Origin of the sequence: Haemophilus sp. HMSC61B11, from assembly GCF_001838615.1 — a bacterium.
Classification (GTDB): domain Bacteria; phylum Pseudomonadota; class Gammaproteobacteria; order Enterobacterales; family Pasteurellaceae; genus Haemophilus_D; species Haemophilus_D parainfluenzae_AD.
The window spans coordinates 148,684-206,354 of the sequence record NZ_KV838003.1; the positions used below are offsets into that span (position 1 = coordinate 148,684).

The 57,671-nt window shown below is 37.7% G+C and carries 55 protein-coding genes, 6 tRNA genes and 1 other annotated feature (2 of these 62 only partly in view); of the genes, 26 read left to right on the forward strand and 35 right to left on the reverse strand.

Annotated elements, in window-relative coordinates; all coding sequences use genetic code 11:
* The 4 genes from alaS to metJ form a co-directional block, all read left to right on the forward strand.
* On the forward strand, nt 1-1,809 hold the 3' portion of the coding sequence (gene alaS / locus HMPREF3263_RS09830; protein WP_005698656.1) for an alanine--tRNA ligase. It extends 816 nt beyond the left edge of the window; 1,809 of the gene's 2,625 nt are visible here — the last part of the coding sequence; its start codon lies beyond the left edge, outside the window; the stop codon is at nt 1,807-1,809.
* 78 nt (nt 1,810-1,887) lie between these two features.
* Entirely contained in the window at nt 1,888-2,079 is a 192-nt protein-coding gene (csrA, locus tag HMPREF3263_RS09835; RefSeq protein ID WP_005698601.1) for a carbon storage regulator CsrA, read from the forward strand.
* Between the two features lie 223 nt (nt 2,080-2,302).
* Nucleotides 2,303-3,190, forward strand: a complete 888-nt coding sequence (galU, locus tag HMPREF3263_RS09840) for a UTP--glucose-1-phosphate uridylyltransferase GalU (RefSeq protein ID WP_005698604.1) — start codon at nt 2,303-2,305, stop codon at nt 3,188-3,190.
* 131 nt (nt 3,191-3,321) lie between these two features.
* Nucleotides 3,322-3,639 (forward strand): met regulon transcriptional regulator MetJ, encoded by a 318-nt coding sequence (gene metJ / locus HMPREF3263_RS09845; protein ID WP_005696757.1) that lies wholly within the window; start codon nt 3,322-3,324, stop codon nt 3,637-3,639.
* Nucleotides 3,640-3,641: 2 nt separating this feature from the next.
* On the opposite strand, the gene cueR is transcribed toward metJ, so the two are convergent.
* The gene (gene cueR, locus HMPREF3263_RS09850) at nt 3,642-4,028 is read right to left on the reverse strand and encodes a Cu(I)-responsive transcriptional regulator (RefSeq protein WP_005698681.1); all 387 of its coding nucleotides are present in this window, start codon (nt 4,026-4,028) and stop codon (nt 3,642-3,644) included.
* Between the two features lie 80 nt (nt 4,029-4,108).
* Here cueR and HMPREF3263_RS09855 point away from each other — a divergent pair, with 80 nt between their 5' ends.
* Together HMPREF3263_RS09855 and HMPREF3263_RS09860 are read left to right on the forward strand one after the other, a co-directional pair.
* Nucleotides 4,109-4,318, forward strand: a complete 210-nt coding sequence (locus tag HMPREF3263_RS09855) for a heavy-metal-associated domain-containing protein (RefSeq protein WP_005696754.1) — start codon at nt 4,109-4,111, stop codon at nt 4,316-4,318.
* Entirely contained in the window at nt 4,305-6,473 is a 2,169-nt protein-coding gene (locus HMPREF3263_RS09860; protein WP_032804122.1) for a heavy metal translocating P-type ATPase, read from the forward strand. The genes HMPREF3263_RS09855 and HMPREF3263_RS09860 overlap by 14 nt, the downstream gene beginning before the upstream one ends.
* Nucleotides 6,474-6,508: 35 nt before the next feature.
* On the opposite strand, the gene cpxA is transcribed toward HMPREF3263_RS09860, so the two are convergent.
* The 4 genes from cpxA to yejK all read right to left on the reverse strand — a co-directional run bounded on the left by cpxA (nt 6,509) and on the right by yejK (nt 10,175).
* Nucleotides 6,509-7,912, reverse strand: coding sequence for an envelope stress sensor histidine kinase CpxA (gene cpxA / locus HMPREF3263_RS09865; RefSeq protein WP_005698714.1), 1,404 nt, complete (start codon nt 7,910-7,912; stop codon nt 6,509-6,511).
* On the reverse strand, nt 7,912-8,619 hold the full coding sequence (locus tag HMPREF3263_RS09870) for a response regulator (protein ID WP_005698693.1): 708 nt from the start codon (nt 8,617-8,619) through the stop codon (nt 7,912-7,914). Before HMPREF3263_RS09870 ends, cpxA begins: the two co-directional genes overlap by 1 nt.
* A 63-nt stretch (nt 8,620-8,682) precedes the next feature.
* Nucleotides 8,683-9,096: an outer membrane protein assembly factor BamE gene (gene bamE / locus HMPREF3263_RS09875; protein ID WP_005696748.1), complete on the reverse strand. Its 414-nt coding sequence runs from the start codon at nt 9,094-9,096 to the stop codon at nt 8,683-8,685.
* Between the two features lie 62 nt (nt 9,097-9,158).
* Nucleotides 9,159-10,175 carry a nucleoid-associated protein YejK gene (yejK, locus tag HMPREF3263_RS09880; protein WP_005696747.1) on the reverse strand — a complete coding sequence of 339 codons (1,017 nt, stop codon included), beginning with the start codon at nt 10,173-10,175 and terminating at the stop codon, nt 9,159-9,161.
* Nucleotides 10,176-10,314: 139 nt separating this feature from the next.
* On the opposite strand from yejK, the gene HMPREF3263_RS09885 reads away from it, so the two are divergent.
* The 3 genes from HMPREF3263_RS09885 (at nt 10,315) to HMPREF3263_RS09895 (ending at nt 13,460) form a co-directional block, all read left to right on the forward strand.
* On the forward strand, nt 10,315-10,533 hold the full coding sequence (locus HMPREF3263_RS09885; protein WP_005696746.1) for a YejL family protein: 219 nt from the start codon (nt 10,315-10,317) through the stop codon (nt 10,531-10,533).
* Nucleotide 10,534: 1 nt separating this feature from the next.
* Nucleotides 10,535-12,277 (forward strand): DUF3413 domain-containing protein, encoded by a 1,743-nt coding sequence (locus HMPREF3263_RS09890; RefSeq protein ID WP_070853259.1) that lies wholly within the window; start codon nt 10,535-10,537, stop codon nt 12,275-12,277.
* A 190-nt stretch (nt 12,278-12,467) separates the two neighbouring features.
* Nucleotides 12,468-13,460: an amidohydrolase family protein gene (locus tag HMPREF3263_RS09895; protein WP_005696743.1), complete on the forward strand. Its 993-nt coding sequence runs from the start codon at nt 12,468-12,470 to the stop codon at nt 13,458-13,460.
* Between the two features lie 108 nt (nt 13,461-13,568).
* Here HMPREF3263_RS09895 and HMPREF3263_RS09900 read toward each other — a convergent pair.
* The 4 genes from HMPREF3263_RS09900 to HMPREF3263_RS09915 all read right to left on the reverse strand — a co-directional run bounded on the left by HMPREF3263_RS09900 (nt 13,569) and on the right by HMPREF3263_RS09915 (nt 14,022).
* A tRNA-Val gene (locus HMPREF3263_RS09900) sits at nt 13,569-13,644 on the reverse strand.
* 44 nt (nt 13,645-13,688) lie between these two features.
* A tRNA-Val gene (locus HMPREF3263_RS09905) sits at nt 13,689-13,764 on the reverse strand.
* Nucleotides 13,765-13,811: 47 nt separating this feature from the next.
* Nucleotides 13,812-13,887, reverse strand: a tRNA-Val gene (locus HMPREF3263_RS09910).
* Between the two features lie 59 nt (nt 13,888-13,946).
* Nucleotides 13,947-14,022: transfer RNA gene (locus tag HMPREF3263_RS09915), tRNA-Val, on the reverse strand.
* 172 nt (nt 14,023-14,194) lie between these two features.
* Here HMPREF3263_RS09915 and gltX point away from each other — a divergent pair.
* The 3 genes from gltX (at nt 14,195) to HMPREF3263_RS09930 (ending at nt 17,232) form a co-directional block, all read left to right on the forward strand.
* Nucleotides 14,195-15,637 (forward strand): glutamate--tRNA ligase, encoded by a 1,443-nt coding sequence (gene gltX, locus HMPREF3263_RS09920; protein WP_005697116.1) that lies wholly within the window; start codon nt 14,195-14,197, stop codon nt 15,635-15,637.
* A gap of 80 nt (nt 15,638-15,717) precedes the next feature.
* Nucleotides 15,718-15,793, forward strand: a tRNA-Ala gene (locus HMPREF3263_RS09925).
* Nucleotides 15,794-16,032: 239 nt separating this feature from the next.
* On the forward strand, nt 16,033-17,232 hold the full coding sequence (locus HMPREF3263_RS09930; protein ID WP_007526596.1) for a tyrosine-type recombinase/integrase: 1,200 nt from the start codon (nt 16,033-16,035) through the stop codon (nt 17,230-17,232).
* 522 nt (nt 17,233-17,754) lie between these two features.
* Here the strand turns inward: HMPREF3263_RS09930 and HMPREF3263_RS09935 are convergent.
* The gene (locus HMPREF3263_RS09935; RefSeq protein WP_070853260.1) at nt 17,755-18,153 is read right to left on the reverse strand and encodes a helix-turn-helix domain-containing protein; all 399 of its coding nucleotides are present in this window, start codon (nt 18,151-18,153) and stop codon (nt 17,755-17,757) included.
* A gap of 236 nt (nt 18,154-18,389) precedes the next feature.
* On the opposite strand from HMPREF3263_RS09935, the gene HMPREF3263_RS09940 reads away from it, so the two are divergent.
* On the forward strand, nt 18,390-19,025 hold the full coding sequence (locus tag HMPREF3263_RS09940) for a hypothetical protein (protein ID WP_070853261.1): 636 nt from the start codon (nt 18,390-18,392) through the stop codon (nt 19,023-19,025).
* Nucleotides 19,026-19,140: 115 nt separating this feature from the next.
* On the opposite strand, the gene HMPREF3263_RS09945 is transcribed toward HMPREF3263_RS09940, so the two are convergent.
* The 13 genes from HMPREF3263_RS09945 to HMPREF3263_RS10005 form a co-directional block, all read right to left on the reverse strand.
* Nucleotides 19,141-20,862, reverse strand: a complete 1,722-nt coding sequence (locus HMPREF3263_RS09945) for a DEAD/DEAH box helicase family protein (protein WP_070853262.1) — start codon at nt 20,860-20,862, stop codon at nt 19,141-19,143.
* A gap of 40 nt (nt 20,863-20,902) precedes the next feature.
* Nucleotides 20,903-21,181, reverse strand: coding sequence for a hypothetical protein (locus HMPREF3263_RS09950; RefSeq protein WP_070853263.1), 279 nt, complete (start codon nt 21,179-21,181; stop codon nt 20,903-20,905).
* The gene (locus tag HMPREF3263_RS09955; RefSeq protein ID WP_070853264.1) at nt 21,174-21,386 is read right to left on the reverse strand and encodes a helix-turn-helix transcriptional regulator; all 213 of its coding nucleotides are present in this window, start codon (nt 21,384-21,386) and stop codon (nt 21,174-21,176) included. Before HMPREF3263_RS09955 ends, HMPREF3263_RS09950 begins: the two co-directional genes overlap by 8 nt.
* 584 nt (nt 21,387-21,970) lie before the next feature.
* Nucleotides 21,971-22,717, reverse strand: coding sequence for a monofunctional biosynthetic peptidoglycan transglycosylase (gene mtgA / locus HMPREF3263_RS09960; protein WP_005697098.1), 747 nt, complete (start codon nt 22,715-22,717; stop codon nt 21,971-21,973).
* The gene (gene trpR, locus HMPREF3263_RS09965) at nt 22,695-23,003 is read right to left on the reverse strand and encodes a trp operon repressor (protein WP_005696738.1); all 309 of its coding nucleotides are present in this window, start codon (nt 23,001-23,003) and stop codon (nt 22,695-22,697) included. Before trpR ends, mtgA begins: the two co-directional genes overlap by 23 nt.
* A 32-nt stretch (nt 23,004-23,035) precedes the next feature.
* Nucleotides 23,036-25,273 (reverse strand): transglycosylase SLT domain-containing protein, encoded by a 2,238-nt coding sequence (locus HMPREF3263_RS09970; RefSeq protein ID WP_070853265.1) that lies wholly within the window; start codon nt 25,271-25,273, stop codon nt 23,036-23,038.
* 68 nt (nt 25,274-25,341) lie between these two features.
* Nucleotides 25,342-25,638, reverse strand: coding sequence for a YciI family protein (locus tag HMPREF3263_RS09975; RefSeq protein ID WP_049376454.1), 297 nt, complete (start codon nt 25,636-25,638; stop codon nt 25,342-25,344).
* 11 nt (nt 25,639-25,649) lie between these two features.
* Nucleotides 25,650-26,120 carry an acyl-CoA thioester hydrolase YciA gene (gene yciA / locus HMPREF3263_RS09980; protein ID WP_049368042.1) on the reverse strand — a complete coding sequence of 157 codons (471 nt, stop codon included), beginning with the start codon at nt 26,118-26,120 and terminating at the stop codon, nt 25,650-25,652.
* Nucleotides 26,120-26,674 carry a septation protein A gene (locus HMPREF3263_RS09985; protein ID WP_070853266.1) on the reverse strand — a complete coding sequence of 185 codons (555 nt, stop codon included), beginning with the start codon at nt 26,672-26,674 and terminating at the stop codon, nt 26,120-26,122. Before HMPREF3263_RS09985 ends, yciA begins: the two co-directional genes overlap by 1 nt.
* Before the next feature lies 1 nt (nt 26,675).
* On the reverse strand, nt 26,676-27,386 hold the full coding sequence (locus HMPREF3263_RS09990) for a beta-methylgalactoside transporter (RefSeq protein ID WP_239658540.1): 711 nt from the start codon (nt 27,384-27,386) through the stop codon (nt 26,676-26,678).
* Nucleotides 27,387-27,542: 156 nt separating this feature from the next.
* On the reverse strand, nt 27,543-28,181 hold the full coding sequence (purN, locus tag HMPREF3263_RS09995; RefSeq protein WP_070853267.1) for a phosphoribosylglycinamide formyltransferase: 639 nt from the start codon (nt 28,179-28,181) through the stop codon (nt 27,543-27,545).
* A 68-nt stretch (nt 28,182-28,249) separates the two neighbouring features.
* On the reverse strand, nt 28,250-29,287 hold the full coding sequence (purM, locus tag HMPREF3263_RS10000; RefSeq protein WP_070853268.1) for a phosphoribosylformylglycinamidine cyclo-ligase: 1,038 nt from the start codon (nt 29,285-29,287) through the stop codon (nt 28,250-28,252).
* A 153-nt stretch (nt 29,288-29,440) separates the two neighbouring features.
* Entirely contained in the window at nt 29,441-29,728 is a 288-nt protein-coding gene (locus tag HMPREF3263_RS10005) for a YfcZ/YiiS family protein (protein ID WP_005697117.1), read from the reverse strand.
* Between the two features lie 206 nt (nt 29,729-29,934).
* Here HMPREF3263_RS10005 and HMPREF3263_RS10010 point away from each other — a divergent pair, with 206 nt between their 5' ends.
* The 3 genes from HMPREF3263_RS10010 (at nt 29,935) to mutH (ending at nt 32,604) form a co-directional block, all read left to right on the forward strand.
* Complete coding sequence (locus HMPREF3263_RS10010) at nt 29,935-31,305, forward strand: porin (RefSeq protein WP_070853269.1); 1,371 nt, start codon at nt 29,935-29,937, stop codon at nt 31,303-31,305.
* Between the two features lie 91 nt (nt 31,306-31,396).
* On the forward strand, nt 31,397-31,936 hold the full coding sequence (locus HMPREF3263_RS10015) for a methylated-DNA--[protein]-cysteine S-methyltransferase (protein ID WP_005697123.1): 540 nt from the start codon (nt 31,397-31,399) through the stop codon (nt 31,934-31,936).
* Entirely contained in the window at nt 31,933-32,604 is a 672-nt protein-coding gene (gene mutH, locus HMPREF3263_RS10020) for a DNA mismatch repair endonuclease MutH (protein ID WP_005697156.1), read from the forward strand. Before HMPREF3263_RS10015 ends, mutH begins: the two co-directional genes overlap by 4 nt.
* A 25-nt stretch (nt 32,605-32,629) precedes the next feature.
* On the opposite strand, the gene tilS is transcribed toward mutH, so the two are convergent.
* The 5 genes from tilS to znuC form a co-directional block, all read right to left on the reverse strand.
* The gene (gene tilS / locus HMPREF3263_RS10025) at nt 32,630-33,913 is read right to left on the reverse strand and encodes a tRNA lysidine(34) synthetase TilS (RefSeq protein WP_005697097.1); all 1,284 of its coding nucleotides are present in this window, start codon (nt 33,911-33,913) and stop codon (nt 32,630-32,632) included.
* A complete protein-coding gene (pdxY, locus tag HMPREF3263_RS10030) occupies nt 33,913-34,779 on the reverse strand; it encodes a pyridoxal kinase (RefSeq protein WP_005697149.1) in 867 nt (288 codons plus the stop codon). Before pdxY ends, tilS begins: the two co-directional genes overlap by 1 nt.
* 114 nt (nt 34,780-34,893) lie before the next feature.
* Nucleotides 34,894-35,841: an acetyl-CoA carboxylase carboxyl transferase subunit alpha gene (gene accA / locus HMPREF3263_RS10035; protein WP_005697172.1), complete on the reverse strand. Its 948-nt coding sequence runs from the start codon at nt 35,839-35,841 to the stop codon at nt 34,894-34,896.
* Nucleotides 35,842-35,928: 87 nt separating this feature from the next.
* Nucleotides 35,929-36,714: a zinc ABC transporter permease subunit ZnuB gene (znuB, locus tag HMPREF3263_RS10040; protein ID WP_005699689.1), complete on the reverse strand. Its 786-nt coding sequence runs from the start codon at nt 36,712-36,714 to the stop codon at nt 35,929-35,931.
* Between the two features lie 9 nt (nt 36,715-36,723).
* The gene (gene znuC, locus HMPREF3263_RS10045; protein WP_070853270.1) at nt 36,724-37,518 is read right to left on the reverse strand and encodes a zinc ABC transporter ATP-binding protein ZnuC; all 795 of its coding nucleotides are present in this window, start codon (nt 37,516-37,518) and stop codon (nt 36,724-36,726) included.
* Nucleotides 37,519-37,696: 178 nt separating this feature from the next.
* On the opposite strand from znuC, the gene mepM reads away from it, so the two are divergent.
* From mepM to HMPREF3263_RS10075, 6 genes are all read left to right on the forward strand, one after another.
* Nucleotides 37,697-39,172 (forward strand): murein DD-endopeptidase MepM, encoded by a 1,476-nt coding sequence (mepM, locus tag HMPREF3263_RS10050; protein ID WP_005697089.1) that lies wholly within the window; start codon nt 37,697-37,699, stop codon nt 39,170-39,172.
* Between the two features lie 132 nt (nt 39,173-39,304).
* Nucleotides 39,305-40,258, forward strand: coding sequence for an ABC transporter permease (locus tag HMPREF3263_RS10055; protein ID WP_005697091.1), 954 nt, complete (start codon nt 39,305-39,307; stop codon nt 40,256-40,258).
* A complete protein-coding gene (locus tag HMPREF3263_RS10060) occupies nt 40,251-41,210 on the forward strand; it encodes an iron chelate uptake ABC transporter family permease subunit (protein ID WP_005697155.1) in 960 nt (319 codons plus the stop codon). The genes HMPREF3263_RS10055 and HMPREF3263_RS10060 overlap by 8 nt, the downstream gene beginning before the upstream one ends.
* Nucleotides 41,201-41,962 (forward strand): iron ABC transporter ATP-binding protein, encoded by a 762-nt coding sequence (locus tag HMPREF3263_RS10065; protein ID WP_005697095.1) that lies wholly within the window; start codon nt 41,201-41,203, stop codon nt 41,960-41,962. Before HMPREF3263_RS10060 ends, HMPREF3263_RS10065 begins: the two co-directional genes overlap by 10 nt.
* Nucleotides 41,963-41,976: 14 nt before the next feature.
* Nucleotides 41,977-42,885 carry a siderophore ABC transporter substrate-binding protein gene (locus tag HMPREF3263_RS10070; RefSeq protein WP_005697118.1) on the forward strand — a complete coding sequence of 303 codons (909 nt, stop codon included), beginning with the start codon at nt 41,977-41,979 and terminating at the stop codon, nt 42,883-42,885.
* Nucleotides 42,886-43,005: 120 nt separating this feature from the next.
* Nucleotides 43,006-43,956, forward strand: coding sequence for a sigma 54-interacting transcriptional regulator (locus HMPREF3263_RS10075; RefSeq protein ID WP_005697092.1), 951 nt, complete (start codon nt 43,006-43,008; stop codon nt 43,954-43,956).
* On the opposite strand, the gene hflX is transcribed toward HMPREF3263_RS10075, so the two are convergent.
* The 3 genes from hflX to rluC all read right to left on the reverse strand — a co-directional run bounded on the left by hflX (nt 43,946) and on the right by rluC (nt 46,662).
* Nucleotides 43,946-45,301 (reverse strand): ribosome rescue GTPase HflX, encoded by a 1,356-nt coding sequence (gene hflX / locus HMPREF3263_RS10080; RefSeq protein WP_005697077.1) that lies wholly within the window; start codon nt 45,299-45,301, stop codon nt 43,946-43,948. The genes HMPREF3263_RS10075 and hflX overlap by 11 nt on opposite strands.
* Nucleotides 45,302-45,310: 9 nt before the next feature.
* The gene (gene hfq, locus HMPREF3263_RS10085) at nt 45,311-45,595 is read right to left on the reverse strand and encodes an RNA chaperone Hfq (RefSeq protein ID WP_005697164.1); all 285 of its coding nucleotides are present in this window, start codon (nt 45,593-45,595) and stop codon (nt 45,311-45,313) included.
* An 86-nt stretch (nt 45,596-45,681) separates the two neighbouring features.
* Nucleotides 45,682-46,662, reverse strand: a complete 981-nt coding sequence (gene rluC, locus HMPREF3263_RS10090) for a 23S rRNA pseudouridine(955/2504/2580) synthase RluC (protein WP_005697129.1) — start codon at nt 46,660-46,662, stop codon at nt 45,682-45,684.
* A gap of 426 nt (nt 46,663-47,088) precedes the next feature.
* On the opposite strand from rluC, the gene rne reads away from it, so the two are divergent.
* Entirely contained in the window at nt 47,089-49,890 is a 2,802-nt protein-coding gene (gene rne / locus HMPREF3263_RS10095) for a ribonuclease E (protein ID WP_070853271.1), read from the forward strand.
* Between the two features lie 155 nt (nt 49,891-50,045).
* Nucleotides 50,046-50,135 (forward strand) — tRNA-Ser (locus HMPREF3263_RS10100).
* A 69-nt stretch (nt 50,136-50,204) separates the two neighbouring features.
* Here HMPREF3263_RS10100 and priC read toward each other — a convergent pair.
* The 4 genes from priC to gloA all read right to left on the reverse strand — a co-directional run bounded on the left by priC (nt 50,205) and on the right by gloA (nt 53,633).
* Nucleotides 50,205-50,786, reverse strand: coding sequence for a primosomal replication protein PriC (gene priC, locus HMPREF3263_RS10105; RefSeq protein WP_005697084.1), 582 nt, complete (start codon nt 50,784-50,786; stop codon nt 50,205-50,207).
* A 39-nt stretch (nt 50,787-50,825) separates the two neighbouring features.
* The gene (locus HMPREF3263_RS10110) at nt 50,826-52,178 is read right to left on the reverse strand and encodes a Na+/H+ antiporter family protein (RefSeq protein WP_070853272.1); all 1,353 of its coding nucleotides are present in this window, start codon (nt 52,176-52,178) and stop codon (nt 50,826-50,828) included.
* 103 nt (nt 52,179-52,281) lie between these two features.
* Nucleotides 52,282-52,408, reverse strand: a sequence feature (His leader region).
* Nucleotides 52,409-52,525: 117 nt separating this feature from the next.
* Nucleotides 52,526-53,215, reverse strand: coding sequence for a ribonuclease T (rnt, locus tag HMPREF3263_RS10115; RefSeq protein WP_049380431.1), 690 nt, complete (start codon nt 53,213-53,215; stop codon nt 52,526-52,528).
* A 10-nt stretch (nt 53,216-53,225) separates the two neighbouring features.
* A complete protein-coding gene (gene gloA / locus HMPREF3263_RS10120; protein WP_065285770.1) occupies nt 53,226-53,633 on the reverse strand; it encodes a lactoylglutathione lyase in 408 nt (135 codons plus the stop codon).
* 233 nt (nt 53,634-53,866) lie between these two features.
* On the opposite strand from gloA, the gene pgtP reads away from it, so the two are divergent.
* Both pgtP and HMPREF3263_RS10130 read left to right on the forward strand, forming a co-directional pair.
* Nucleotides 53,867-55,195, forward strand: coding sequence for a phosphoglycerate transporter protein PgtP (gene pgtP, locus HMPREF3263_RS10125; RefSeq protein ID WP_005696695.1), 1,329 nt, complete (start codon nt 53,867-53,869; stop codon nt 55,193-55,195).
* A 126-nt stretch (nt 55,196-55,321) separates the two neighbouring features.
* Nucleotides 55,322-57,671, forward strand: the 5' portion of a protein-coding gene (locus HMPREF3263_RS10130) for a GDYXXLXY domain-containing protein (protein ID WP_005697110.1). Its footprint extends 218 nt past the window's final position; only the first 2,350 of its 2,568 coding nucleotides appear in the window; the start codon lies at nt 55,322-55,324; its stop codon lies beyond the right edge, outside the window.

The following is a 57,671-nucleotide window of genomic DNA, read 5'->3' on the forward strand; positions in this document are numbered from 1 at the left end:
ACAGATTTAACCAATAAATCATTACGCGTAATTGCAGACCACATTCGTTCTTGTGCATATTTAATTGCAGATGGTGTGATTCCATCAAACGAAGGTCGTGGTTATGTATTACGTCGTATTATCCGTCGTGCGGTACGTCATGGTCACTTGTTAGGTGCTAAAGAAGCGTTCTTCTACAAACTTGTGCCGACTTTAATTGAAGTCATGGCGGAAGCTGGCAAAGAAGTTAAAGAAAAACAAGCCAATGTCGAAAAATTACTTCGTTTAGAAGAAGAGCAATTTGCTCGTACATTAGAGCGCGGATTAAGCTTATTAGACGATGCGCTTGCTCAAGTGAAAGATGGTGTGTTGTCAGGTGAAGTTGCCTTTAAACTTTATGATACTTATGGCTTCCCACTTGATTTAACCGCTGACGTATGTCGCGAGCGTGATATTGCAATTGATGAAGCAGGTTTTGAGCGTGAAATGGAAGCACAACGTTTACGTGCTCAATCTGCAAGCCAATTCGGCATGGATTACAATAATGTTATTCGCGTAGAAGGTGAAACGAAATTTGAAGGTTATACTGAATCAGAATCTTTAGCCAAAGTGACCGCACTTTTCCATGATGGAAAATCAGTAGACAGTATTACTGCAGGCCAAAGTGCTGTGGTGATTTTAGAAAATACTCCATTCTATGCGGAATCAGGTGGTCAAATTGGTGACAGCGGTTATTTAACCTCTCAAGGTATTCAGTTTAATGTAAAAGATACTCAAAAATATGGTCAAGTGTTCGGTCATATTGGTGAGTTAGAACAAGGTACTTTAAAAGTCGGACAAACACTCAATGCGGTTGTGGATGCAGCAAGACGTAATCAAACGTCACTTAACCATTCTGCAACACACTTATTACATGCCGCATTGCGTCAAGTTTTAGGTCACCATGTAGTGCAAAAAGGATCGTTAGTATCTGATACCGCATTACGTTTTGACTTTGCTCATCCGGAAGCGATTACCAAAGCACAGCTTAATGAAATTGAAACGTTGGTAAACCAAAAAGTGCGTGAGAATTTTGTAGTTCAAACGGATGTAATGGATATCGAAGCGGCAAAAGCGAAAGGTGCAATGGCGTTATTCGGTGAAAAATATGCTGATGTGGTACGTGTTTTAACAATGGGAGATTTCTCCGTTGAACTTTGTGGTGGCATTCATGCTAAACGTACCGGTGATATCGGTTTATTTAAAATTGTGGCGGAAACTGCAGTTGCTGCAGGTGTTCGTCGTATTGAAGCGGTAACGGGTGAAAATGCAATTAATTGGTTACACAACCAACAACGTATTCTTACTCAAAGTGCAGATTTATTTAAATCTGACGTTAATACCCTTGTTGAGAAAATTCAGCAACTTCAAGATAAAGCGAAGAAAGCAGAAAAAGAATTACAAGGATTAAAAGAAAAAGCCGCAATGCAAGCGGGTTCCGATTTAGTGAAAAGTGCGGTTAAAATTAACGATGTTTCTGTAATCGTACATCAACTAGACGGAATTGAAACTAAATCGTTACGTGTGATGGTTGATGATTTGAAAAATCAACTTGGTTCAGGCGTAATTGTATTTGCATCTATTTTAGATGGTAAAGTCAACCTTGTCGTTGGCGTAACAAGCGATTTAACTACTAAAGTGAAGGCCGGTGAGCTAGTGAATTTAATGGCTCAGCAAGTTGGTGGAAAAGGCGGTGGTCGCCCTGATATGGCAATGGCAGGAGGCTCCCAACCAGAAAATGTGAGTTTAGCATTAACAGTCGCAAAAAACTGGTTAAGCAATAATCTGTAGTACAAGCAGGTCGGTGGGATGCCGATCTTTACTTGATTGATAGGGATATCTAATAAATGCAAACTAAGGAGATAAAAGATGTTAATCTTAACTCGAAAAGTTGGCGAAAGTGTTCTTATTGGGGACGATATTTCTATCACGGTTTTGAGTGTACGTGGAAACCAAGTCAAACTCGGTGTGCAAGCGCCTAAAGAAGTATCTGTTCACCGAGAGGAAATTTACCAACGAATTCTGCAGTCAAAAGATGAACATGTAGACGGCACATCTTAGGTTTACGAGTTTTATGAATGTTTTGACATTCTGTTTATACTTTAATTAACGTTTTTTCAAAAATTAAACCCATTGGTTTGCAAAATTTAAAATAACGGAAATTTCAGTGATAAAGGGTAGAGAAGGAACTTTTCTAACTTAAATCTATCAAAGCTTAATAAATAATGACCGCACTTTTTCAGAGAAGTGTGGTCATTCCATATTTAAATAAAAAGGAAAATCAATGAAAGCAATTATTCCTGTAGCAGGTCTGGGTACCCGTATGTTACCGGCAACAAAAGCGATTCCAAAAGAAATGTTAACGCTTGTGGACAAACCACTGATTCAATATGTTGTGAATGAATGTGTGGCTGCAGGCATCAAAGAGATTGTGTTAGTTACACATTCATCTAAAAATGCCATTGAAAACCACTTTGATACGTCTTTTGAGTTGGAAACAATGTTAGAGAAACGTGTTAAACGCCAGCTTCTAGAAGAGGTGCGTTCTATTTGCCCTAAAGATGTAACTATTATGCATGTTCGTCAAGGCAATGCGAAAGGTTTGGGGCATGCGGTGTTATGTGGTCGCCCAGTTGTTGGAAATGAGCCATTTGCAGTGGTGTTACCTGATGTGCTTTTAGCGGATTTTACGGCAAATCAAAAGAAAGAAAATCTTTCTGCGATGATTAAACGTTTCAAAGAAACTAAAGCGAGCCAAATTATGGTTGCGCCTGTTTCCGCTGATGAAGTGAGTAGCTATGGTATCGCGGATTGTGGTGGCGTAGAGTTGAAAGGTGGTGATAGCGTTAAAATTAATAGCATTGTTGAAAAACCATCTGTTGATGAGGCGCCATCAAATCTTGCGGTTGTAGGTCGTTATGTATTCTCTGCTGCGATTTGGGATTTATTAGAAAAAACACCAGTTGGTGTGGGTGATGAAATCCAATTAACAGATGCGATCGATATGCTTATCGAGAAAGAGATTGTTGAAGCATTCCATATGACAGGCAGAAGCTTTGACTGTGGTGACAAGATTGGCTATATGGAAGCTTTTGTAGAATATGGTCTTCGTCATGATAAATTAGGCAAAGAGTTTAAAGCTTTCCTAAAAGATCTTGCAAAAACCTTATAATTGATTGAAACCACCGAAAGGTGGTTTTTATTTATCTTATCTAGATTTCTATACTTTTAGCCGTCTAGATTGTCATTTTGCTTATTTTTCATTAAAATACAGGTGAATTATCAGGTTATTTAAGGTGCATTATGGCAAACTGGGATGGCAAATATATTAGCCCTTATGCAGAACATGGCAAAAAGAGCGAACAAGTCAAAAAAATTACAGTTTCTATTCCGATTAAAGTATTGGAAATTCTGACGAACGAGCGTACGCGTCGTCAGTTAAAAAGTTTGCGCCATGCAACAAATAGTGAATTGCTTTGTGAGGCATTCTTGCATGCTTTTACTGGTCAGCCATTACCGACGGATGCAGATTTAATGAAAGAACGCCATGATGAGATTCCTGAAAATGCCAAAGAGATTATGCGTGATTTAGGCATCGATCCTGAAAGCTGGGAATATTAATTTTATCCTTTTAACCCTTCCAAAATACTGCATTCAGGGCAGTCATTGCCCTGACAAGCGTTATGCCATCGCTCCAATTCCTCTACCATTTTTTGCAAGTGATGAATTTGTTCATTTAATGTTTTAATATGCTGCGTCGTGAGTGCTTTAACTTCTCGGCTACTGCGATTGGGATTATCCTGTAATTGCAAAAGTTGTTGAATTTGTTGGAGTGAAAACCCAACATCTCGAGAGTGACGAATAAAACGTAGTCGTTCTAAATCCTTTTCTTCATAATGGCGATAACCAGAAAGGCTTCGCTGTGCTGGTTTTAATAAGCCGGACTTCTCATAATCCCGAATTTGTTTACTTGATAAGCCGACTAATTTTGCTACTTCACTAATGTTCATAAAAAAACCTTGACCTTAACCTTATGTTAAGGTTTATAGTAAGCTTAATTTCAATCTATATCAATAATTAAGGAGTAAATATGAAATCAATTACATTACATGTAACGGGAATGACTTGTGGTGGTTGTGTGAAAAGCGTCACTAGAGTATTGGAAGAACTTAATGGCGTAGAAAAAGCCGTTGTAACACTTGATGACGGTAAAGCGGTAGTTACCTTTGATGAAAGTGCGGTCAGTATTCCACAATTAATTGAAACAATTGAAGACGCAGGTTTTGATGCAACAGAATAAAAAAATAGTCATTCAAATCGAGGGGATGACCTGTCAATCCTGTGCTAACCGGATTGAAAAGGTGTTGAACCGAAAAGATTTTGTCTATGAAGCAGGCGTGAATTTTGCTGCGGAGGAAGCGCACGTAGTATTTGATTCATCTCAGGCTTCAGAACAAGATATTTTGACAATTATTCAAAAAGCAGGATTTAATGGCATTCTAAAGCAAAATGTGTTGCCTAGTGCACCCAATGAAACGAAGATTAGTCCGCGTTTATGGTTGCTTTTGTTCATTAATATTCCTTTTTTAATCGGAATGATCGGGATGATGTTTAATCATCATTCTTGGATGATGCCGCCAATGTGGCAATTTGTTCTTGCTAGCATTGTGCAACTTGGGTTAGCCATTCCGTTTTATAAAGGGGCGATAGGGAGTATTCGAGGTGGTTTGGCCAATATGGATGTACTGGTGAGTGCTGGTACGTTGGCGATTTATCTCTATTCGGTCTTTATGTTTTTTTATCATCAGTCAATGGGGCATGATGGCGCATCTCATGTTTATTTTGAAGCATCGGTGATGGTCATCGGTTTCGTTAGCCTTGGGAAATTTCTTGAGGAAAGAACGAAGAAACAAAGTTTAAATAGTTTAGGGTTGTTGTTACAGCTCACCCCAAAACAAGTGAGTGTTCAACATGAAAATCGTTGGGAAACGATTCCTCTCGACCAAGTAAAAATAGGCGATATTTTACGGGCTAATCAAGGTGAACGTATTGCTGCGGATGGCATTGTTGAGCAAGGAAGTGGTTGGTGCGATGAGAGTCATTTAACCGGTGAATCTCAACCATTAGAAAAAATATCTCAAAGCCCTGTGCTTGCGGGAGCAATGGTGACACAAGGTAGCCTTATTTATCGAGCCAATCAACTCGGCCAGCAAACACTATTAGGCGATATGATGAAAGCGCTCTCTGAGGCACAAGGTACAAAAGCACCGATTGCTCGTTTTGCTGATAAGGTCGCTTCTGTCTTTGTACCAGCCGTGTTATTGATTTCGGCACTAACATTTGGATTGACTTGGTGGATAAAAGGAGATTGGGTAACCGCCTTAATTCATTCTGTTGCTGTGTTAGTCATTGCCTGTCCTTGTGCTTTAGGGCTTGCCACACCGGCTGCCATAATGGTCGGTATGGGCAAAGCAGTCAATGCAGGGATTTGGTTTAAAGATGCGGCATCCATGGAAGAAGCGGCCCATGTGGATACGGTGGTATTAGACAAAACAGGTACGCTAACTCATGGAGACCTCAAAATCGCCGCAGTTTGGCAACCACAAAGTGCGGTTTATTCAGAGGCGGATTTATATCGTATAGCGGCTTCCGTTGAACAAAATGCTAATCACCCTTTAGCTAAAGCAATAGTCCTGGCTGCTCAGGAAAAATCACTTGAAATTCCGACCGCACTTTCAGTTCATTCCGAAGTGGGGCAGGGCATCTCTGCTCATATTGATAGAATAGGTTTGGTTAAAGTCGGTAAGCCGGCTTATTGTGAATTATTCTTACCAGATAATATGCCTCAAATTTGGCAAATTGCGAGTATTGTTGCGGTATCTGTAGATAACAACCCAATAGGTGCATTTGCACTAGCCGACAGTCTAAAAGAGGATAGTTTGCAAGCGATTCAGCGTTTACATCAACATAATATTGATGTGGTGATAATGAGTGGCGATCAGCAATCTGTCGTTGATTATGTTGCTCAGCAAGTTGGTGTGAAAACCGCACGGGGTAATTGTAGCCCACGTGACAAAGCGGCCTATATTGAAACATTACGTCAGCAAGGAAAAGTGGTTGCAATGGTTGGTGATGGTGTAAATGATGCACCCGCATTAGCAATGGCTAACGTAAGCTTTGCAATGAAATCGGGTTCTGATGTTGCAGAGCAAACTGCATCGGCGACACTCATGCAGCATTCGGTTAATCAGTTAGTTGATGGATTAATGATTTCCCGAGCAACATTAAAGAATATTAAACAAAATTTATTCTTTGCTTTGATTTATAATGTGCTAGGTATTCCACTTGCAGCATTGGGCTATTTAAGCCCAGTCTTGGCTGGTGCGGCAATGGCGATGAGCTCACTTTCGGTTCTGTCTAATGCACTGAGATTAAAAAGAGTGAAAATTAAATAAGAACAAGGCGATATGAAAATATCGCCTTGTTTGAATTAACTTTGTTTCCATAATGGAAGTTGAATCGTGACAGCAAGTCCGCCTAAATTACTCTGTTCAGCCCAGACCTTTCCCTGATGCTCATTCACTACATTTGCAACGATAGTCAAACCTAATCCGGTCCCACCAGTAGCCCTAGTTCTTGTTTCATCAACACGATAAAATGGCTTGAAAATTTTTTCAAATTCTTCAGGTGGCAAACCAAGTCCATTGTCATCAACTCGGATTTGAACATAATCATTTTCTTGAACATTTCTATGCAAGGAAATAGTCAGGAAAATTCTGTTTTTAGTATATTTTAGTGCGTTACGAATAATATTTTCAATAGCGCTTGTGAGTAGTCTTAAATTACCATAAATGGTGTGTTGTTCTGGATGTAAAATTGAAATATTGACATCACAAATTATTTTACGTTGCTCTGCTTCAAATAATGCATCTTTGATAACGTCAGTCCAAAGATGATCGATTGTAAATAGATTATGCTCCATTTGAGAATGCATTTTTTGACGAGAAATGAGGAGTAGCTCACTAATCATTTTATCCATTCTTGATATTTCTTTCTCAATTCTTTCAACAGCATCTATATTACCTACTTTGTGACGAATAAGTGCTGTGGAGAGTTGTAATCTGGTTAACGGGGTTTTTAATTCATGTGAAATAGATGAAAGTAAATTATGTTGGTTAGAGATTAAATTATTAATAGCAATGGACATTTTGTTAAAGCTTTGTCCGACCTCTCGTAGTTCAGAAGGGCCTTGATTAGCTAGTTCGTTATCTACCTTGAAATCACCCAGTGCAACACTATTAGCGGCTTTTTGTAGCTTGGTGATAGGCTTAACAATTGTATAAGTAAACCACCAAAGTAAGGGGGTTGTAATAATTAGGGTCATGAGTAGTAGTACCCATGGATGGTTTAGCATATAGCGTAATACTTCTTGCTGTCCGTTAACTCTTGATATAAAAAAGAGCTCAGAGGCTTCTTCAGCATCGCCTATATATACTTTAAAGGGACCTGCAATTTGGATATCTCTGAAGGTTTTTCTTTGTGGAATAGTAAAGTTAGTTGATTCATCAAAAAATTGAAGGATATGTGTTTTTTCTTCTCCTAGTGCACCAAATACTTCTTTATTTGGTGTAATTAAAACTGGGCGTGCTGAGTCAAATTTATCTGTAGGAAGAACAGGAACACCCGCTAGAAGTCCTTTAATTTTATTATTTCGAATAGACTCAACGAGTTTTTGTTGATAAGTGGCTATTTCATTATCATCAAGCTCAGAATATAAATGTCCATCGAAATAAGGAAGAATGACTAGAAGAGTCGTCATTACAAACAACGCAATCCAGAAAACGGAGAATGTACGTATGGTTAAACGGTTTAAACTAAGTTTTGTTGTATACATTATTCACAAACCAATAAATAACCACGACCACGTAATGTTTTTAGCCATGGCATACCATTTTTTCTTTCAGGAAGTTTTTTGCGTAAGTTTGACATATGCATATCAATTGAGCGATCAAAAGGAGATAAATTTTTTCCTAGAACATTTACACTGAGTTCTTCTCTAGAAATAATTTGTCCAGGGTTTAGAGCCAATTTATATAGAAGGGCAAATTCAGAGCCAGTCAAAGATAAATCAATACCCTGGTAAGAGGCTTGTTGAATTCCAGGATGTAGTATTAATTCATCAAATTCTAGTGTCTTGTCTTCTTTTGATGATATTTGATCTGATTGTGAGTCAAGTTCAGAAGAGCCTACTCTACGTAAAATTGCTTTTATACGAGCAACTAATTCTCGATCGTTAAATGGTTTAGGAAGATAATCGTCAGCACCTAGTTCAAGTCCTAATACTCGATCAATTTCTTCTCCCCGAGCGGTGAGCATCATTACTGGAATATTCGATATTTGGCGAATTTTCTTGAGCGTTTCAATGCCGTTTAAAACAGGCATCATTACATCCAATAAAACTAACTGGTGGCTTGCATTTAGTTTATCTAATGCTTCTTGGCCATTATTGGCGACCTCGACTTCAAAACCTGTCAGTCTTAATACTTCTGCAAGCAAATCAGTTAGCTCAATATCATCATCGACTAATAGAATTTTTGACATTTTTATTACCTTGTAATACAACGAACCTGCTTGATGTTGCAAGCAGGTTTTGTTTTTTAATGATTACCAGAATTTCCACCAGCTTTTCTTGCCTGTATTTTCAGGAGTGCTGATGATCGTATTATTTTCGTCTTGTTTTGCTACTTCAGGTAATGGTTTATCTAATTCAGCACTGCTTACTAAACCGTTTTGATCAAATTTTACCGTAAATGTGTGTTGTTCAGGTTTTTGGTAAGAGTGTTGTTGTAAGAATACGTAATACCAAGTTAAGTTACTATAAGGATCAATTAAAACCGGTGTGCCAAGTAAATATTGTACTTGTTGCGCTGTCATGCCCGGTTTTACTTGTGCTACCGTCGATGCTTCTAAATAGTTACCTTGTGGAACATCAATACGATAAACGACTTTTTGTACCGTTGAGCAAGAAGTTAAACTTAATGCTAAAACAACTACACCTAAAAATGTTCTTAATTGCATATTTTTTACCTTTTACTGCAAAGTTATGTCGAATGATACCGAAACTTTATGATCTTGCCAAATTAATTATCGCACTTTAATGCTTTTTGAAGTTGATCTTTCAGATTTGGTGGTATCCCTTTGATTGTTAAAGTATCTGTGAGTGGATCCCATTCAATACGGTTATTCAATAAATCCGCATCAAAACTTAATGTTACCCCCTTACCTGAACCTGAAAATTTCGTTAATGTTTTTAAGGCTGAGCGTACTGGCGGAATGGTTTCTTCCAAGCCGTAATCTTGCTCTTCTGTAAAGGTAACAAAAGGGCGCTCGTTTAGAGTAGGTAAATTCGCTGAAAGTTCAGTTAAGGCAATTTCATCACCGCTTGCTAATTGACCTTTACAGTATTCAAATACCTGTTTTTTCACTGCTTGAGTTTGTTCTTTATTCAATTCACCCTGTTCACAGTAGTCACTTACTGCTTGTAATAAGCATTGGTTTTGAACTTGTGGATTTAAACCTTCTTCCGCCCCCAAGAAATCCATAAAGAAGTCACTGATTTTACGGCCAACACGACCTTTAATAAAAGTAAGGTAGCGGTTTGAGTTTGCGTTTACTTGCAAATCCGTTAGGTTTATACGTGCAGCAATATCAAATTGTGTGATATCTAAGTATTCCGTACGGCGAATTTCAAGATTTTCGTCAACTAACATGCTGATACGACTATCTAATAGTGCGATGAATAGGTAGTCAGTTGCTAAAAAGTTGTATTGACATAGGATTAGTGTGCCACTATCAGCAAAATTATATTTGCCCAATTCTTGCGCTAATAATTTTGTGGATTGTTGGCTGAAATTTAAAAAATTGATTTCATTTTCTAATAAACGATTCAGATCTTGTGCGAAAATGGAATTTTCTTGGAAGACACCAAATGCTTTACCTTTATTTTGATAGCCTTGATGTAGTTGCAACATCATTTGTTCGACTTCTGGCGTAATAGTGAGAAGTTCATCACGCAACACGCTTTCCATCATAGTGGTTTCATTTTCAGCGTGCTTAACTAGTTGATGTAGCACGATTTGATTAACCGTAATGCTCATAATTTTTTCCTTCGTAAAATTTACCTTAAATTATAACCGCACTTTTTAAGCAAGAAAAAAGAAATTATTCAGATTGGACAAATTATCGGGTATGATATGAGAAGTTTTTTGTATTTAGAAACAGGCTTAAACATTCCAAATGGCTCAACATTCAAAGTATTCCGATGGGCAAGTTAATGCCATCATTAATGACATGATTAGCGTGCTTGAAACTCACAAAGCGCCCGTTGATCTTTCTCTTATCGCTTTAGGCAATATGGCCAGTAATTTATTAACCACTAGCGTACCAGCCGTACAGCGTGAAGCATTAGCACAAGCCTTTGCCAACTCTCTAATGAATTCGGTAAAAATAAAATAAAATGTTTTGGTTTAAAAAGAGCAAATTTAACGGACGTGAATACCGTGAAGAAACCTCACGAAAAATTTCGTGGGGACACTGGTTTGCTTTTTTTAACATTATTATCGCAATTCTTATTGGTAGTCGTTATGCCTTTCTCATTGACTGGCCAGATACTTTACTCGGCAAAATTTATTTCTTTATTAGCTTATTAGGGCATTTCAGTTTTTGTGTTTTTGCCTTGTATTTACTGGTTATATTTCCGCTGAGTTTCATCATCAAAAATCACCGCACTTTCCGTGGACTAACGGTGATTATAGCGACAATTTGCACTACATTATTGCTGTTTGACACGGAAGTTTTTAACCGTTTTAATATTCACCTTTCTTCTATCGTTTGGAATTTATTAGTAAATCCTGAAAAGGGTGATCTTTCAAGAGATTGGCAAATTTTCTTTGCGCCAATGCCGATTATTTTGCTAATCCAAATGCTTTTCTCCCGTTGGAGTTGGGAAAAATTACGTAGTTTAGAGCGTCAGAAATGGCTGAAGAAAGTGGGATTAGTTCTGACTTCCACGTTTGTCGCGACACACTTAATTTACGCTTGGGCGGATGCATTTTTATATCGTCCGATTACTATGCAGCGTTCAAACTTCCCGCTTTCTTATCCAATGACCGCACGAACATTTTTGGAAAAACAAGGGTTTATTAATGCGGAAACATACTCACAGCGTTTAGAGCAAGAAGGGCGTTTGGATGCATTAAAAGTTGATTATCCGAAAAAAGATCTTCAGTTTGAGCAAGTTGAAAACAAACCAAATATTCTCGTGATTACCGTTTCAGGCTTACGTTATGATGCGCTAACGAGCGAGAAAATGCCTAAATTGTTCGAGTTTGCCACAAGCTCTACTCAATTTACGAATCATTACAGCAGCGGCAATACGAATAATGCCGGCTTAGTAGGCTTATTCTATGGACTGAATGCAAATTATACGGACAGTATTTTGAGTAATCACACACCGTCGGTATTAATTAAAAAGCTACAAGACGAGAAATATCAATTTGTTGCTTATTCGTCTACGGCATTCAAAGACAGCTTATTTAAACAAGCCTTGTTCCGTAATGTGAAATTACCTAAAGTGAAAGCCTCTTCGCCAAAAGAAGCGATAAATAGCGTTTTATCTCTCTTAAAAGAGGATAAACCTTGGTTTGCTTATGTGGATTTAGATATTGCGGATCTAACGGAAGAAAATTACACCAAATCGCTTGCGGAGATTGATCAACAAATTGATACTACTTTAGCATCAGTTTCTTTAGAGAATACGATTGTTATTATTACGGCAGAGCATGGTACAACGTTTAATAAACTGGATGAAAAAGCACAAGAAAACTATTTTGGTCGTGATGAAATCCAGGTGCCATTTATTGTTTACTGGAAAGATTTGCCGATACAAGAAGTGACAAAATTAACAAGCCATACCGATTTATTGCCAGCATTGATGTCATCGATCTTTAAAGTGAAAAATCCAGTTTCGGATTATGCACAAGGTCGTAATTTATTTGAACTTAATGGTGACCCTTGGGTATTGGCATCGAATTTCCGTTGGAATGTCATTATTCAGCCGGATGGCACACAGTATCATATTGATCGCAAAGGAAACTATAAGAAATTTGACCGCACTTATACTGAACAATCTTCAAGCCGCCCTCCGCTCGGCTTGTTCTTAGATGTCTTTAAACAAGAGCGTTCTTTTGTCAATAAATAGATAGCTTTTTTGTGCTTAAAATCTTATACTTTGCACTCAGTTGAAAGACTGAAAAGATGTTATTAATTAAAATCTGCGAATTTTTCATAACATTGCAAACAATTCACAATAGACCAGAACCTTATTGGGTTTGCTTTTCAATTAATACACTTCTCGTCTCTCTTTTCCTTTCTTTTTTGGCGGAGTTATTATGAGAAATCACGTTCGTAGCTTTAAAACGTTTATTCGAGACGAAATCATTAAAAAAGGTGGCTGGGTCAATGCCCATGCTCACGCAGATCGTGCTTTTACAATGACACCCGAAAAAATTGGCATTTATCACAACAGTAATCTTCAACAAAAATGGGATTTAGTGGACGAAGTTAAACGTACATCAAGTGTTGATGATTATTACGCCCGTTTCTGTCAATCGATTGAGTTGATGATTTCCCAAGGGGTGACGGCATTTGGGACTTTTGTGGATATAGACCCGATTTGTGAAGACCGAGCCATTATTGCTGCACACAAAGCTCGTGAAGTTTATAAGCATGACATTATTTTGAAATTTGCGAATCAGACCTTAAAAGGGGTGATTGAGCCAGAAGCACGCAAATGGTTTGATATTGGCTCTGATATGGTGGATATGATTGGTGGCTTACCTTATCGCGATGAGCTGGATTATGGTCGTGGTCTTGAAGCAATGGATATCTTACTTGATGCAGCTAAATCTCGCGGCATTATGTGTCATGTGCATGTGGACCAATTCAACTCTCCGAAAGAAAAAGAAACAGAGCAGCTTTGCGATAAAACTATCGAACATGGTATGGAAGGTCGAGTAGTGGCAATCCACGGTATTTCTATCGGTGCACATAGCAGAGAATATCGTTATAAACTTTATGAAAAAATGCGTCAGGCAAAAATGATGATGATTGCTTGCCCAATGGCGTGGATTGATAGTAACCGAAAAGAAGATTTGATGCCTTTCCATAACGCATTGACTCCGGCAGATGAAATGATTCCAGAAGGGATTACAGTCGCGTTAGGTACGGATAATATCTGTGATTACATGGTGCCCCTTTGTGAAGGGGATTTATGGCAAGAATTAAGCTTGCTGGCTGCGGGCTGTCGTTTCCCACATCTTGATGCAATGGTTGATATTGCGAGTATCAATGGACGTAAAGTGTTAGGTTTAGAGCCAGTTTAATCCCAAATTTGATAAAAGTGCGGTCATAAAACGAAACGTTTTGTGGCCGTTTTTATTTATAAGATAAAACAGAATTAATGTGAATTTAAATGAGGACTTTAAGAAAAGTGGTGGGCGATACCGGTCTCGAACCAGTGACCCCCTCCTTGTAAGGGAGGTGCTCTCCCAACTGAGCTAATCGCCCGCTTGGTCAAACTTTTACAACATTAAAGTTTACTTTGGAAAAAGTGGTGGGCGATACCGGTCTCGAACCAGTGACCCCCTCCTTGTAAGGGAGGTGCTCTCCCAACTGAGCTAATCGCCCGATGCACCTGAAAAGGTATTCGGATTTATTTAAACACTAAAATTAAGTGGTGGGCGATACCGGTCTCGAACCAGTGACCCCCTCCTTGTAAGGGAGGTGCTCTCCCAACTGAGCTAATCGCCCACATAAGAAAAGCGTTTAAATAATGGGAAAGTTTGAGCGGAAAGAACACTTTAGAAAAGTGGTGGGCGATACCGGTCTCGAACCAGTGACCCCCTCCTTGTAAGGGAGGTGCTCTCCCAACTGAGCTAATCGCCCTTAATGTTGTGGATTGGCATTATAAGTATAATGAGATTTCAGTCAATATATTTTTATGAAAAAGCGTCTAGTTGTTGCAAAAATAGGCATAAAATCAGATTTTTTATTTAGAACTCACGCAAGTCGTAGTAGAATAAAAGTAATTTTTGTAAATGAATAGGTTATTAAGAAAATGAAAATTGATCCTCCTTTTGAATTAGATCCGAATGTAAAAGTACGTACGCGTTTTGCCCCAAGTCCAACAGGTTATTTACACGTAGGTGGCGCACGTACAGCTCTTTATTCTTGGTTATTTGCAAAACATAACAACGGTGAGTTTGTACTACGTATTGAAGATACCGATTTAGAACGTTCTACACCGGAAGCAACGGCGGCAATCATTGAAGGAATGGAGTGGTTAAACCTTGCTTGGGAACATGGCCCTTATTATCAAACCAAACGCTTTGATCGTTACAATCAAGTGATTGATGAAATGATTGAGCAAGGCTTGGCTTATCGTTGCTATTGCTCTAAAGAGCGCCTAGAAGAATTACGTCATACACAAGAGCAAAACAAAGAAAAACCACGCTATGACCGTCATTGTTTACATGATCACAATCATGCAGCCGATGAACCACATGTTGTACGTTTTAAAAATCCAACAGAAGGTTCAGTCGTGTTTGATGATGCAGTGCGTGGTCGTATTGAAATCACCAACAGTGAATTAGATGATTTAATTATTCGCCGTACTGACGGTTCACCAACCTATAACTTCTGTGTGGTGGTAGATGACTGGGATATGGGGATTACGCATGTTGTGCGTGGTGAAGACCACATTAACAACACCCCGCGTCAAATTAATATCTTAAAAGCCTTAGGTGCACCAATTCCAGTATATGCGCACGTTTCCATGATTAACGGTGATGATGGTCAAAAACTCTCAAAACGTCATGGTGCGGTAAGTGTGATGCAATATCGTGATGACGGTTATTTACCAGAAGCCTTAATCAACTATCTTGTTCGTTTAGGTTGGGGCCATGGTGACCAAGAGATCTTTACACGTGAAGAAATGATTAAATTCTTTGAATTAGATCACGTGAGTAAATCTGCAAGTGCATTTAACACAGAAAAATTATTATGGTTAAACCATCATTACATTCGTGAGTTACCACCTGAATATGTGGCAAAACACCTTGCATGGCACTATAAAGATCAAGGCATTGATACTTCAAATGGCCCTGCATTAACTGAAATCGTGACGATGCTTGCAGAGCGTTGCAAAACCTTAAAAGAAATGGCGTCAGCAAGCCGTTATTTCTTCGAAGAGTTTGAAAGTTTTGATGAAGCTGCGGTGAAAAAACACTTTAAAGCAGCGGCGATTGAACCGCTTGAAAAAGTAAAAGAAAAATTGACCGCACTTTCTAGCTGGGATTTACACTCTACTCACGAAGCGATTGAGCAAACCGCTGCTGAATTAGAAGTGGGTATGGGGAAAGTCGGGATGCCATTACGCGTGGCAGTAACAGGCTCAGGTCAATCACCTTCTATGGATGTGACATTAGTGGGTATTGGCCGTGAACGTGTGTTAGCGCGTATCCAGCGTGCCATTGATTTTATTAAATCTCAAAACGCTTAATATTTAGGCTGATAAGCAGGATTTGATTATTTCAATATTGACAGTTTATCAGCCGAAATTTATCATAGCTTGCGTTATTTGGGGATATAGCTCAGTTGGGAGAGCGCTTGAATGGCATTCAAGAGGTCGTCGGTTCGATCCCGATTATCTCCACCAAATTCTAATTTTATATAGTATGATATAGTCCGATAAAGCCTTGATATATAGCATATCAAGGCTTTTTTGTTGTTCTAACAAGTCCGATAGAAACCAACCAAATCCACAAATTCTAGTAACACTAATAGTAACACCATGCTATGATAGGATCATATAGTGTTACTAAATTAATTATAACTTTATGATTTATAAAATAAATTTATAAAGTTTTTAGTGTTACTTCATTTTGGAGGTATCTAATGGCAAGAAGAACAACTCCTTTAACAGATACGGAGATAAAAAAAGCTAAGCCAAAAGAAAAAGAGTATAGCTTATGTGATGGTTATGGGCTTTTATTAAGAATTAAGCCTAACGGCTCTAAATTATGGCTATTTAATTATATACGACCTATTCTTGGTACAAGGACTAATTTAGGGCTAGGTACATATCCGATAGTTAGCTTAGCTGAAGCTAGAATGTTAAGAGATGACTGTCGTAAATTATTAGCTCAACAAATTGATCCTAAAAAACATAGAGAAGAACTAGAAAGAAAGCAGCTTATGGATACTCAAAGTTCCTTTGAGAAAGTTGCAGAACTTTGGAAAGAGAAAAAAAGTTCAGAAGTTGAAGAGAAAACGATCAATAAATATTGGCGAAACTTAGAGCTTCATCTTTTTCCTTTGATAGGTCGATATTCTATTAAAGAAATTAAGCCTTCTTTAGTAGTCCAAATGTTAAAGAAAGTGGAGGAAAATGGATCTCCAGATATGGTTCATAGACTATGCGGTCATCTAAATGAAATCTTAAATTTTGCGGTTAATAGTGGGTTAATTGAAAGTAATACTTGCCTAAAAATTAGCTCTACATTCAAGTCTGTTCGTCAAAGAAATAACCCTAGAGTAAGTATTGAAGAAATTCCTACCCTTATAAAATCAATACATAGTGCTAAGATTGAAAAGAAAACTCAATTATTAATCTTATTTCAATTATTAACAATGGTTAGACCTAATGAAGCAAGTAACGCTTCATGGAGCGAATTTGATTTTGATAAAAAAGAATGGAATATTCCTGCTGAAAGAATGAAAGTGAGGTTTCTACATACAGTACCATTATCATCCCAAGTAATGGCTTTGATAGAACAGCTAAGACCAATGACGGGTCATAATAAATATTTGTTTACTCATAGAAGTGATTTAAAGAAAGCAATGAGTTCATCTACTGTTAATATGGCACTAAAAAGGATGGGTTACAAAGATAAACAGACTGCACACGGATTAAGGGGATTGGCTAGAACTTTTTTAGCAGAACAAGGCGTTCAACATGAGCATGCTGAAGCTTGTCTAGCACATAAAACAGGAAGCCAAGTTAGCCTAGCTTATAATCATGCTAATTATTTGGAGAAAAGAAGGGATATTATGCAAATGTGGGGAGATTATATTGAGAAATGTTCTCAATCTTAAATTTTTTAGGAGAAATTACCATTAAACGGAGTTGTTTTTTTTTGACCTGCCTCTATTAATAATAAAAAAAACAACTAAATTTATTTATAAATTAGTTAAAAACACTTAATGAGTATCTATTTTGATAGATATGATTACTTACCTATGTAAAAGCTACAAATACAAATTGTAGCTTTTACTATATATTAAGATCTCTTAGCTACGTTTATTTTTGAAGAAGATTATCATTATAGATCTATATAGAGAGCTAAGGCTGATGATGAGAATCATCAGCCCTTGATCTATAATTTTTATTAATTAATAGAATTCTAATAATATGGGATCTTAAAAATAGGAAATCACTTAGATATAGAATATATAGTCAATATAATGCGAGAGACGCTTATGGCAGGAAAGATAAAAAAACACGTAGGGCAATTCATCTATCCCTAAATAATGCTGCTAGCAGTGATTTAGATAGGTTATACAGCGTTTTCTGATAGTTAAATAATTTAGATAAAATAAGTATATTATAGATAGTGTCTATTTCGATTTAAGCAAAGAAATAATCTCTTTCAATGCTGAAATCTCGCTATCTTTTTGTTCAATCACTAGATCTCTTTGTTTCAATAGCTCATCTTTATGCGAAATAGTTAGTTTTAATCGATCGATTTCTGATGTCAAATTCTCATTTGAACCGTAGTAGTTAGTGTTATGATCATTCATGAAGAACAGTACATTCTTATCATCATTTTTGATTAGTTCTAAAACATCAATATTAAAGATATTAGCAATTTGCTCCAATTTATGAAGATTGAGCTTAGTTTCTCCACGTTCAATTTTAGCATAGCCATTCTTGGACATGTTCATCTTCTCCGCCATATCTTCTTGAGACCAATTTCTCGTTTCTCTAATTGTTCTAATTTTCTCATTAACATTCATAAAAAACACTTAAATTCAACCAACAAATAGTGGTTTGATTGTGCCTTGTTTGTTGGTGGAATGCAATAATTTGTAACATAGAATTCAACTAGCTAATGTATTAGCTTTCGCTTTAAAATAATTCCAATTATTTAAAGAACTATTAAATATATAAGCTTATTTTCATTTTTTACTGTTCATGTGAACTACTAAATTAAAATTGAATACTATAAAAACCTAAGGCAATATGAATCAATATGAAAATTATTAATTTATCAAAATCTATGATTGCTCTGTCAATCTTAAATATTGGCTTTGTACAAGCTAGTGAATCGAAACTTCCTGAGCATAATGCAGAATATTGTTATACTATGGATAATTATGCATCTAATAAGGGGAGTGTTTATTATGATCCAAATTATAATAATGATGTAAGAACTAAATTTATGGATTATTGCATTACAACTTCTACAGCTACTGTTAATGAATCTGGACTTGGAAATGGAGATTATTATAAGCATAAATGGTTATTTGAAAGTTCTAACTATGCTAAATCAGAAGATAATATAGTTCAATTTTACTCCTTTATAGACCATTTATTTAAGTCTCATTTTTTAGATAATAAAAATATTTTTACAATCTGGAGACAAGGAAATATTTCTCCAAGCACGGATTTTGTAGCATCATTAGATGAAATAAATGTTGATAATATTTACCTGAGAGAGCTAGTTCTTAAGGAAGCTAATAATGTATGGTCTTTAGTTTTATCACAGAAAATAGATCCTCAGTGGTCAAAGACCGAAATTTATAATAATGTCATTAGTCCTATGCTTAATAGAAAAATGGTTAATACTTTGCAAGATAGTGGATTCGATATTTCAAAATATAAATAATAAATTATTAACCTAATAAAAACACTAACTCTAAAAATTGCAATTAGAATGTTAATGAAATCATATTAAATAAAAGTAAAGCCTAATAGAAATAAAGTTCTACTAGGCTTTTGTTTTATAAAATTAAATCTATATTAAAGTATTTAATAAGAGCATTTTGAAGTGGTATAGCATCTCTCCTAGATTTAAATTTATAATCAATAATATCATTTAATTCTTTAAGGCTAATTTTAATTTCCACAATTTTATTGTTCAAATCTAAAATATTCATTTTACAAATAAAATTATTGACTTTTTTTAGTGTATTCTTATTCAATTCAGTTTCCATTATATTTAATATTCTTCTCATTTTAGCCATTCTTTTAAAATCATTATCTTCCATATTCAATATACTGTTAATACTCTCTTCAAATGAATCATATCCAGCCAATAATTTTTCATTATAATTGTAGAAAAATGCGACAGATACTGGCTTTTCTATTCTTGCTTGAGTTCTAAAAATTGCTTGAACTATTTCAGCTTTTACTAGATCTTTAGATTCTATTTTAGTATTTAATACTTCAGAAAGCCTTTCTGCATGAAATGTATTATTAAACCATTCGCCAAAAAATATGATAGAATCGCATTTGACATACTCATTTGTAGCCCTGCATTTCCCTGAATTATAATGAATAAACTCACATTTATTGCGTAAGTCTTTATTAATATTTTCTTTGATAAAACTAGCTAGATTGTCTATATGATCTGTATTTTTCCATGTGACGATAAGATGTTTTTTACTATTACTATTATAAATATATTTTTCTAGTTTTTTTATGTCTTCAATAATATCCTCTTTATGTTTCTTCTTAATTTTTCTTGTCCTTCGCATTGATAATAGGGTATCAAAATAAATATTGTTATTGATAGCTACTTTTTTTTGATTGTATTTTTCTACATTCCAATGATTACCATTTTCAAATAAGAAATCTGCTGTAGCATCTAAAATAATTAATTTTGTATCTTCAGCTATAAAATCATTGATATCTTGATGTATGGTAATATCTGATGATATATTTGTATTAGATAGGTCTCCTAAGGCTTTTATAAGTTTATTAAATAACCAGGTAACTCTTTCATGATATAGATTTTCATTTCTTATATCAGGTAAATGATTAAATAATTTTTTAAAAATATCCCTGTCAAAATTTATTATATTTTTAATTACATTTTTATTCAGTTTTATCTCTTTTCCGTATATCAACTCTCTATTATAAAATTCTACTAATAATCTCTCATGATTTACTACTATATCTGTATAAGGAGTCTGAAACTCATCAAAGATAACTAATTCTCTTTTTGCTATTCTTCTCTTTACTGGATCATTATAGTCAATGAAAATATTGCTTGACTCATATAAAGCTCTCCAGTTATTGGTTACTACTATTCTATATTTTAACAAAGCATAAGTACTAAGCTCTAATTCTTTTAATGTATCGCTTCCTTTATAAATTCCACAAATAGACTGTTTAGGATTTAATGCTTTTATATCAAAAATAAGCTTTTTAATTTCCTCATTCGTTTTAACAATAATTAAAGTCGATTTATCAGTATTGGCACAGAACACCTTTAAATTTGTGGTTTTCCCTGAGCCACAACCCCAAGCTAAGACTTGCCTATTTGAATAGCTATCTATGCTATTCTTAAGTTTGTAACTGCTATCATCGATTACTTTATCTAGTAAATAGTTACGTCTAGAAAGTAGATAGTTATTATCATCTACATTGTAATCAATCTCATTATTTTTTAATCTCCATCCCTTCCATTTATCTGGAAAACTTGCATTTTCTTTCTTCATAATAATCTCCATAAAAAAGCCACTAAATAGTGGCTTGGATTTAAATTTTTAGCATATAGATATTATCTATTTCAGTTCTTTTTAAATAATCTACTTTTATCAATTCATTTATAGCTTTAATAAATAAATCTCTTTTTAAGTTAAAAAGGGATTCTGAATTGAAAGTAGTAATCATTATTTCGTAACTTTCATTTTTATTTCTTGTGAGTAATGTATATAGGACATTTCTAGCATTACTGGTCAATTTTTTAAATTTTTTATCTGATAACAATTTTCTATTTATAATTGCATAGATATTGTCATCTATGGTTTTAAGCATAGAGCACCTCATTTGGTTTTTTAATTTCGTTTAAGTATTTATTTACATCTGATTCAAAGTAGCCTACGGAGTTAGCACCTAGGCTAACTTTTTTAGGAAAATTAGGTTTATAATAAACAGAGTTTTTATTCTGCCAAATGTAGAATGTACTTTTAGATACTCCTAATATAGTTAAAAATTCTTTTACCCTGATTATTCTATCCATGGTAAAGTCCTCACGTATAAAAAGGGTATTACTATTTAGCTAGTAATACCCTTATATTGTTTCGTTTAAAAAAAGCGATCTATATCATCACTTTTTGACAAGGCGTATAGCCTCTATTTCATATATTAATAAGAAATCCTTATTTTTTGGTCTAACTAAAATTTAATGTAACCATCCTATACCTCTTTCTGGTTGCCAGCAAGTATTTCCTTAAGTAAATATTTGGCTTTATAGTATGGAAGAGTGAGCTAATTCATTCTCATATATAAATAATGTTTTCATTAAGAAAATTTTTAAAAAAATATGTGTAAAAAATAGGCAAATAATACTATTTTTTATTTTTTAGATATTTTCTCTTGCTATACTGTGATCATGCCATAGGGTACCATATCAATGTTTTAAGTATTATAAATGATCTATCACTTTGTTTTTTAGTAACACCAATTGTAACAACGAATACGTGTTAGGTAAATAAAATCATTATAAATCAATTGATTATATTGTTAATTCAAGTGAGATTATCCCACCAAATTTAAAACCTTGAAACTTAAAGTGAGTTTCAAGGTTTTTTCTTTATGGCAAATCTACATTTCTTTCAGATAATTTAAGCCTAATCCATTCATTTGTCGCATTATCCAACTTTGTTTTTTGCGAACTAACGCACTAGGCTTATTCACTTTATAGATAATAGGATTCGGTAAAACTGCAGCGAGTAATGCTGCTTCAGATTGAGTTAAATTCTTCGCTGATTTTTTGAAATAATAGTGACTAGCTGCTTCCACACCAAAGATACCATTACCAAACTCAGCGATGTTTAAATACACTTCTAAAATCCGTTCTTTGGACCAAAAGATTTCCATTAATGCCGTTGTGGGAACTTCTAACCCTTTACGAAACCAACTTTGTCCATGCCAGAGAAGGAGATTTTTCGCAGTTTGCTGTGAAATCGTTGAGGCCCCTCGGGTTCGGCGAGATTTTTCATTAAATTTAAAGGCCTTTTGAATTGCCTCAAAATCAAATCCCCAATGGTGGGGGAATTTTTGATCTTCAGCGGCAATTACTGCAAGTTGCATATTCGGTGAGATTTCATCAAGGCTCACCCAATCATATTTGATTGAATAGCTAAAATCTAACTGCAATAAGTGCCCAATTTTTTGCTGTACCATATAGGCAGAGAAGGGAACAGGGATAAAGCGGAAGCAAATAAAAAACGCGAGGATTACGAGAGAAAAACGCCACGCAACCCGTTGCCAATTTTTTTTCCACCAAGATGGGCGAAAAAGATGTAAAAGTGCGGTCAGAATTCGCTTAGTTTTTTGCAGCTTGCTCATCGAGTTGGCTTTTTACCCAGTTTATAAAATCCGGATCCATTGTTTTGAGCATATTAGAACCACGCGTAATGGTTGCTGCACTGGTATTGAGATTCTGTTGAATCTCTCGTTGGGAGAGATTCTTATCCAATAACTGAGCCACGATTTGCAAACGTAAACCCACCGCATCGCGCTCATCTGGCGTGAGCAGAAGCGTTAAGAAATCTTGTGCTTTGCCTTGCTCAAATGCGGTTTGCAAGGTCGCGAGGAAAGCATTCCATTGTTCTAAATTGCGGCTAATATACATATCAACAATCCTATACTATTAAACTAGTGCGACTAGTATAGCCGATCGTATTCCTCTTGGCTAAAGGTTTGTAATTTTTCTTTGTCTTGTAGGTGTTGATAGTAAAAATCATAAGTTAATACGTTTTGAACATAACCTCGCGTTTCAAAGAATGGAATGGAGGCAATAAATTCATCCATGGCTAATTTGCCATTGGCTCTTGCAAGCCATTTTTCTACACGGTTTGCACCCGCATTATAGGCAGAGGCGATTAAAATGCGATTATTTGGATATTTAGCATTTAGCTCATTTAAGTGAGCCGCACCGAGTAAAATATTATTAAGCGGTTTGAATAAATCTGATTCTCCGTTATAAGGGAGTTGCTGATTTTCTGCCGTTTTTTGCGCAGTGCTCGGTAATAATTGCATTAATCCTCGTGCATTTGCGGAAGATTGCGCCATTGGATTCCAAGCACTTTCTTGGCGAGCAATGGCCATCGCAAAAGTTTTGGTGACACGATTATCCACAATAGCTTGAGGTTCCGTTTCGCTGAGATTCACATTACTGAGAGCAATATCAAAATATTGACTATAAGCATTTGGTAAACGTAATCCGACATAATCCCATGCTTTCGCAATAATCGACCCATCCACACCTAATTCAAACCAATTTTGTTCATTCGCATATTGGCTTAAAGCAATCTGTAGTTGTTCTTCTTGCGATAATTTTTCTAACAGAAAACGCCAACGTTGTTTGGCTGCGCCTAATCGATCTAATTGACGTAATTCGGCAATTTCTGCGAGCTCTGGTTGAAATTTTTTATATTCATGTGCCCAGTAGGGATCGGAAATACTCCGCGCGACAGATAATTCTGTTTGACCGAAATCATATCCTGCGCCACGATTTTCAGGATATAATTTTGCTTTCGCCAACATTGGGTAGAATCCGCGTTCATTGCTTAATTCAGAGAATATTTCTTTGGCTTTTGGGCTATTCCCTTTTTCGAGTGCTTTCCCCATCCAATAACGCCATTCTTGTTTTTGTTTGCTTTCATTAGAAAGCGCATTTAACCAGGTGAGTAAATCTGTTTGTTGCCAAATCGCCGTACGTAAACGACGTTCAATGAGGTTATCTACATTGAGTTTGAGAATTTCCTGATCGCGCCATTGCACAAAATTAGGACTTTCATTATCAAAGAAACGGCTAATAAAGGCGATTTTCCAATCACGTAATTCAGTTTCGTTTAATTGCCAGGTCTTAGCCCATTGCTCGTAAGGGGTGAAGGTTGGCTCATTCATATTTTCCGGAATAGTTCGCAAATAACGAGAAAAACCTAGCACTACGGCAAATCTATGGATAATTTTATTCGTATTACCATCAATTAATGGCAATGACTCAGCGAGTGTTTTCAAATTAGCTGGATTTTTTAAGAGATCCAAATAAAGAGCCAAATCAATATTTACCTGAGCATTTTCTTTCGCACTATCAACTTTTTCTAATTCTTTAGCGAGTATTTCGAGACCTTTCGCGTCATTTTTACTAAAAAGCATTTCTGCTTTTTGATAGATCTTCTCTTCAGTGCGTCCACTTTGTGAATACCAAGCCGCCCATAGTTGAGCATCATTAGGAAGCTCAGCATTGTTAAGCCAAAGTTGTTCATACTCAGACAAAATAGCTGATTTATTCTTATCGTTTGAAGAGTTTTCTGTCGCCTGGGGGCTATTCGTCGTTTCTACTTGATACTTTGCTGTAAGCACGGCAATTTGTGTTTCCAAATTATTGGGTGTGAGTTTGGCGAGTGCTTGAGTATCTTCAGCATTGGTTAATAATGTAAAAATGCTTTGTTCTAATTTTCCACGTAGAAAATGAGAGGGATGTTGCTGAAGAAATTGTTCAATGTCTGTTCGCAATGTATTCACTTCTTCACGAGGCGTATCGCGACTAACAGTTTTTACACGTGCATCTAAATAAGCCGCCATAGCATCAGTTTGCAATGGATAGCCTTTTAAGGAATCAATCAAACTCAGGAATAACTTCGCATTATTAGAAATATTATTACTTTTGACCGCACTTTTTAGGAGTGATTCTAATTGCAGAAAAGTCGCACGTTGTTCAATCAACTTTAATTCATGAACGTGCTGTTGTTGTGCCCATTTAGCTTGTTCTTCTGCAAGGTTAATTTGTGGTGCAGTTTCATTTTTGCTTTTATGCGCATGTTGATTCGCCAAAGCTGAACCTGAAAGTGCGGTTAAAATAAATAATGAAATTGTCGTGTGTTTAAGTGCTCGCATAGGAGATTCCATATAAAGAAATGAAGACGGATATTTAGATCCGTCTTTGAGTATAGAGTTCGTTTTATTTAGAAAACTTTTTTAAAAGGCTTCACAATCACATCACCGTAAACGCCGGCTTCTACGTAAGGATCTTGTGCTGCCCATTCTTTCGCTGCAGATAGGCTTTCGAATTGAGCAATCACAGTAGAACCTGTAAAGCCGGCTTCACCTGGATTTTCATCATCAATGGCTGGATTTGGACCTGCTGTTAATAAACGTCCTTCTACTTGTAATTGTTTTAAACGAGCAAGATGTTGCTCACGTACTGAAAGGCGTTTTTCTAAAGAGCCTGGAATATCTTGGGCAAAAATTACATAGTACATAGTTTCTCCTGTTAGCAACTTAGGTGTAATTCTTCAATTGTTTTTAAGGCTTGCTCTAATTCATGGTTACCTTCACGTGGAATGCTGCGAGATTTTCCGTCGGCATCCACTGCAACAAAGGTAAAGACGGCATCGGTGACACAATAGCGTTCACCAATGGGTTCGCTAGAGACTTTTTTCACCCATACTTCCACTTTAATTTTAATGGAAGAACGTCCCACTTTAAGACATTGTCCGTAGCAGCAAACTACATCCCCTACAGAGATAGGCTTAATGAAGTTCATACTTTCAACTGCAACGGTGACGACACGCCCGTGGGCAATTTCTTTCGCTAAAATTGCGCCGCCCATATCCATTTGTGACATAATCCAGCCACCAAAAATATCGCCGTTTGCATTGGTATCTGAAGGCATTGCTAAGGTGCGTAGTAATAATACGCCTTTAGATTGACGACCGTTTTTATCAGTAAGATTTGTAACCATTATTTATCCCCGTTATTTTTTTGATCATCTTTAGGTAAGTAACGGTAAATATAAGCACCGCTGATGATTGTTGCAACAAAGGTCATACCAAGTAAACCGAAAGATTTAAAATCAACCCAAGCATCTTCTGACATATTTTGACTGATATAAATATTTACAAGCATACACAGAATGAAAAATACTGCCCATCCTATATTTAATTTGTTCCACACATTATCTGGTAATTGGATTTCTTTGCCTAATAACTTTTTCACCAATGGCGTATTGAATTGGAATTGTGCAACCAATAAAACAATGGCGAAGAGGGCATTAATAATGGTGACTTTCCATTGTAGATATTTGATTTCATTGAAATAGGCAGTGAGTAGACCAAAAAAGACGACAGCAATTGCCATGATTTTTTGTTGTTTCTCAATCACACCATATTTCAGTTTTAGCACAATCATTTGAATAATGGTTGCAATCACTAATACGATGGCAGCATCGCGCACACCAAACATTTTGTAGGTGATGAAAAAGAGAACAAGCGGAATAAATTCAAGAAGTTGTTTCATATTATGCCTTCATAAATAAGCTGTAAAAACGGTAAGTAAATACCAAAATAAACATTTGAAATAATGCAGCCAAGATGCCAACGATAGCACTTAAAAATGATGAACCCAAGATTGCACCAAAGGTATTCACTACTAAAGGAAGAAGTAAATAAGTGAGCAAGGCATAAATAATTAATACGCCATTACGCTTGATACCCGCGCGCCATACTTGTAAAGCGCTTTGTCCTATAGATTGATTGGAGACAATATAGTGCACAGGCGATAAGCATAGGCGAACAAAGAAAAATAAACCAAATACCATTGAAACAAAGGCTAGAGGGGAGAGGGCATTTTTGCTTAAAAATGAGCTCATAACATCAGCAAGGCCAAATAAAAGTGGCAAACTCATAAAAATATCTAAAACGACCACACCTAAAAAACGGCGCAATGTCAGCATGAGACCTTGATTAATCGGATTTTCATTTTGCTGACTAATATGATGAATAGTTGCAATGCCGAAGGTTGCAATAAAAGACATCAACAATTGTTGGAATAAAAAAGATCCAATCAGTGCAGTTGGCTCAACTTTGCTTAATGCATCAATAATGTCCTGTTGTGATGGATTAGGATTATCACCCAAACTCGGCATTGGGACACTGACTAATGCATTAATTAATTGTGAGACGACAAAAATCCCAACGAAAATCAGCACGGTTTTTCGCTGATTACGCATAAAATTGAGGCTATCTTGAAAAATCTGAGTAAAGTTAATTTGCATATTATATCCCACAATAATAAAACCCCGATTATACAGGGTTTATTGTTTTTTTCATAAAATCAGGTTGTTTAATGGTGATTTGAGTCACTCTTTTCAAGATCGCATATTGCTTTACTCATTAGCGTAACCATTCGGTGGCAACTGCTTGCCGTCTAAATAAGCTTGATTTTCAATGAGTTTTAATCGATCTTCGACAAACCATTTAATCACTAGAGGATAAATGTGATATTCCTGTTCACGTGTACGAAGTTCAATCTCCCCGACGGTATCGCCAGGAAAAATAGGCACTTTAGCTTGTAATACAATGGCACCACTATCGACCTCTTCATTGACAAAGTGCACGGTTGTTCCATGTTCGCTGTCGCTATTTTCAAGCGCTCTTTGATAAGTGTGTAATCCTGGGTATTTTGGTAGAAGGGAAGGGTGAATATTTAAAATTTTCCCAGTAAAACGTTGTGTGAATGGTTTGGTTAAGATTTTCATATAACCGGCTAACACAATGAGATCAACATTGAGATCGTCTAAATAATCACCTATAGCCTTATCCATATCGAGATTGGACGTAAAATCTTGACGTAAAAAAACGCGGCTAGGAATGCCCGCACTTTTAGCGCGTTCTAAGCCAAATGAATCGATTTTATTACTGATGACGGTCACAATCTTTCCTGGAATAAAGCCTGTTTGGCAAGCCTCAATTATCGCTTGAAGATTTGATCCTTGTCCTGAAATCAGGACGGCAATTTTTTTCATATTATTCTATATAAAAGAAGGGCGAACCTTTCATTCTGAAATTTTCGCCCTGAAATGGAAAAGAAAAATTATTTAATGATTACTTGTGGTTCGTTATCTGTCGCACTTTCGATATGACCGATCAACCATGCATTTTCACCGGATTGTTTTAAAATCGCTAAAGCGGTTTCTACTTGCGATTGTGGTAATGCAATCACCATACCCACGCCACAGTTGAATGTGCGGTACATTTCGTAGGTTTCAATGTTGCCTTTTTCTTTTAACCATTTGAACACAGGTTGCCATTCCCAGCTACTTTCATCGATGACAGCTTTGGTTTTTTTGGGTAATACACGCGGAATATTTTCCCAGAAACCGCCACCGGTTAAGTGCGCAATAGCATGGACTTCGGTTTGTTTGATTAAGGCGAGAACAGATTTTACATAGATTTTTGTCGGCGCAAGCACTTGTTCACTTAATGAACGACCATTTAATTGCTCAGTGGAGGGGTTTACACCGGCAACATCAATCACTTTGCGAATTAAAGAATAACCATTTGAATGTGGGCCACTTGAACCTAGTGCAATTAAAGCGTCTCCTACTTTAACTTGGCTACCATCAATGATTTCTGACTTTTCGACGACTCCCACACAGAAACCTGCAAGGTCATAATCGCCAGCGTGGTACATACCTGGCATTTCAGCGGTTTCACCACCAACTAATGCACAACCAGATTGTACACATCCTTCTGCGATGCCTTTGACTACATCTGAAGCAACATCCACATCAAGTTTTCCTGTCGCATAGTAGTCTAAAAAGAATAATGGTTCGGCGCCTTGAACCACTAAATCGTTAACACACATCGCAACCAAATCAATACCAATGGTATCGTGTTTTTTTAAGTCAATGGCTAAACGTAGTTTTGTTCCTACACCGTCTGTACCTGAAACGAGGATCGGTTCTTTATATTTGCCCGGAATAGCACATAATGCGCCAAACCCACCTAATCCCCCGATGACTTCAGGACGAGTAGTTCGTTTCACGTGTGGTTTAATTCGTTCAACTAATTCATTACCGGCATTAATATCCACGCCTGCATCTTTATAACTTAATGATGGTTTGCTCACAATGCTATCCTATATTTTTAGGTTAAATGATAAAACGGCGTGATTGTATCAGATTAAGCAAACGTTTGCGATAGTGATTTAATTAGGATTTAAGCAAAAAAATAACCGCACTTTATTTTGCATGATAAAGTGCGGTCAATTTCTAAAATATTTTTAGCGATTTGCTAATTCGAAAATCATCGCTTCAGCTTGGCAGCTAAATGTAAAACGCGCCGTTAAATTGGCGCCATTTTCAGTTTCTGTGATTTCACTTTTAATGTCGCAAGGATCGCTTTCTGTTTTGCGTGCTTTTTCAATGAAACGATTAAGTGCCGCTTCAGCTTCAGCTTTATTCGCATAGGTTTGATGAATATCAACAGAGCAATCTGAACCGTCAATAATCGTACCCACATCAACACAACTACAAGTGAGAGATTCTTCTGCTTTGCATGTTACTGTCATAGGATTTCCTTATTTAAAATTAAGATTGGTTCTATTCTAGCATTTTTAAAACGCTCTGCCAAAGTAGCCGCATTTTTTTAATTTAAATATCATTTATTTATCACTGGTCGGAACACTTTTAAATTAATCTAAAATAATTTGCACTCCATTTATTGGAGTTTTAGAATCTCGCGGATTTTTTCATTATTAATAACAAAAGGTTCCAAATGACAAAATTTAATAAAACGCTATTAGCAATGACCACATTGTTAGCAGCAAGCGGTGCAAATGCAGCCGCATTCCAATTAGCAGAAGTTTCTACATCCGGTCTTGGTCGTGCTTATGCCGGTGAAGCAGCAATTGTTGATAATGCTGCAGTAGTTGCAACTAACCCTGCATTAATGAGTTTATTCAAAACTAATCAATTCTCTGTGGGTGGCGTTTATGTGGATTCTAAAATTCACATGAGTGGTCCAGTTACAGTTAATGCACTAGGTCGTACCGTTGCTGTTGGTTCTGCAGCTCATAATAGTGTTGTTCCTGGTTCATTGATTCCAAATATGTATTTTGTGGCACCAATTAATGACAAATTTGCCATTGGTGGTGGTATGAATGTGAATTTTGGATTAAAAAGTGAATATGAATCAGATTACAATGCAGGTGTATTCGGCGGTAAAACCGATTTAAGCGCGATTAACTTAAATTTAAGCGGTTCATATCGTGTTTCTCAAGGTTTAACTGCTGGTGTGGGGTTAAATGCAGTTTATGCCAAAGCAGAAATTGAACGTCGTGCTGGTATTTTAAGTGATGCAGTAAAAAATGTTGCACCATTAGTTCCTGGACTAGTTAAAGCAGGAAAAATTCCTCAAAGTGCTGCCGCATCTTTAGCTCGCTTACAAGGAGTGAATAAAGAAACTGTACTAACCCACTTACAAGATAAAAATGCATGGGGTTTCGGTTGGAATGCAGGTTTAGTGTACGAGTTTAACGAAAATAACCGTGTTGGTTTAGCCTATCATTCAAAAGTCGATATTGACTTTGAAGATGATAATGCTGTGAGTGCGAGTCGTACTATTCGTGGTCAAGGCCCTGCTGCAGGTGGATTAACATTACACTTACCAGATTATTTAGAATTATCAGGTTTCCACCAAGTGACAGATAATTTGGCATTGCACTATAGCTACAAATTTACACATTGGAGCCGTTTCAAAGAGTTACACGCCACCTTTAATGACGGTGAACTTGCTTTCCATAAAGATGAAAAATACCGTAGCAATTCTCGTTATGCATTAGGTACAACCTATAATGTAAATGATAAATTAACGCTTCGTGCCGGTATAGCTTATGATGAAGCGGCAGCACCAACAGAACATGTGAGTGCATCTATTCCAGATACAGATCGTATGTGGTATAGCGTAGGGGCAACTTATAAATTTACTCCTAATCTTTCTATTGATGCGGGCTTTGCACACTTACGTGGTAAAAAAATTCACTTTACTGAAAGCCAATCAATTGGTGGCTTAGCGACAGTAACAGCGAATTATACCTCTAAAGCAAGTGCTAACCTTTACGGTTTAAACTTAAACTACAGTTTCTAATTTGTTAAAAATTTAGCATAATATGTAGCACACCAAATGCATGTTTGGTGTGCTTTTTTCTTATATCAACCCATAAAAAAACGAGAGAAAAATGACCGCACTTTTTTATGCTTATATGGACTCACCAATTGGTCGGTTATTAATGCTTTCTGATGGTGAAAATCTTACAAATTTAGATTGTGAATTGGAACAAACCACGCCAAATCCAAATTGGATTTTACAAGAAGATTTACCGCTTTTTGAAAAAGTACGATGTGCTTTAACGCGTTATTTTAATGGCGAGCCAGAAAGTTTCTCCGATATCCCTTTATTGCCTAAAGGTACCGCATTTCAACAAGCAATTTGGAATGCATTGCGTCAAATTCCTTATGGTAAAACAGCGAGTTATGGTGGATTAGCCGAAAGGATTAATAACCCTAAAGCGGTGCGAGCCGTTGGCGGGGCGGTAGGGAGTAATCCTATTAGTATTATTATTCCATGCCATCGTGTATTAGGGAAAAAATGTGAAATTACCGGCTTTGGTGGTGGATTACCAGCAAAACGCTTTTTATTGAAATTAGAGAATATTCCTTACATCAACAAAGGCGTAGAATACGTTAAACCAAAATTATTGAAGAAATACCACGCATGATCCCACAGACCGAACAAGCCTTATTAGAAAAAGCGCAATCTATTGCGGGGTTAACCTTTGGCGAACTTGCAGATGAGTTAAATATTCTCGTTCCGCCTGATTTAAAACGAGACAAAGGTTGGGTTGGAATGTTGCTTGAAACCGCATTGGGAGCGACAGCAGGTAGTAAAGCAGAACAAGATTTTTCTCATTTAGGCATTGAGTTAAAAACCTTACCTATTAATGCCGAAGGTTTTCCGTTGGAAACCACGTTTGTGAGCCTTGCGCCCTTGGTTCAAAACTCAGGGGTAAATTGGGAAAATTCGCACGTTCGTCATAAATTATCGAAAGTCTTGTGGATTCCTATTGAAGGCAGTCGAGATATCCCTTTACGTGATCGCCATATTGGTCAGCCTATCTTATGGCAACCTTCGACTGAACAAGAACATCAATTGCGCCAAGATTGGGAAGAGTTGATGGATTATATTGTGCTCGGTAAGTTAGATCAGATTACGGCTCGTATTGGTGAAGTGATGCAGCTGCGTCCAAAAGGTGCAAACAGCAAAGCTATCACAAAAGGCATTGGTAAGAATGGGGAAGTAATTGATACTTTGCCGCTGGGATTTTATTTACGGAAAGAATTTACGGCGGGCATTTTAAACGCTTTTCTTAATCATAAAAATGGGTGAATTATCACCCATTTTTTATTTTTTTTCATTTTGAAAAAACACGGAAAAATCCCACCGCACTTTGTAAAGTCTCACCATAAAAAATGAGTGGAATACGATTTCGTTGCCAAGGCGGAATACCGAGATCTTGCCAGATTTTTTTCATGATTTCAGCAGGGCGATTATATTGGCGTTTTACTTTTCCAGTATAAGCAAATCGTACTTGAATGGGTTCTTGTGTATTAGCAAGTTGAACCTGTTTGTCATTCCAATGCACTAAAATACCTTGTGAATTGCATTCGGCATAAATAGTTCCAAGATTATCAGGTAAGGTAATCTTTTGATTTAATGGCATATCAAGGCAAGTTTGCGACAAATCAGCGAGTTTTCCGGTTAAATAGAGACATTGTTGATAACGACGAATAATATGCTCCCCAAGTTGAAATTGTGGGGATGCATCCGCTTTGGCCTGAATAACATCATCAATAATATGCATTAATTGAACCTGCGTTGGCATGGCAATCTGATTTTTACCCAGCCACATTCGCAAAAGTGCGGTTTGTTTTTGCGATGAATAGGCTAGAAAGTTTAAGAGCGAAAACTGTTTTGGATCATCAAGAAGATGTTGCTCAAAACAACCTTGTAATAATTCATTAATCAGTTGCTGTTGCTCAAAACAATGTTGTGCGGCACGCTGAACAGCGTGATCAAAATGCCTCCAGCGTTGGCGTAATTCAGGCAAAATTTGGTTGCGTAAGAAATTACGATCGTAATGATTATCTTGATTGCTTTCGTCTTCGACCCAAGACAGATTTTCTTGATAAACGTAATCTTCTAATTCATTACGGCTAAAAGAAAGGAGGGGGCGTAGAATAGGCATTCCGAACAATTGACTTTCTTTTTGCATAGCGCCCAAACCTTGTAATCCCGCGCCGCGTTTTAATGCGAGGAAAAAGGTCTCAGTTTGATCATTTAAATGATGTGCAGTGACCAGATATTCGTCAGGTTGAATATGTGTCGAAATGGCCTGATAACGGGCTTCTCTTGCACCCGCTTCAATGCCATCGTGCATTTCCACTTTGACTTTTTCAATAATAAGTGGAATCGCAAATTGTTTACAGAGTTGTTGGCAATGAGCCGTCCAAGTATCCGCATTCGGGCTTAATCCGTGATGGATATGGATAGCTCGCAGGCTTAAGTGCGGTCGTTGTTCGCTGAGTTTTTTAACTAAAGAAAGCAGTGCAGTGGAATCCAAACCACCGCTAAATGCAATGAGAAGCTTATTGGCGGTGGTTGGAATTTGTGCTTGGAATAATGAAAAAAGATCCATTAGGCCACTTTAACAGCTTTGTAGTTTGTGCTTGGATTTAAGATCTCAAAACGCGCCGCAATAGGTTGGAGTTCGTAAGATTTCAAATCAAAGGTGGTTTTCATCACACCCGCCACGGCATTATTCATTTTTTCAAAGGCTTCGACATCATTGTCACAGTTTAAGTAATGCGCCAAGAAAGTACCGGCAATTAAATCGCCCACACCAACAGGTTCAAAGTTGAATTTATAAAGTGGACGGTTTAAATGCCATACACCTTCAGGTGTCGCCATAATAATTTCAAAGGTATCAGGATCATTGAGTTTGCCTGCAGTTCCTAGATGTTTGACCAATACTTTTTTCACACCTTTGGCAATTAATGCATTAGCTGCTTTCAGCACATCTTCAAAGGTGTTGATAGGGAAATCAGAAAGTGTACGAAGCTCTGAAAGGTTTGGTGTCATGATATCCGCGCGCGGAATGGCTTTTTCAATTAAGCGTTCACGTACGCCATCGGCGACCACGCAGACTTTTTCTGCATTTGGCATAACAGGATCGCACAAGTAAAGTGCACTAAGGTTACGTGCTTTGATTTTTTCTAAAGCATAGATAATTTGGTCAACTTGTTCAGCTGAACCTAAATAGCCAGAAAGCAACGCATCACATTCTTGCAGTTTCCCAATGGCATCTAAACCGTTAGCAATTTCACCAATTTGTTCTTGTGGAATCACCATGCCAGTCCATTTGCCATATTGGGTATGGTTAGAGAATTGCACGGTATTGAGTGCCCATACATCCACGCCTAATAGCTGCATTGGGAAGGTGGCAGATTTATTACCAGCGAAACCATAAACCACGTGAGATTGAATGGCTAATACATTTTTCATTTTGAACTCCTTTTACATTATTTTTATTTTAGTGTTGATACTTTTGCTCGTATCTATGCTTTATTCTCAAAACACAAAAAGAGCGGTTAAATTAACCGCTCTTTTTATATATTATTAACAATAACCGTAAGACATTAAACGTTCGTAACGTCTTTCTAATAAGCCATCTTTGTCGAAAGTATCTAATTCATTTAGCTCTTCAACAAGACAGTGTTTTAAATTGCGTGCCATTTCATGATAATTACGATGCGCACCACCTAATGGCTCTGGAACGATATTATCAATTAAACCTAACTCTTTTAAACGAGCCGCGGTTAATCCCATGACTTCTGCTGCGGTTGACGCTTTTTCAGCGCTCTTCCACAAGATTGAAGCGCAGCCTTCTGGTGAAATAACGGAATAAGTTGAATATTGCAACATATTCACTTTGTCGCCCACACCAATGGCTAACGCACCACCGGAACCGCCTTCACCGATTACCGTACAGATAACCGGTACTTTTAAGGTAGACATTTCGCGTAAGTTACGAGCAATCGCTTCAGATTGGCCACGTTCTTCCGCACCGATGCCAGGGTAAGCCCCTGGCGTGTCGATAAAGGTAATAATAGGTAAGTTAAAACGCTCAGCCATTTGCATTAAACGTAATGCTTTACGATAGCCTTCAGGTGCAGGCATACCAAAGTTACGTGTCACTTTATCTTTTACCGTACGGCCTTTTTGATGACCGATAACCATCACAGCACGGCCATCTAAACGCGCAAGGCCTCCAACGATTGCTTTATCATCAGCAAAAGCACGATCGCCAGCAAGCTCTTGGAAATCAGTAAAAATATGTTCGATATAATCAAGGGTGTATGGACGATTTGGGTGACGTGCCATACGAGAAACCTGCCATGCATCAAGATTTGCAAAGGTTTTTTTGGTTAATTCATCGCTTTTCTTTTGTAAGCGTTTAATTTCATCGTGTAAATCAATTTTGTCATCAGATGCTGAACGTAGTGCTTCAATTTTGGCTTCAAGTTCAGCAATAGGTAATTCAAAATCTAAATATTCTTGGCTCATTTCTTATCCTAAAATATCGTCAAAAGTTGCCCGCACTTTATCAAGATTTAAGGTGCGGTGCAAATGGTTTTCACTGGTTGGAGCGGATTATAAATATTCCTTTTTTAGTAATGATAACAAAAACAAAAATGCGGAACAAATTACGACGGAAGGCCCCGCAGCTGTATCATAAAAGGCGGAAAGAAATAACCCGCCAACGACAGAAAGCATACTGATTAAAATCGCAATAAATACCATTTGTTCAGGTGTTTTGGCAAAACGTCTTGCTGTTGCGGCGGGAATAATTAAGAGTGATGTAATAATCAGTGCCCCAACAAACTTCATACTTAATGCGATCGTCAGTGCGGTCAAAATCATTAAGATAAATCGCATTTTTTTAATGTTAATGCCTTCCACTTGAGCCAGTTCAGGTGAAACTGTGGTGGAGAGTAAGGCTTGCCAGAAGTAAAGCAGTGTGCCTAATACAATGAGGACACCCGTGCCAATATAAGGTAAGTCGTTAAAATTAATGGCGAGCAAATCCCCAAAAAGATAACTCATTAAATCTACGCGGACATTTTTTAGTAAGCCAACCGTAACCACACCAAGGGAAAGACAACTGTGTGCGATAATGCCTAAAAGGGTATCCACTGAAAATTGCGTGTTACTTTCGAGCCAAACCATTAATACGGCGAGAATAATCGTCAAAATTACAATGGCAACATAAGGGTTAATTTGTAAGAAAATCCCTAACGCCACACCAAGCAAGGCTGAGTGGGAAAGGGTATCACCAAAATAAGCCATTTTACGCCACACCACAAAAGCACCCAGTGGTGCGGTAATTAAGGAAAGCAGTAATCCCGTAAGCAAGGCGGGAAATAAAATCTCAAACATGATTTTTCCTTATTGTTGGCATTCAGATGGATTGGCACTGCAACTACAAACATCACCGTGCATATTATGATGATGATTATGATGGTGCGTATAAAAGCCCACATTTTGTGAGATTTGGTTGCCCCAAAGGCGTATAAATGTTGGATCATTCGATAAACTTTCGGGTGTGCCGGCACAGCGAATATGTTGATTGATGCACAACACTTCTTTACTGTCCGCCATCACGATATGCAAATCATGGGAAACCATTAAAACCGCACAATTTAAGGCTTGTTGAGTACGGTGAATCAGCTGATAAAGTTCAGCTTGACCATTAATATCGACCCCTTGAGTTGGTTCATCTAGCACCAGTAAATTGGGTTTGTTCAAAATCGCACGAGCTAATAACACGCGTTGCATTTCCCCACCTGAGAGTTTTTGCATATTATTTTTTCTCAAATGAGTGATAGAGAGTTGCTCAAGTGCGGTTGATATTTCTTGCGTTTTAACACCTTTTTTGAGTGCCAGAAAACGCTCAACCGTCATCGGTAAGCTGTGATCTAAGTGAATTTTTTGTGGGACATAGCCAATTCTGACATTCGTGCTATAAATGACTTCACCGGATGTAGGCGTTTGTAATTTTAATAAGGTTTTTAAGAGCGTCGATTTTCCCCCACCATTTGGCCCGACAATGGTGATAATTGAGTTTGGATAAATACTGAGATTAATATCCCGCAATGCCGTCTTTTGATCAAAAACCACATTAATATTTTTCAGCGTAATTAACGGTGTGGATTGGGCTGGTTGAATGGCGTGAATTTGCATAATTCCCCCTTTAAAAATGGCTCACTAAAATAGCTTATTTCCTCATTTTTCTCAAGAAATTCTGACAATGCCTAATATTTAGGCATAATATTTTACATTTTTAGGGTAAAATGAATTTTTTTTAGAGTTTGTAGTCTGAAGAGCGAAAAGCTTTTTATTCATTTTAAAGGTATCTATTTTGCAACACGTTAAATTAGCTAGAGATCGACGGAAAAGAAAATCCCGCATAAAAGCGGTGATTTTTTTTGCTGCACTTTTGCTTATTTTAACGGGCATTTTCCTCGCCTTTAAAGACACTGCTGATTATGATCCTTCCCTGCAAAGCAATCTTGAACCAGAGATGGTGGATAACGTTCAATATCAATCTCTTACACCTGAAAAAACAGAATCAGGAAATCCTCAATCTCAAGAAGGTGAACACCCTGAAGCGAAACAACATGCTAATACGGAAGATGCAACCTCTTATGATGATGAACTTCAAGCCAAAGATGATGAAGTGGATGAAATCAAACCACAATTTGATGATCTCAATGATTTACCAAAAGATGCGCAAGATGCGCTGAGTGGTATTTTAGATGTGGCTGATCAGGCTCTGCGTATTACCGATCAATTTAGCCATACCGTAGTGCGTGGTGATTCATTAAAGGATGTATTAGAGCTTTCAGGGTTGGAAGATGATACCGCAAAGAATTTGATTACTGCTTATCCTGAATTAAAAACACTTCGCGCAGGTCAACAGTTCTATTGGATTTTAGATAAAGAAGATCAACTAGAATATTTAAATTGGTTGGTATCTGAAAAAGAAGAACGTATTTATGAACGGACTGAAAACGGTAAGTTTAAACGCCAAATTTTAGAGAAGAAAAGCATTTGGAAGAAAGAGGTGTTAAAAGGTACGATTAACGGATCCTTTGCATCGAGTTTACGTGATTTAGGTTTGGATGGACGTCAAATCAGCCAGTTAAGCTCTGCGTTACAGTGGCAGGTAAGCCTTCAAAAACTTAGTAAAGGCACCAAATTTGCGATTTTAGTATCACGTGAATATTTAGGTGATAAATTAACCGGTCAAGGTAACGTTGAAGCCATTCATATTATGGCAGATGGTAAGAGCTATTATGGTATTCAAGCGGCGAATGGCCGTTATTACGATAAACAAGGTGAAACTCTTGGTAAAGGCTTTGCTCGTTATCCATTACAACGTCAAGCGCGTATTTCTTCCCCATTTAACCCAAATCGCCGCCATCCGGTAACGGGACGTGTTCGTCCACATAAAGGGGTAGATTTTGCCGTAGCACCAGGCACACCAGTTATTGCGCCAGCAGAAGGCTTAGTGGAAAAAGTGGCTTATCAAGCAGGTGGTGCGGGACGTTATATAGTGATACGTCATGGTCGGGAATATCAAACGGTTTATATGCATTTAAGCCGAGCTTTAGTCAGAGCGGGGCAAATGGTGAAGAAAGGGGAGCGTATTGCATTAACAGGAAATACAGGTATCTCAACGGGGCCTCATTTACACTATGAATTCCATATAAATGATCGTGCAGTAAACCCGCTTACAGTGAAGTTGCCGGGTACCAGTAGCGGAATGGCAACAGCAGAACGTAAACAATTCTTAATCCGTGCAAAAGAAGTGGAAATAACGTTAAAATTATAGTGAATAAAGTGCGGTCAAATTTGACCGCATTTTTGTATGTCTAAAAATTAACTGAAAACTGACTGCACTTCATCTTTTCTCTCTTCTATCAATATGCTATCCTTTTTGCATTTTAGAATTATTCTCATTTTTATGATTAAGCGACGTTATCTGATTTTTCTTTTGATCGTGCTTTCCTTTGTTTCACTTTTTCTCGGGGTAAGTACTGTTAATCTGCAAGGGTTACTGAATTTTGAAGGTAATCAATGGCAGATATTTTTTATCAGTCGAGTGCCTCGTTTAATCAGTATCTTGATTGCGGGTGCATCCTTAAGTATTTGTGGCTTAGTGATGCAGCAACTCAGCCGAAACCGATTTGTTTCGCCTACCACCGCGGGCACCATGGACAGTGCAAGATTAGGCATTTTAATGGCGATGCTGTTTTTCCCAACGGCTTCAATGTTGTTAAAAACCACCATTGCGGTCATCGTATCTTTCCTTGGCACATTGTTATTTATGACGATTCTGTCCCGTTTGAAATTCAAGGACACGATTTTTGTGCCTTTAGTGGGGATTATGTTTGGTAATATCATCAGTTCAATTACTGCTTTTATCGCTTACAAAGAAGATTTATTGCAAAACTTATCTGGGTGGCTACAAGGGGATTTTTCTCTTGTAATGTCTGGTCGTTATGAATTGTTGTATTTTAGTATTCCTACACTCATCGTGGCTTATTTATTTGCGCATCGTTTTTCTATTGTTGGGATGGGAAAAGATTTTGCGGTTAATCTAGGTCTAAATTATAACCAAGTCCTTTATCTCGGTTTGCTCATTGTGGCGGTGGTGTCTTCGATTATTATCGTGTCTGTTGGCGTGATCCCTTTCTTGGGGTTAATTATTCCGAATATCGTCACGCTTTATTTAGGGGATAACTTGAAGAAAGTGCTATCTCATACCGCCTTGTTAGGCGCTGTATTTGTTTTATTCTGCGATATTTTAGGTCGAAGTGTGATTTATCCTTATGAGATTTCCATTAATGCCGTGGTTGGTGTATTTGGCAGTGGTATCTTCTTATTTTTATTATTAAAACGGTATAGAAATGGCTAAGAAATCTTCTTCTCAACTGATTATATTGTCGTTGTTAGCCATTGTTTCTCTTGCACTTTATTTAGGCTACAACTTACCAAACCGTTGGCAATATGCCTTGGAAAATCGTGCCTTATCATTAATTGCGATTGTCATTACAGGCGCGGCAATTGCACTTGCTACGATGATTTTCCAAACGGTCGTGAATAACCGAATTCTCACGCCGAGTATTTTAGGGTTAGATTCGTTGTATTTGCTAATTCAAACGACGATTATTTTCCTTTTCGGTTCAAGCACATTGCTTTCCATGAATTCTATTGCATTGTTTGTCTTGTGTACGGGATTAATGATGGCCTTTTCATTAGTGCTTTATCACTTCCTATTTAAGAAAGAGAACCAAAATATTTTCTTCTTGTTGCTTGTCGGGATTATTTTCGGCACCTTCTTTGGTAGCTTAACAACGTTTATGGAAGTGTTGATTGACCCAAATGAATTCCAGATCGCACAAGATATTGGCTTTGCCAGTTTCAATCGAATCAATACTCAAATCTTGTGGGTCGCATTAGCCATTTTAGTGGCGACGATTGTTTTCAGTTTAAGATATTGGCATTGCTTTGATGTGTTGGCATTAGGACGAGAAAATGCCATTAACTTAGGGATTGATTACCAAAAGACCTTAAAAGTCCTATTAATTCTCGTGGCAATTTTAACGTCAGTGTCGACCGCACTTGTTGGCCCACTTACGTTCCTTGGGCTATTGGTGATGAATGTGACCTTTGAATTTATTCGAGATTATCGCCACAAAGTCCTCATTCCTGCTGCGATGTTAATTTCCATCATAACCTTGGTTTTAGGGCAATTATTAGTGACCCATATTTTTACGTTCCGCACGACATTAAGCATCATTGTTAATTTTGTCGGTGGCGTGTATTTTATTTATTTGTTATTAAGAGCAAACAAAAAATGGCAATAGAAATTCGCAATATTACTAAAAGTTACGGAAGCAAAAAGGTGGTGGATGATGTGTCCGTTACCATTCCTACGGGGAAAATTACGTCTTTTATCGGGCCGAATGGCGCGGGGAAGAGTACCGTACTATCTATTATGAGTCGTTTGTTGAATGCGGATAGCGGCGAGATCTACCTCAATGGTGAATTACTCAACCGCAAAAAAAGTTGCGATATCGCAAAACGACTGGCGATCTTAAAACAAACTAACAACATTAATTTACGTCTAACCATTGAAGATTTAGTCGCTTTTGGTCGTTTTCCTTATTGCAAAGGAAACTTAACCCAAAATGACCGCACTTTTATTGATAATGCTATTGCCTATATGAATTTAGATGATATTCGTCATCAATATATCGATAGTTTAAGTGGCGGGCAGCGACAACGCGCTTATATTGCGATGACACTGGCACAAGATACGGATTATATTTTGTTGGATGAGCCCTTAAATAATCTGGATATGAAACATTCAGTGCAGATCATGCAAGTTTTGCGTAAATTAGCGACAGAACTCAACAAAACCGTGGTGATTGTGATTCACGATATTAATTTTGCCTCTTGTTATTCAGACTACATTGTTGCTATGAAAAATGGAAAATTAGTCCACCAAGGTGAAGTTAACCACATTATGCAATCGCCCGTGTTACAAGATATTTATGATATGGCGATACCTATTCAGGATATCGACGACCATAAAATTGCCGTTTATTTTAGATAAATAAGGAAATCTTCATGAAAAAAACATTATCAACTTTAGCGCTTTCACTCTTTGCATTTGCTGGTATTGCACAAGCGGCGGATATTACCGTTGAAAATGCCGCTGGAAAACAGGTTGTGCCACAAAATCCACAGCGTGTCATTGTGCTTGATTTTGGGGCGGCAGATACGCTTCGTGCATTAGGTGTGCAAGATAAAATTGTGGGCTTCCCACAAAGCGGAAAAATTCCAAGTTACCTTTCTGAATTTGCAGACAAAAAATATAAGAATGTCGGTGATTTGAAAGAACAATCATTGGAGCAAATCAACGAACTCAATCCGGATTTGATCATTGCGTCTAAACGTCAAGAAAAAATGATCGACAAATTTAAAGAAATTGCGCCAGTGTTTAATGTTGAAAATGACTACAACAATTACTACCCGAGTTTTCAACAAAATGTGACCGCACTTGGTCAGATCTTTGGCAAAGAAAATGTTGCGAAAGAAAAACTTTCAGCATTGGAAAGTAAGGTTGACCAAGTCGCCAAAGATGCGAAAGACAAAACAGCTTTATTGGTATTGGTTAATGAAAGTAAAATCAGTGCCTTTGGTGATGGCTCTCGCTATGGCATGGTGTATCAAAAATTTGGTTTTAAACCGATTGATGACAGCATCAAATCATCTACGCACGGACAAAGTGTTGGTTTTGAATATATTTTAGAAAAAAATCCAGACTTTTTACTCGTAGTGGATCGTACAGCAGCCATTACAGAAAAAGCCAACAATGCACAAAAAGTATTGGATAACGATATCATCAAACAAACCAAAGCGTATAAAGATGGACACATTGTGTATCTTGATGCAGCCAATTGGTATCTTGCGTTTGGTGGTTTAGAAAGCATGGAAATCATCGCACAAGAACTTGAGCGTGCAGTGAAAAAATAATACAAAAAATCATGAAAAAGGGCAGTCAAGGATTGCCCTTTTTATATGTAAATTTATCTTTACACATATCAATAAACTTCCTATCATATCGGCATCATTCAATAAAATTGAGCTTATTTTATGCTGACATTTAATCCACAAGATCCTTTCTCTTGCTTTGTCACTCAAAGCCTTTCCATGAAAAGTGCGGTCGAAAATGCACAACGTTTTGCGATGTTTGATGTGCCGCTTTTAATTCAAGGTGAAACAGGTACAGGTAAAGACTTATTAGCAAAAGCTTGCCATTTTGCTAGCTTACGTCGTGAGAAAAAGTTCATTGCTGTAAACTGTGCAGGCTTACCGGATGAAGATGCGGAAAGTGAAATGTTTGGGCGGAAAGTGGGTGACAGTGAAACTATCGGTTTTTTTGAATATGCTAACGAAGGCACTGTGTTACTGGATGGTATTGCCGAGCTTTCATTAAGTTTACAGGCAAAATTATTGCGTTTTTTAACTGATGGTTCTTTCCGTCGAGTGGGTGAAGAAAAAGAACATCATGCAAATGTTCGAGTGATTTGTACTTCACAAGAACCGATGGAAAAGCTGTTAGAACAAGGGAAATTGCGCAGTGATTTATTTCATCGCTTAAATGTTTTGGCGCTAAATGTTCCCCCCTTGCGTGAGCGAGTAGAAGACATTCAGCCTTTAACGGAAGGTTTTTTACAAGAAATTAGCACACAGCTTAAGATTTCAATACCGCAATATAGTGCTGATTTTCTGAATTATTTAAAAGGGCAGCCTTGGCAAGGTAATGTGCGAGAACTATACAATGTCTTGTATCGCGCCTGTTCTTTAGCAAAAAATAACCAGCTTGATATTGAAAGTTTAAATTTAAAACCCGTACAAAGTGCGGTCATTTCTGTAGATGATTTTGGTGAGCAAACGCTGGATGAGATCATGGGACAATATGAGGCGAGAGTATTGCGTGCATTTTATGCTCAGTATCCAAGTACGCGAAAATTGGCGCAACGATTAGGCGTATCACACACGGCGATTGCCAATAAATTAAAACAATACGGTATTAGTAAATAATTTCTGACAGTTTAGGGAATTGTTTATGAAGTTTGAGCCATTCGACTTTATCAATTTGTACATTGAGGATAAATTCACCTTCATCTGAAATTTGCTCGTGACGAATGCTATCTAATTGATAGAGCGCATGGCGGATTTTGCCCTCTTGTGGGAGCAGCGTGAGGGTGAAAGAAAGTATCTCATTTTTCAACCGCACTTTAATGGCTTCAAGCAGTAGATCTAATCCTTCACCTGAATGTGCGGAAAGGTAAACGGCAACGGGCTTATTCTCGTCATCATATTCAATATGGGGTACCACATTTTCCAATAAATCAATTTTGTTATATACCAGCAATACTGGTACTTTGTCAGCCTTAATTTCTTCCAACACTAAATTCACGGCTTCAATATTTTCGATCTTTCGAGCGTCTGCTGCATCAATGACATGCAATAACAAACTGGCTTCTACCGTTTCTTGCAAGGTAGATTTAAAAGCGGAAACTAAATCATGGGGAAGTTGGCGAACGAAACCAACGGTATCGGCGAGAATCACTGTGCCAACATCTTGAATTTGCAAACGTCTTAATGTGGGATCGAGGGTGGCAAAAAGCTGATCTGCCGCATAGACATTGGCTTGCGTGATGAAATTGAAGAGTGTCGATTTCCCCGCATTGGTGTAGCCTACTAAGGAAATGGTCGGAATATCCGCTTTTTGTCGTGTTTGGCGATTTTGATTGCGTTGTTTTTCGACTTTCGCCAAACGATTTTGCAACTGTGCGATACGAACCTTGATTAAACGGCGATCCGTTTCTAACTGCGTTTCGCCAGGGCCACGCAATCCTACCGCACCTTTTTGCTGATCTAAGCCTGTTTTTCGGCGGACTAATCGAGTGGATAAATGCTTAAGCTGAGCTAATTCAACTTGCAATTTCCCTTCGTGCGAGCGGGCTCGTTGGGCAAAGATATCTAAAATCACCCCAGTGCGATCTACTACACGACATTGGCAAATGCTTTCTAAATTACGGGTTTGAGCGGGCGTTAATTGATGATTCACCAAAACAACATCGGCATCTAAGGCTTTCACTGCATCAGCAATTTCTTGTGCTTTCCCCTCACCGATAAAATATTTCGCTTGTGGCGTGGCACGGCTTGTGGTGATGATTTGTAAAATCTCAACATTGGCAGATTCCGCTAAAAGTTGGAATTCTTGTAGATCTTCAATGTTTTTATTTTGAGAAAAGAAAACATGCACGACGACAGCTTTATCTTTTGTCGGTTGGCTATTGTCGACTGTTTTAGATGACGAAAGTGCGGTTGAAATTTCAGGTGAATTTTCAACCGCACTTAAATTGATGAAATCGTTCATTGAACAGAATTATTCTGCTTGTGTTTCTACTTCCGCTACAGCATCAGAAGTTTGTGCTGCATGATGACCGCCATTATTATTGTGGTGAGAAACAGAACGTGCTGGAACCACAGTCGAAATTGCGTGTTTGTACACCATTTGATTAACCGTGTTTTTTAATAAAATCACGAATTGGTCGAATGATTCGATTTGACCCTGTAATTTAATCCCATTAACGAGATAAATCGAAACAGGAATACGTTCACGGCGTAACGCATTCAAATAAGGATCTTGTAATGATTGTCCTTTTGCCATTTTGCTATCCTTTGTTGTTATATGTTAATTAATGATAGAAACGAGTTGTCTCCGTCATCAAATATAACAATAAACATTTTTCTTGTCTATGGGTTTATCTCTTTGCTTTCACGCAGTTTTTTCAGAATTGCTTTCATTTTTTCGTCTAGTTGCGCATTGAGGCGTAATGTTTCACCCGTTTTAGGGTGCACAAAGCGAATAGAAAACGCATGTAAAAACAAGCGATTAAGCCCGATATCTTGCATATATTTATCGAATTCTTTATCACCGTATTTATCATCTAATGCAATTGGGTGGCCTGCATATTGAGTATGAACTCGGATCTGATGAGTTCGTCCCGTTACAGGGGATGCTTTCACTAAGGTCGCATTTTGATAGCGTTCTTCGATAGCAAATCGCGTTTCTGAAGGTTTACCTTGCTCACTGACTTTAACGATGCGTTCACCACTGGCGAGTTCATTTTTTAATAAAGGGGCTTGCACGACTTTTACATGAGATTGCCATTGTCCACGCACGAGCGCGAGATAATCTTTTTGTACCGTTTTAACACGAAGTTGTTCGTGTAAGTTGCGTAAGGCAGAGCGTTTCTTTGCCACTAATAAAAGGCCGGATGTATCTCTGTCTAAACGGTGAACTAATTCTAAAAAGCGGGCTTCAGGACGTAATGCACGCAAGGCTTCAATCACACCAAAATTCAAACCACTCCCGCCATGAACTGCGATGCCGGAAGGTTTGTTCAATACTAATAAACAGTCATCTTCAAAAATAATATGGCTTTCAAGGGAGGCCACTTTATTCAAGTTTTTAGAAATTGGCGCAGTATTTTTTTCAGAAACACGAACAGGTGGCACACGTACCACATCACCATTTTGCAATTTATATTCAGGTTTGATTCGTCCTTTGTTCACTCGTACTTCGCCTTTGCGCAGAATGCGATAAATCAAACTTTTTGGTATACCTTTTAATTTTGCCAATAAATAATTATCAATGCGTTGTCCTGCTTCATCCTCAGAAATAGTGAGCATTTTGACGGATTGATTGATGATTTTTTCTTGTTTTTCAGCCATTGAATCTGTCCTTTAAAAATTGGGCAGAATCATATCACAATATCCTTAGCGATAATAGCAAGAATGCCTTGCTAATTTAGCCCCGAATGTGGATAATAGAGCGTCTTTCTACGCCTCAAATTTGGCATTTAGAAAGCAATTTTGTATGTTGGTCAAAACTCAATGCGGCAAATGGCATAAGACATTGAGAATCAACATGTTTTTCTTGAAGGTTGACGCTTCCTTGCAATGCGTAATTAACACATCGCATTGTTTTACGAAAATTGTCTTAGATAACAATTGAGTATGCTATCAATGCACCCAGCAACACACAGTCGTGAGATTGACTGTTCGCGAGAAACACGAGGTCGATGGCTAAGGTTAGTAAATCTGTAAAGTGCGGTTAATTTTCAAGGTATTTTAGATAATTCAAACGAGAAATTGACAATGAAAAGAATGTTAATCAATGCGACTCAAAAAGAAGAGTTGCGCGTTGCGTTGGTCGATGGCCAGCGTTTATTCGACTTGGACATTGAAAGTCCGGGTCATGAACAGAAAAAAGCCAATATTTACAAAGGGAAAATCACTCGCGTAGAGCCGAGTTTAGAAGCAGCCTTTGTGGATTATGGTGCCGAGCGCCATGGCTTCCTTCCTTTGAAAGAAATTGCCCGCGAGTATTTCCCTGCTGATTATGTGTTCCAAGGTCGTCCAAATATCCGTGATATTTTGACCGAGGGCCAAGAAGTGATCGTTCAGGTGAACAAAGAAGAACGCGGCAATAAAGGCGCTGCCTTAACCACTTTTGTTTCCCTTGCAGGTAGTTATTTGGTGATTATGCCAAACAATCCACGTGCAGGTGGTATCTCTCGCCGTATTGAAGGCGATGAACGTATCGAATTAAAAGAAGCATTGAGTTCTTTAGATGTGCCTGAAGGCGTTGGTCTAATCGTGCGTACAGCGGGTGTGGGTAAATCACCAGAAGAATTACAGTGGGACTTGAAAGTACTTTTACATCATTGGGAAGCAATTAAACAAGCTTCACAAAGCCGTCCAGCTCCGTTCTTAATTCACCAAGAAAGTGATGTGATCGTTCGTGCGATCCGTGATTACTTGCGTCGAGATATCGGTGAGATCTTAATTGATAGTCCGAAAGTATTTGAAAAAGCGAAAGCACACATCAAACTTGTACGTCCAGATTTCATCAATCGTGTGAAATTGTATCAAGGCGAAGTGCCGCTATTTAGCCACTACCAAATTGAGTCACAAATTGAATCAGCCTTCCAACGTGAAGTGCGTTTACCTTCTGGTGGTTCGATTGTCATTGATGTGACAGAAGCATTAACAGCGATCGATATCAACTCGGCGCGTTCAACTCGTGGTGGCGATATTGAAGAAACCGCATTAAATACCAACCTTGAAGCAGCGGATGAAATTGCTCGTCAATTACGTTTACGTGACTTAGGTGGGTTAGTGGTTATCGATTTCATTGATATGACACCTGTTCGTCACCAGCGTGAAGTAGAAAACCGTATCCGTGATGCCGTGCGTCAAGACCGTGCACGTATTCAAATCAGCCGTATTTCTCGCTTCGGCTTGTTGGAAATGTCACGTCAGCGTTTAAGCCCATCATTAGGTGAGTCTTCTCACCATGTTTGCCCACGCTGTCAAGGTACAGGTAAAGTGCGTGATAACGAAAGCTTATCACTTTCAATCTTACGTTTAATCGAAGAAGAAGCGTTAAAAGAAAATACCAAACAAGTACACACTATCGTGCCTGTACAAATTGCGTCTTACTTACTTAACGAAAAACGTAAAGCCGTTCATAGCATCGAAAAACGTCATGATGTAGATATTATCGTGGTGCCAAATGAAGCAATGGAAACGCCACATTTCAGCGTATTCCGTGTTCGTGAAGGTGAAGAGCTAAATGAATTAAGCTATAACTTAACCAAATTCCATGATGCACAAGACGATACATTTGTACCAGAAGAGTCTCTTGTTTCTCGCAATATCGAAACTGCAGCAGTAACCTCTGAGCAAGTGATGGAAAGTGCTGCGGTATCGCTATCGATCCCAACGGCAGCGCCTGCACCAGTTGAGCGCAAATCAGAAGGTCCTTCACTGTTTGCAAAAATTGTTGCTGCAATTAAAGGTTTATTCGCTTCTGGACCAAAAGAAGAAGAGAAAAACCAAAACAATCGTAATAATCGCAATGGCAATCGTAATAATCGTCGCAATCAAGATCGTCGTAATAATCGTCGTTCTCGCAATGAAAACAACGATAATGCGAAAAATACAGACGAAGAAAATACACGTCCAACTCGTGAGCGTGTGAATAATCGTCGTAATCGCCGCAACGTTAATGAAGAGGTTATTGCTGAAAGTTCAGTTAATTTAGCGAATGTTTCTGATGATAATCGTCAAGAAGAAAAAGCAGAGAAACCTGTAGCTGAACGTCGTCAACGTCGTGATTTACGTAAACGCGTTCGTATTGATGACAATGCGAATAACACCAATGAGAATGTGATTGAAGCAGTTGAAGTTCCAGCGATTAAAAATGAAGAGGTTGAAAATAACGCTGTAGATAATACAGAAGATAAACCACGTCAAGAACGTCAACGTCGTACACCTCGTCATTTACGTGCATCGAATAATCAACGCCGTCGTCGTAATGAAGTGAAGTCCCCAATGCCATTATTTGCGGCAGTGGCTTCACCAGAATTAGCAAGCGGTAAAGTATGCATCGATTATTCTGCGGTGAATGCACCGAAAGAAAATAATTTCTTATCGGTGGATGAGTTGCTTGAGCAAGAAAAAACGAAAAAAGGTGTGATAACACCGGCAACAGGTATTGTTGTGGAAGAGAAATCAGTTGAAGCACAACCTGCGTTAGATTTCATTACTCAACCGGCAAATGAAGCGGTTCAACAGAAAGTGCAAGAATCATTAGAACGCTTGCATCATAAATCAGAACCTGTAGCTCAAGTCGCAACGACAGAAGTTGAACCTCAAGAAAAAGCTGAGTTTGTTCGTTCTTATGTGTTTACTGGTCGTGCAGGTACGATTTCAGCCGTACCACATACAAAAGCAGCCATGACATTAGCCAAAGCACCAGATGAAGCGTCTAAGCCATTCCCAATTGTAGAATGGACTGAGTCTCGTTATTACTTTAATGGTAAAGGCGCGGCAGGCCATCATAGTGCAATTAGTCATATTTATTCTGAACCGACACAAGCGAAAGCAGAGTAATATCTTAATCATAAAGACGGAGCCAGTAGGTTCCGTTTTTTATTTTGTGTATTTTTAAAACATAGTGATTTAAAAGTAGTCAGTCAGATAATTTTTTTATTTTCTTGCTTGACGGGGTGGGGGAAAAAACGTATTATTCATCTCGCTTAAATCACGGAGGAATGGTCGAGTGGTTGAAGGCACCGGTCTTGAAAACCGGCGAGGGTTTACGCCCTCCGTGAGTTCGAATCTCACTTCCTCCGCCATCAAATTCAAAAAATCCCTAAGTCGAAAGATTTAGGGATTTTTGCTTTTCACTCTATTTCAAAAAGATCTTATTTTTTGACCGCACTTTCTTGGGCTTCTTTAAAGGCAAGGTATTCTTCTAAGGTCTCAATTGCCTCTAAGCATTTTTGACGACGAGTTGAATAAATCGATGCAGTTTGCTTATGCATATCTCGTTGAATATCTGTTTGAGCCGTATTCGCTTGTGCTTTAGCTTCTTCGTATTTTTCCGTGAGTTGCTGCAAGGCTTCATAATATTTTTCTAGACGCTCTCTTGGCGGAAGTTGATGAATGCTATGTTGTGATTTACTGCTTGTAACTGGTTGTTCCGTTTTTTTCGGTTGAATAGCTTTTTTATGCTTACGATTCATGGCTTCAGTTAATGCGGTACATTGCCCTAAAAGATGTTCAGCCATAAATACGATTTGTTCTTCATTTTGATAGGGTAGGCTACATAGCTTCGTTAAGCTTTGTTGGATTTCTTTGAGATAAAAGCCGACGGTTTCAAAATCTTCAGTAAATAAAGTGCGGTTGAATTTAGCGTTGATTTTTTTATCAGAGTCAGCTTGATAGGCTTGAGTTAGTTGCTGTACTTTTTGTTCGAGCGTATTGAGTAATGATTGAATAGACATAAAAAAATCCCTGCATAATGAATGCAGGGATTATAACGATTAAAGGGTCATGGCTGCAATCCAACCGAATGCTAATAATGGAATGTTGTAGTGAATAAAGGTCGGCACAACAGAATCCCAAATGTGGTCGTGTTTACCATCCATATTCAAACCGGATGTTGGACCAAGTGTTGAGTCTGAAGCCGGTGAACCCGCATCCCCTAATGCTGCTGCTACACCTACGATAGACACTGTCGCAAGTGGTGAGAAACCAAAAGAGAGACAAAGTGGTACATAAATTGAGGTGATAATTGGCACGGTTGAGAAAGAAGAGCCAATACCCATAGTAATCAATAAGCCAACGAGTAACATTAAGAATGCCGCAACGCCTTTGCTTTGAATCACACCCGTTGAAAGTGCATCAACTAACTCTTTCACGCCACTTGTTGAATTAATGACATTAGCGAAACCAGAAGCTGCAATCATCACAAAGCCGATCATCGCCATTAAGCGTAAACCTTGTTGGAAAATATCGTTACTTTCTTTGAGTTTGAAAATACCAAAAGCACCGAAAATGACTAAACCGACTAAACCACCAATGATAGTTGAACTTGTGAAAAGCTGTGTGGCAAAAGTCGCGACAATGGCGACCGCACTTGCGGTAATTTGAATCGGTTTAATGTTCGCAATGTGTTGTTTAATTTCACTTGTAGTTGGTTCTGCCGTTGTCACAACATACTCGCGCGGTTTGCGATAGGTAACAAATACGGCAGTGAGTAAACCAAGAATCATACCAATAACAGGGATAAGCATAGCAAAAGAAACTTCACCAACACTGGTTTGTAAACCGAGTGGAGCACCAGCCAGATTGATATTTTTTACTAAAATGCTTTCGATAAAGATTTTCCCGAAACCAACCGGTAAGATCATATAGGTTGCTGTTAAACCGAAGGTAATAATGCAAGCGACTGCACGACGATCGATTTTTAAACGGTTAAAAATAGAAAGTAAAGGTGGCACTACAATCGGGATAAATGCAATGTGCACTGGGAGCAAGTTTTGGGATGAAATGGCGAATAAAAGCAAAATACCAAGCAGCATATATTTAAACCACGCTAAATTTTTATCAGTTGGTGTTTTGTTCATTCGGGTAATAATTTTGTAGGCAAGCAAATCAGTGATGCCAGATTTTGAAATCGCAATGGCAAATGCACCGAGCATCGCATAGTTCATCGCGACTTCAGCACCACCACCTAAGCCGCCAGTGAAAGCCTCAATGGTTTTGCTTAAACCTAGGTCTCCGCATAAGCCAGCTGTAAGGGCAGAAATCACAAGTGCGATAACCACGTTCACGCGCAGTAGGCTTAACGCCAGTAGCACGACAATTGAAATAACAACGGGATTCGATAGCATATTGTTGTTCCTTATTGATTAATTAAAAGAAAAAGGTCGCATAAAAGAAAATTGATTTAAGGTTAGATGTCGCATAGTAATAAACTCCTGTAAATTGATAATAAAACAAAACCCCTCGAAAGTTGCCTTCCGAGGGGTAAGATTTTTTGATCTTTATCTTGTCAGCTCGGAAGAAATCTTCCAAGCACGCCAACAGCCTGAAAGATTATTCAGTTGAATGGCGATGATGGTGACGAAGGATAAAGTTCATTTGAAACTCTCTTATTTAGATAACTAAATTGAATTGGTTTTTAAAATACGGTAAACCGAAAACGATTGCAAGTCTTTTTTCTAAAAAATTTTGAAAATTAAAGTGCGGTCTGATTTTCAGTAGTTTTTCCCGTTTCATCGGTTTGAGCAATATGCGGGAAACCACCAAGATCTTTTAAGTGATTGACCATATAGCAGAATAATTCCGCAGTGCGTTCGGTGTCATATAGCGCAGAGTGTGCTTGTTTACCATCAAAAGGAATTTTTGCTGCTTGGCATGCTTTGACGAGCACTGTTTGTCCAAACATAAAACCGGCAAGTGTTGCGGTATCAAACATCCCGAAAGGGTGGAATGGATTACGTTTTACACCCGTACGTTCAGCAGCAGCCATCACGAAGCTTTGGTCAAAAGCCGCATTATGTGCCACGATAATAGAACGCTGACATTCAGAATCTTTTTGTCCTCGACGCACCATTTGGAACAATCCTGTGATGGCATCTAATTCAGATACGGCACCTCGCAATGGATTGTGAATATCAATCCCGTTAAATTTGAGTGATTCCGGATTAATATTCGCACCTTCAAATGGCTCAATATGAAAATGGCATTTTTGATCGGGGTGTAAATTGCCATTCTCATCCATTTTTAAGGTGATTGCCGCAAGTTCTAAAAGCGCATCTTTTTTGGCATCAAACCCAGCCGTTTCCACATCAATAATGACAGGAAAGTAGCCGCGAAACCGATTTTTTAATTGGTGGTGATAAGGAATTTCAGGTGTATCTGACACAATGTATTCCTTAATTCCCTAAAGCTGATTTTGCACTTTTATTTTCGATAAACTCGATCTTATAACCATCTGGATCTTCAACGAATGCAATCACGGTTGTGCCACCTTTAACAGGGCCAGCTTCGCGAGTTACTTTACCGCCATTAGCACGTACCGCTTCACAAGTTGCGTAAATATCATCTACACCAATAGCAATATGACCGTAAGCATTACCAAGATCATATTCAGTCACGCCCCAGTTGTATGTTAATTCAATTTCAGTTGCACTCTCACCATCCTCGTAACCTAAAAAGGCCAGTGAATATTTATACTCAGGGTTTTCACTTGTGCGTAATAAACGCATACCTAAAACGTCTTGATAAAATTTAATAGAGCGGTCTAAATCACCCACTCGAAGCATGGTGTGTAAAATTCTCATCTTATTATCCTTTTTTTATTGGGTTGGTCGGTATTATAACATAGAAATTTTTAAATAGACTTAGGACGTAATTTATCCCAGAAATTAGAGTCGTTTAAATAACGAAAATGAACTAATCATTTGGAGTGGTCGGAGCTCTGTTTCATATTCGGCTTTGGTAATCTGTTTCTCGTTGTAGTGGCCTAGCTATTACAAGGATACGACAAGTTGTAAATTATTATAGGAGAACAAAGATGTTTTCATTCTTAAAAGCATCTCCTCCAGCACCAAGAATTGAAAGTTCTAGAACAGATGCCGAGTATAAAAAATTACGTTGGCAGGTATTTGCTGGAGTATTTATCGGGTATGCGGCTTATTATCTTATCCGCAAAAACTTTTCTTTAGCAATTCCTTATCTTATTGATGAATATGGCTTTACTAAAGCTGATTTAGGTACAGTTGGGGTAGCGTTATCACTGGCTTACGGTTTTAGTAAGTTCATTATGGGGAATATTTCTGACCGAAGTAATCCTAAATATTTTATTACTATTGGTTTATTAGGTTCTGCATTAGTGAGCTTAATTTTCGGTTTAGTACCAGGCGTGCTTTCTTCTATTCCATTGATGATTGTGTTAGCTGCATTAAATGGCTGGTTCCAAGGAATGGGATATCCACCAGGTGCAAAAACAATGACCAACTGGTTCTCGGTTTCTGAACGTGGTGTTTGGTGGAGCTGGTGGAACGTATCGCATAACTTAGGTGGTGGTTTAATTGGTCCATTAGCGATCCTCGGTTTATCGATTTTCGGCGTATGGCAATCTTTATTCTATTTACCAGCCTTAATCGCGATTGTATTGGCATTCATCATGTTCTATTTAATGCGCGATACTCCAGAATCACAAGGGTTACCACCGGTAGATGAATGGAAAGGTGAAAAAATCGTAGAGAAAGTCGAATCGGCTCACACGCTTTCTTCTAAAGATATTTTCATGAAATACATCATTAATAATAAGTTCTTATGGGCGATTGCACTTGCGAACGTATTTGTGTATTTCATTCGTTATGGCATCATTGACTGGGCACCAACGTATCTAAAAGAAGTGAAACACTTCTCTGTAGACAAACAAAGTTGGGCGTATTTCCTTTACGAATATGCAGGTATCTTTGGTATGCTTGCTAGTGGTTATTTGAGTGATAAAGTCTTCAAAGGTCACCGTGCACCGCCGATGTTATTATTCCTAACCGGTGTATTAATCGCGATTATTGTTTATTGGAAAAACCCAGAAGGAAATCCACTCGTAGATAATATTTGTCTTGTAGCTATCGGTTTCTTAATTTATGGTCCAGTAATGATGATCGGGCTTCAAGCGGCAGACCTTGTGCCACGTGTTGCAACAGGTACAGCGACAGGTCTAACCGGGCTATTCGGTTACTTATTAGGTTCTGCGAGTGCAGGCTATGTAATGGGTAAATTGGTCGACTTATTTGGCTGGGATGGTGGTTTTTATGCCTTGATCGTTTCTTGCTTCTTAGGATTTGGTTTCATTGCTTTTACCTTACTCCATAAGCCGAATGCAGCGTAATAAGTATTATTTTACCTAAATTAAAATGTGGCTAAATTGTATTATTTAGCCACATTTTTTTGTTATTTATTTACCTGACTATTATGCTAAGATAATACGAATATTTTTATAAAAAGGAAAAAATGAATGAATACAACTGGCCTTTTTAATCTTTCTTGGCAACGTTATTTAAATTTACTGTTTTTATTATTAACCGTGGGATTTTTAACGAGTGGAGTAGTCACGTTAATTGCAGCCAATTTAGATTATTTTTCTGATTTAGCCAAAATTTATGGCTTACAAACACTGCTTGTGGTGACACTGGTATTAGGCCTTTATTGTTTTATTCGAGAAAGTCGTCGACAAGCCAAAGAAAAATTAAAGTGGAAGACATATAGTATCTTTTTTGTTGTTTCTGTGTTAATTGGCGGTTTATTTGCCTTAGTCGGACAAACCTATCAAACGGGAGCTGATTTATGGCAGTTATTTGCTGTTTGGACACTGTGCCAACTTCCGTTTTTATTATTGTTTCCGAATGTGGCTTCTGCGTTATTATTTGCCACCACTACCAATGTTACATTTTATTTATTTAATGAACAAAACTCCTATAACTCAATGGGTTATGCCGTGCTAATTAATACTGGATTCCTCGTGGTATCTGAATTATTCAGTAAAACTTTTCATGATCAACATTGGCGAATTTTACCTAAAGTATTTTTAGTACTGACTTTTGCCAGTTTATTTGGTTTAACTGTAATTTATGATGTGTACTTTCATGCTTATGTTTGGGGTGAGCTTGGTCGTTCATCACTCAGTTCTTTACAGATTGCTATTCCTTCTTTGGTTGCATTTTACATATATCAAAAATACCGCTTTGATTTTATTAATTTAATTATTTCAGTTGTTGCCTTTCTAGGTGCTTATTGCTTTTGGGGTTCTGAGTTTATTCAAGCTTTCGAAGATGGATTGGTTTTAGGATTAATTGGCTTCATTTTTACTGTTATGGCAATCAATTGGTTGGTGAAACTCTATAAACGAGAACATCCAAATAATAAGAAATCCCATTGGGCGACTTCAATATTATGGGTGATAGCTTTATTGATAGCGGTAGTGACGATAGGCGCTTGGCTATTTTTTTCTTTAGGTTTAGATGAGTCTAGTACATTAATCATTGGTATTATTTTATTTGGCATAGCTTGGTCACTTACCTTAAATAAAGATAAAAATGAATACACTACAATTTTAGCGGGTTTATTTTTTCTAATCGCAAACAGTTTTTTAGGATTCTATTTGCTTGTTAAATTTGATAATCTTTTTCTTTTATTAGGATATGAATTTAGCGAAGATTCAAATCTCGGTATCTTTATTTCCACACTGATTTTTTCAGTCATTATTATTGTTACCTACAAATTGATGCCAAATTCTTTGGTTAGGATTCTACTGGTTATCCAACTTCTCGTTTATTGGCAAATTTCCTATGATATATATTTCCATAGTTACAGCTTGAATAACACATGGTTTAATAAAATCCAGCTACTGAGTTCGATCGTCTTCTTTTATTGGAGCATGAGACCTCATCAATCAGAGCGAATTCATTTAAAGCCGATTGCCTGGGGAATGGTGTTATTCTCTCTATGGAGCTCTTTGCCATCTTATATGATGCTTCCTTTGGTAGATTATGGTCTTATTGATACAGATGTTTCAAGTGATGTCATGCTATCAGACGCTATGAGCCTTAATAATATACTGCAAGTTTTAAGTGGACGATTTTGGTCCCACTTCCAGTTTGATGTTAACCATATCTTATATTTACTTATTTGTGTATTACCATTAATTGTCTATGCACTAATGAATAAGCACAACAAAGCTAAACATATAGAAGTTGTGTTAATTTTATTAGCATTAAGCTTGTTTGCATTAGGCTTTATTGGACTACCCGTCATTTTATATTTAACAGCGTTATTATTGCTCATTTATTGGACGGATAGCCGCGCGTTTTTTGGTCTTTTGGTATTTGCCTTTATTGTTTATTTAGGTGGATTCTATTACCAATTGAGTATTCCATTGCTCTATAAAGGAGTATTGTTAGTAAGTTTTGCTGTTATTTTTGCGATCGTCACCTTATTTTTACGCGCACGTTATAAATCCCCTTCACAAAGTGCGGTCGAAAACTATCCCGTTTTTAAAGCACCGATTGGGCTTGTCGGCGTATTTTTGATTGCGTTATTGGGGGCAGTGAATTATAAAGTGCAGCAATTTGAAGATGTGCTGGCTACAGGTAAGCCTGTTGTCTTAAAAATTGCTCCCGCGGATCCTCGTTCATTAATGCAAGGAGACTATATGGTATTGAATTATGCTATTTTATCTGACTTGCAGCAAAGTCAGTTTTCATCTGAATCTAATGAAACCACAGGTATAGATGAATTAAGTCCTTCGGGAAAAAAAGCTTATATACTTGTTCATCTTGATAAAAATCATGTCGCGACACTTTGTGAGG

Bases quoted from the DNA above. Each gene is read 5' to 3' on its own strand.
- csrA (WP_005698601.1), top strand. From the start codon at position 1,888: ATGTTAATCTTAACTCGAAAAGTTGGCGAAAGTGTTCTTATTGGGGAC.
- galU (WP_005698604.1), top strand. From the start codon at position 2,303: ATGAAAGCAATTATTCCTGTAGCAGGTCTGGGTACCCGTATGTTACCG.
- metJ (WP_005696757.1), top strand. From the start codon at position 3,322: ATGGCAAACTGGGATGGCAAATATATTAGCCCTTATGCAGAACATGGC.
- cueR (WP_005698681.1), bottom strand. From the start codon at position 4,028: ATGAACATTAGTGAAGTAGCAAAATTAGTCGGCTTATCAAGTAAACAA.
- HMPREF3263_RS09855 (WP_005696754.1), top strand. From the start codon at position 4,109: ATGAAATCAATTACATTACATGTAACGGGAATGACTTGTGGTGGTTGT.
- HMPREF3263_RS09860 (WP_032804122.1), top strand. From the start codon at position 4,305: ATGCAACAGAATAAAAAAATAGTCATTCAAATCGAGGGGATGACCTGT.
- cpxA (WP_005698714.1), bottom strand. From the start codon at position 7,912: ATGTATACAACAAAACTTAGTTTAAACCGTTTAACCATACGTACATTC.
- HMPREF3263_RS09870 (WP_005698693.1), bottom strand. From the start codon at position 8,619: ATGTCAAAAATTCTATTAGTCGATGATGATATTGAGCTAACTGATTTG.
- bamE (WP_005696748.1), bottom strand. From the start codon at position 9,096: ATGCAATTAAGAACATTTTTAGGTGTAGTTGTTTTAGCATTAAGTTTA.
- yejK (WP_005696747.1), bottom strand. From the start codon at position 10,175: ATGAGCATTACGGTTAATCAAATCGTGCTACATCAACTAGTTAAGCAC.
- HMPREF3263_RS09885 (WP_005696746.1), top strand. From the start codon at position 10,315: ATGGCTCAACATTCAAAGTATTCCGATGGGCAAGTTAATGCCATCATT.
- HMPREF3263_RS09890 (WP_070853259.1), top strand. From the start codon at position 10,535: ATGTTTTGGTTTAAAAAGAGCAAATTTAACGGACGTGAATACCGTGAA.
- HMPREF3263_RS09895 (WP_005696743.1), top strand. From the start codon at position 12,468: ATGAGAAATCACGTTCGTAGCTTTAAAACGTTTATTCGAGACGAAATC.
- gltX (WP_005697116.1), top strand. From the start codon at position 14,195: ATGAAAATTGATCCTCCTTTTGAATTAGATCCGAATGTAAAAGTACGT.
- HMPREF3263_RS09930 (WP_007526596.1), top strand. From the start codon at position 16,033: ATGGCAAGAAGAACAACTCCTTTAACAGATACGGAGATAAAAAAAGCT.
- HMPREF3263_RS09935 (WP_070853260.1), bottom strand. From the start codon at position 18,153: ATGAATGTTAATGAGAAAATTAGAACAATTAGAGAAACGAGAAATTGG.
- HMPREF3263_RS09940 (WP_070853261.1), top strand. From the start codon at position 18,390: ATGAAAATTATTAATTTATCAAAATCTATGATTGCTCTGTCAATCTTA.
- HMPREF3263_RS09945 (WP_070853262.1), bottom strand. From the start codon at position 20,862: ATGAAGAAAGAAAATGCAAGTTTTCCAGATAAATGGAAGGGATGGAGA.
- HMPREF3263_RS09950 (WP_070853263.1), bottom strand. From the start codon at position 21,181: ATGCTTAAAACCATAGATGACAATATCTATGCAATTATAAATAGAAAA.
- HMPREF3263_RS09955 (WP_070853264.1), bottom strand. From the start codon at position 21,386: ATGGATAGAATAATCAGGGTAAAAGAATTTTTAACTATATTAGGAGTA.
- mtgA (WP_005697098.1), bottom strand. From the start codon at position 22,717: ATGAGCAAGCTGCAAAAAACTAAGCGAATTCTGACCGCACTTTTACAT.
- trpR (WP_005696738.1), bottom strand. From the start codon at position 23,003: ATGTATATTAGCCGCAATTTAGAACAATGGAATGCTTTCCTCGCGACC.
- HMPREF3263_RS09970 (WP_070853265.1), bottom strand. From the start codon at position 25,273: ATGCGAGCACTTAAACACACGACAATTTCATTATTTATTTTAACCGCA.
- HMPREF3263_RS09975 (WP_049376454.1), bottom strand. From the start codon at position 25,638: ATGTACTATGTAATTTTTGCCCAAGATATTCCAGGCTCTTTAGAAAAA.
- yciA (WP_049368042.1), bottom strand. From the start codon at position 26,120: ATGGTTACAAATCTTACTGATAAAAACGGTCGTCAATCTAAAGGCGTA.
- HMPREF3263_RS09985 (WP_070853266.1), bottom strand. From the start codon at position 26,674: ATGAAACAACTTCTTGAATTTATTCCGCTTGTTCTCTTTTTCATCACC.
- HMPREF3263_RS09990 (WP_239658540.1), bottom strand. From the start codon at position 27,386: ATGCGTAATCAGCGAAAAACCGTGCTGATTTTCGTTGGGATTTTTGTC.
- purN (WP_070853267.1), bottom strand. From the start codon at position 28,181: ATGAAAAAAATTGCCGTCCTGATTTCAGGACAAGGATCAAATCTTCAA.
- HMPREF3263_RS10005 (WP_005697117.1), bottom strand. From the start codon at position 29,728: ATGACAGTAACATGCAAAGCAGAAGAATCTCTCACTTGTAGTTGTGTT.
- HMPREF3263_RS10010 (WP_070853269.1), top strand. From the start codon at position 29,935: ATGACAAAATTTAATAAAACGCTATTAGCAATGACCACATTGTTAGCA.
- HMPREF3263_RS10015 (WP_005697123.1), top strand. From the start codon at position 31,397: ATGACCGCACTTTTTTATGCTTATATGGACTCACCAATTGGTCGGTTA.
- mutH (WP_005697156.1), top strand. From the start codon at position 31,933: ATGATCCCACAGACCGAACAAGCCTTATTAGAAAAAGCGCAATCTATT.
- tilS (WP_005697097.1), bottom strand. From the start codon at position 33,913: ATGGATCTTTTTTCATTATTCCAAGCACAAATTCCAACCACCGCCAAT.
- pdxY (WP_005697149.1), bottom strand. From the start codon at position 34,779: ATGAAAAATGTATTAGCCATTCAATCTCACGTGGTTTATGGTTTCGCT.
- accA (WP_005697172.1), bottom strand. From the start codon at position 35,841: ATGAGCCAAGAATATTTAGATTTTGAATTACCTATTGCTGAACTTGAA.
- znuB (WP_005699689.1), bottom strand. From the start codon at position 36,714: ATGTTTGAGATTTTATTTCCCGCCTTGCTTACGGGATTACTGCTTTCC.
- znuC (WP_070853270.1), bottom strand. From the start codon at position 37,518: ATGCAAATTCACGCCATTCAACCAGCCCAATCCACACCGTTAATTACG.
- HMPREF3263_RS10055 (WP_005697091.1), top strand. From the start codon at position 39,305: ATGATTAAGCGACGTTATCTGATTTTTCTTTTGATCGTGCTTTCCTTT.
- HMPREF3263_RS10060 (WP_005697155.1), top strand. From the start codon at position 40,251: ATGGCTAAGAAATCTTCTTCTCAACTGATTATATTGTCGTTGTTAGCC.
- HMPREF3263_RS10065 (WP_005697095.1), top strand. From the start codon at position 41,201: ATGGCAATAGAAATTCGCAATATTACTAAAAGTTACGGAAGCAAAAAG.
- HMPREF3263_RS10070 (WP_005697118.1), top strand. From the start codon at position 41,977: ATGAAAAAAACATTATCAACTTTAGCGCTTTCACTCTTTGCATTTGCT.
- HMPREF3263_RS10075 (WP_005697092.1), top strand. From the start codon at position 43,006: ATGCTGACATTTAATCCACAAGATCCTTTCTCTTGCTTTGTCACTCAA.
- hflX (WP_005697077.1), bottom strand. From the start codon at position 45,301: ATGAACGATTTCATCAATTTAAGTGCGGTTGAAAATTCACCTGAAATT.
- hfq (WP_005697164.1), bottom strand. From the start codon at position 45,595: ATGGCAAAAGGACAATCATTACAAGATCCTTATTTGAATGCGTTACGC.
- rluC (WP_005697129.1), bottom strand. From the start codon at position 46,662: ATGGCTGAAAAACAAGAAAAAATCATCAATCAATCCGTCAAAATGCTC.
- rne (WP_070853271.1), top strand. From the start codon at position 47,089: ATGAAAAGAATGTTAATCAATGCGACTCAAAAAGAAGAGTTGCGCGTT.
- priC (WP_005697084.1), bottom strand. From the start codon at position 50,786: ATGTCTATTCAATCATTACTCAATACGCTCGAACAAAAAGTACAGCAA.
- HMPREF3263_RS10110 (WP_070853272.1), bottom strand. From the start codon at position 52,178: ATGCTATCGAATCCCGTTGTTATTTCAATTGTCGTGCTACTGGCGTTA.
- gloA (WP_065285770.1), bottom strand. From the start codon at position 53,633: ATGAGAATTTTACACACCATGCTTCGAGTGGGTGATTTAGACCGCTCT.
- pgtP (WP_005696695.1), top strand. From the start codon at position 53,867: ATGTTTTCATTCTTAAAAGCATCTCCTCCAGCACCAAGAATTGAAAGT.